Annotated in this window: 50 protein-coding genes (1 of these 50 running past the window's edge); 20 read left to right on the top strand and 30 right to left on the bottom strand. The window is 58.7% G+C overall.

Going from position 1 to position 57671, the window contains the following annotated elements; genetic code table 11:
- The 9 genes from K3G63_RS00250 to trpS form a co-directional block, all read left to right on the top strand.
- On the top strand, nucleotides 1-702 hold the 3' portion of the coding sequence (locus tag K3G63_RS00250; protein WP_220612096.1) for a DUF421 domain-containing protein. Its footprint begins 3 nt before the window's first position; the window shows 702 of its 705 coding nt (coding positions 4-705); its start codon lies off the left edge, out of view; the stop codon is at nucleotides 700-702.
- A gap of 332 nt (nucleotides 703-1034) precedes the next feature.
- Nucleotides 1035-2852: an alpha-amylase family glycosyl hydrolase gene (locus K3G63_RS00245; RefSeq protein ID WP_259404220.1), complete on the top strand. Its 1818-nt coding sequence runs from the start codon at nucleotides 1035-1037 to the stop codon at nucleotides 2850-2852.
- A gap of 168 nt (nucleotides 2853-3020) precedes the next feature.
- On the top strand, nucleotides 3021-4859 hold the full coding sequence (locus tag K3G63_RS00240; RefSeq protein WP_220612095.1) for a glycosyltransferase: 1839 nt from the start codon (nucleotides 3021-3023) through the stop codon (nucleotides 4857-4859).
- A 40-nt stretch (nucleotides 4860-4899) separates the two neighbouring features.
- A complete protein-coding gene (locus K3G63_RS00235; protein ID WP_220612094.1) occupies nucleotides 4900-5745 on the top strand; it encodes a DUF4198 domain-containing protein in 846 nt (281 codons plus the stop codon).
- A 101-nt stretch (nucleotides 5746-5846) separates the two neighbouring features.
- On the top strand, nucleotides 5847-6221 hold the full coding sequence (locus tag K3G63_RS00230; protein WP_220612093.1) for an STAS domain-containing protein: 375 nt from the start codon (nucleotides 5847-5849) through the stop codon (nucleotides 6219-6221).
- Between the two features lie 169 nt (nucleotides 6222-6390).
- Nucleotides 6391-7308, top strand: coding sequence for a ribonuclease Z (locus K3G63_RS00225; protein WP_220612092.1), 918 nt, complete (start codon nucleotides 6391-6393; stop codon nucleotides 7306-7308).
- A gap of 72 nt (nucleotides 7309-7380) precedes the next feature.
- Entirely contained in the window at nucleotides 7381-8130 is a 750-nt protein-coding gene (locus K3G63_RS00220; RefSeq protein ID WP_220612091.1) for a queuosine precursor transporter, read from the top strand.
- A gap of 9 nt (nucleotides 8131-8139) precedes the next feature.
- Nucleotides 8140-8760 carry a hypothetical protein gene (locus K3G63_RS00215; RefSeq protein ID WP_220612090.1) on the top strand — a complete coding sequence of 207 codons (621 nt, stop codon included), beginning with the start codon at nucleotides 8140-8142 and terminating at the stop codon, nucleotides 8758-8760.
- 7 nt (nucleotides 8761-8767) lie between these two features.
- On the top strand, nucleotides 8768-9745 hold the full coding sequence (gene trpS / locus K3G63_RS00210; protein WP_220612089.1) for a tryptophan--tRNA ligase: 978 nt from the start codon (nucleotides 8768-8770) through the stop codon (nucleotides 9743-9745).
- A 179-nt stretch (nucleotides 9746-9924) separates the two neighbouring features.
- Here the strand turns inward: trpS and K3G63_RS00205 are convergent, their stop codons facing one another.
- From K3G63_RS00205 to K3G63_RS00185, 5 genes are all read right to left on the bottom strand, one after another.
- Nucleotides 9925-10773: a hypothetical protein gene (locus K3G63_RS00205; RefSeq protein WP_259404219.1), complete on the bottom strand. Its 849-nt coding sequence runs from the start codon at nucleotides 10771-10773 to the stop codon at nucleotides 9925-9927.
- Nucleotides 10774-11009: 236 nt separating this feature from the next.
- Nucleotides 11010-12149 carry a CaiB/BaiF CoA-transferase family protein gene (locus K3G63_RS00200; RefSeq protein ID WP_259404218.1) on the bottom strand — a complete coding sequence of 380 codons (1140 nt, stop codon included), beginning with the start codon at nucleotides 12147-12149 and terminating at the stop codon, nucleotides 11010-11012.
- Between the two features lie 11 nt (nucleotides 12150-12160).
- On the bottom strand, nucleotides 12161-12841 hold the full coding sequence (locus K3G63_RS00195) for an ATP-binding cassette domain-containing protein (protein ID WP_220612088.1): 681 nt from the start codon (nucleotides 12839-12841) through the stop codon (nucleotides 12161-12163).
- Nucleotides 12841-13152 carry a hypothetical protein gene (locus K3G63_RS00190; RefSeq protein ID WP_220612087.1) on the bottom strand — a complete coding sequence of 104 codons (312 nt, stop codon included), beginning with the start codon at nucleotides 13150-13152 and terminating at the stop codon, nucleotides 12841-12843. Before K3G63_RS00190 ends, K3G63_RS00195 begins: the two co-directional genes overlap by 1 nt.
- Before the next feature lie 48 nt (nucleotides 13153-13200).
- On the bottom strand, nucleotides 13201-13941 hold the full coding sequence (locus tag K3G63_RS00185) for a class I SAM-dependent methyltransferase (protein WP_220612086.1): 741 nt from the start codon (nucleotides 13939-13941) through the stop codon (nucleotides 13201-13203).
- Between the two features lie 104 nt (nucleotides 13942-14045).
- Between K3G63_RS00185 and K3G63_RS00180 the strand changes: the two genes are divergently transcribed.
- The gene (locus K3G63_RS00180) at nucleotides 14046-15056 is read left to right on the top strand and encodes a Gfo/Idh/MocA family oxidoreductase (RefSeq protein ID WP_220612085.1); all 1011 of its coding nucleotides are present in this window, start codon (nucleotides 14046-14048) and stop codon (nucleotides 15054-15056) included.
- Nucleotides 15057-15137: 81 nt separating this feature from the next.
- On the opposite strand, the gene K3G63_RS00175 is transcribed toward K3G63_RS00180, so the two are convergent.
- From K3G63_RS00175 to K3G63_RS00130, 10 genes are all read right to left on the bottom strand, one after another.
- On the bottom strand, nucleotides 15138-16928 hold the full coding sequence (locus K3G63_RS00175; protein ID WP_220612084.1) for an ATP-binding protein: 1791 nt from the start codon (nucleotides 16926-16928) through the stop codon (nucleotides 15138-15140).
- Between the two features lie 42 nt (nucleotides 16929-16970).
- The gene (locus K3G63_RS00170) at nucleotides 16971-18137 is read right to left on the bottom strand and encodes a sensor protein KdpD (protein WP_220612083.1); all 1167 of its coding nucleotides are present in this window, start codon (nucleotides 18135-18137) and stop codon (nucleotides 16971-16973) included.
- Between the two features lie 305 nt (nucleotides 18138-18442).
- Nucleotides 18443-19573, bottom strand: a complete 1131-nt coding sequence (locus K3G63_RS00165; protein ID WP_220612082.1) for a porin — start codon at nucleotides 19571-19573, stop codon at nucleotides 18443-18445.
- Nucleotides 19574-19691: 118 nt separating this feature from the next.
- On the bottom strand, nucleotides 19692-20252 hold the full coding sequence (gene kdpC / locus K3G63_RS00160) for a potassium-transporting ATPase subunit KdpC (RefSeq protein WP_220612081.1): 561 nt from the start codon (nucleotides 20250-20252) through the stop codon (nucleotides 19692-19694).
- A 215-nt stretch (nucleotides 20253-20467) separates the two neighbouring features.
- A complete protein-coding gene (kdpB, locus tag K3G63_RS00155) occupies nucleotides 20468-22513 on the bottom strand; it encodes a potassium-transporting ATPase subunit KdpB (RefSeq protein WP_220612080.1) in 2046 nt (681 codons plus the stop codon).
- A gap of 96 nt (nucleotides 22514-22609) precedes the next feature.
- Entirely contained in the window at nucleotides 22610-24310 is a 1701-nt protein-coding gene (gene kdpA / locus K3G63_RS00150) for a potassium-transporting ATPase subunit KdpA (protein ID WP_220612079.1), read from the bottom strand.
- A gap of 82 nt (nucleotides 24311-24392) precedes the next feature.
- The gene (kdpF, locus tag K3G63_RS23130; RefSeq protein ID WP_110978249.1) at nucleotides 24393-24470 is read right to left on the bottom strand and encodes a K(+)-transporting ATPase subunit F; all 78 of its coding nucleotides are present in this window, start codon (nucleotides 24468-24470) and stop codon (nucleotides 24393-24395) included.
- Nucleotides 24471-24603: 133 nt separating this feature from the next.
- A complete protein-coding gene (locus tag K3G63_RS00140; RefSeq protein WP_110977817.1) occupies nucleotides 24604-24957 on the bottom strand; it encodes a hypothetical protein in 354 nt (117 codons plus the stop codon).
- 346 nt (nucleotides 24958-25303) lie between these two features.
- Nucleotides 25304-26434: a TlpA disulfide reductase family protein gene (locus K3G63_RS00135; protein ID WP_220612078.1), complete on the bottom strand. Its 1131-nt coding sequence runs from the start codon at nucleotides 26432-26434 to the stop codon at nucleotides 25304-25306.
- A 144-nt stretch (nucleotides 26435-26578) separates the two neighbouring features.
- On the bottom strand, nucleotides 26579-27931 hold the full coding sequence (locus tag K3G63_RS00130; protein WP_220612077.1) for a sigma-54 dependent transcriptional regulator: 1353 nt from the start codon (nucleotides 27929-27931) through the stop codon (nucleotides 26579-26581).
- A gap of 191 nt (nucleotides 27932-28122) precedes the next feature.
- Here K3G63_RS00130 and K3G63_RS00125 point away from each other — a divergent pair, with 191 nt between their 5' ends.
- On the top strand, nucleotides 28123-29805 hold the full coding sequence (locus tag K3G63_RS00125) for a DEAD/DEAH box helicase (protein WP_259404217.1): 1683 nt from the start codon (nucleotides 28123-28125) through the stop codon (nucleotides 29803-29805).
- A gap of 363 nt (nucleotides 29806-30168) precedes the next feature.
- On the opposite strand, the gene K3G63_RS00120 is transcribed toward K3G63_RS00125, so the two are convergent.
- The 5 genes from K3G63_RS00120 to K3G63_RS00100 all read right to left on the bottom strand — a co-directional run bounded on the left by K3G63_RS00120 (nucleotide 30169) and on the right by K3G63_RS00100 (nucleotide 33690).
- Nucleotides 30169-30726 (bottom strand): RNA 2'-phosphotransferase, encoded by a 558-nt coding sequence (locus K3G63_RS00120; protein ID WP_259404216.1) that lies wholly within the window; start codon nucleotides 30724-30726, stop codon nucleotides 30169-30171.
- Between the two features lie 70 nt (nucleotides 30727-30796).
- Nucleotides 30797-31231, bottom strand: coding sequence for a DUF1493 family protein (locus K3G63_RS00115; protein ID WP_220612076.1), 435 nt, complete (start codon nucleotides 31229-31231; stop codon nucleotides 30797-30799).
- A gap of 45 nt (nucleotides 31232-31276) precedes the next feature.
- Nucleotides 31277-32239, bottom strand: coding sequence for a 1,4-dihydroxy-2-naphthoate polyprenyltransferase (locus K3G63_RS00110; RefSeq protein WP_220612075.1), 963 nt, complete (start codon nucleotides 32237-32239; stop codon nucleotides 31277-31279).
- Nucleotides 32240-32306: 67 nt separating this feature from the next.
- Entirely contained in the window at nucleotides 32307-32963 is a 657-nt protein-coding gene (locus K3G63_RS00105; protein ID WP_220612074.1) for an HAD family phosphatase, read from the bottom strand.
- A gap of 145 nt (nucleotides 32964-33108) precedes the next feature.
- Nucleotides 33109-33690, bottom strand: coding sequence for a glutathione peroxidase (locus K3G63_RS00100; RefSeq protein ID WP_220612073.1), 582 nt, complete (start codon nucleotides 33688-33690; stop codon nucleotides 33109-33111).
- 179 nt (nucleotides 33691-33869) lie between these two features.
- On the opposite strand from K3G63_RS00100, the gene K3G63_RS00095 reads away from it, so the two are divergent.
- Nucleotides 33870-34955 carry a 3-oxoacyl-ACP synthase III family protein gene (locus K3G63_RS00095; RefSeq protein ID WP_220612072.1) on the top strand — a complete coding sequence of 362 codons (1086 nt, stop codon included), beginning with the start codon at nucleotides 33870-33872 and terminating at the stop codon, nucleotides 34953-34955.
- A gap of 111 nt (nucleotides 34956-35066) precedes the next feature.
- Here the strand turns inward: K3G63_RS00095 and K3G63_RS00090 are convergent, their stop codons facing one another.
- Entirely contained in the window at nucleotides 35067-35648 is a 582-nt protein-coding gene (locus K3G63_RS00090; protein ID WP_220612071.1) for a TIGR00730 family Rossman fold protein, read from the bottom strand.
- Nucleotides 35649-35827: 179 nt separating this feature from the next.
- Nucleotides 35828-37621, bottom strand: coding sequence for an arginine--tRNA ligase (gene argS, locus K3G63_RS00085; protein ID WP_220612070.1), 1794 nt, complete (start codon nucleotides 37619-37621; stop codon nucleotides 35828-35830).
- A gap of 414 nt (nucleotides 37622-38035) precedes the next feature.
- Between argS and K3G63_RS00080 the strand changes: the two genes are divergently transcribed.
- Entirely contained in the window at nucleotides 38036-38800 is a 765-nt protein-coding gene (locus tag K3G63_RS00080; protein WP_220612069.1) for a TerC family protein, read from the top strand.
- Nucleotides 38801-38881: 81 nt separating this feature from the next.
- Here K3G63_RS00080 and K3G63_RS00075 read toward each other — a convergent pair whose 3' ends face one another.
- The gene (locus K3G63_RS00075) at nucleotides 38882-39856 is read right to left on the bottom strand and encodes an arginase (protein WP_220612068.1); all 975 of its coding nucleotides are present in this window, start codon (nucleotides 39854-39856) and stop codon (nucleotides 38882-38884) included.
- A 347-nt stretch (nucleotides 39857-40203) separates the two neighbouring features.
- On the opposite strand from K3G63_RS00075, the gene K3G63_RS00070 reads away from it, so the two are divergent.
- On the top strand, nucleotides 40204-41607 hold the full coding sequence (locus K3G63_RS00070) for an arginine decarboxylase (protein WP_220612067.1): 1404 nt from the start codon (nucleotides 40204-40206) through the stop codon (nucleotides 41605-41607).
- A 520-nt stretch (nucleotides 41608-42127) separates the two neighbouring features.
- Complete coding sequence (locus K3G63_RS00065) at nucleotides 42128-42277, top strand: hypothetical protein (protein WP_220612066.1); 150 nt, start codon at nucleotides 42128-42130, stop codon at nucleotides 42275-42277.
- Between the two features lie 77 nt (nucleotides 42278-42354).
- Here the strand turns inward: K3G63_RS00065 and K3G63_RS00060 are convergent, their stop codons facing one another.
- Complete coding sequence (locus tag K3G63_RS00060) at nucleotides 42355-42882, bottom strand: HAD-IIIA family hydrolase (RefSeq protein WP_220612065.1); 528 nt, start codon at nucleotides 42880-42882, stop codon at nucleotides 42355-42357.
- Nucleotides 42883-43037: 155 nt separating this feature from the next.
- Between K3G63_RS00060 and hemG the strand changes: the two genes are divergently transcribed.
- The 3 genes from hemG (at nucleotide 43038) to K3G63_RS00045 (ending at nucleotide 46392) form a co-directional block, all read left to right on the top strand.
- A complete protein-coding gene (gene hemG / locus K3G63_RS00055; RefSeq protein ID WP_220612064.1) occupies nucleotides 43038-44372 on the top strand; it encodes a protoporphyrinogen oxidase in 1335 nt (444 codons plus the stop codon).
- A 203-nt stretch (nucleotides 44373-44575) separates the two neighbouring features.
- Nucleotides 44576-45382, top strand: a complete 807-nt coding sequence (locus K3G63_RS00050; protein WP_220612063.1) for a polyprenol monophosphomannose synthase — start codon at nucleotides 44576-44578, stop codon at nucleotides 45380-45382.
- 68 nt (nucleotides 45383-45450) lie between these two features.
- A complete protein-coding gene (locus tag K3G63_RS00045) occupies nucleotides 45451-46392 on the top strand; it encodes a TerC family protein (protein ID WP_220612062.1) in 942 nt (313 codons plus the stop codon).
- Nucleotides 46393-46496: 104 nt separating this feature from the next.
- On the opposite strand, the gene K3G63_RS22995 is transcribed toward K3G63_RS00045, so the two are convergent.
- A complete protein-coding gene (locus K3G63_RS22995; RefSeq protein ID WP_220612061.1) occupies nucleotides 46497-48656 on the bottom strand; it encodes a biosynthetic peptidoglycan transglycosylase in 2160 nt (719 codons plus the stop codon).
- Between the two features lie 166 nt (nucleotides 48657-48822).
- Between K3G63_RS22995 and purB the strand changes: the two genes are divergently transcribed.
- Nucleotides 48823-50187: an adenylosuccinate lyase gene (gene purB, locus K3G63_RS00035; RefSeq protein WP_220612060.1), complete on the top strand. Its 1365-nt coding sequence runs from the start codon at nucleotides 48823-48825 to the stop codon at nucleotides 50185-50187.
- A 328-nt stretch (nucleotides 50188-50515) separates the two neighbouring features.
- On the top strand, nucleotides 50516-51619 hold the full coding sequence (locus tag K3G63_RS00030) for a glycosyltransferase family 9 protein (protein ID WP_220612059.1): 1104 nt from the start codon (nucleotides 50516-50518) through the stop codon (nucleotides 51617-51619).
- Nucleotides 51620-51989: 370 nt separating this feature from the next.
- Here K3G63_RS00030 and K3G63_RS00025 read toward each other — a convergent pair whose 3' ends face one another.
- Genes K3G63_RS00025 through K3G63_RS00005 form a run of 5 tightly spaced genes read right to left on the bottom strand, consistent with a single transcriptional unit; the run spans nucleotide 51990 to nucleotide 57358 of the window.
- Nucleotides 51990-53114: a glycosyltransferase gene (locus tag K3G63_RS00025; RefSeq protein WP_220612058.1), complete on the bottom strand. Its 1125-nt coding sequence runs from the start codon at nucleotides 53112-53114 to the stop codon at nucleotides 51990-51992.
- A 60-nt stretch (nucleotides 53115-53174) separates the two neighbouring features.
- The gene (locus K3G63_RS00020; RefSeq protein WP_259404214.1) at nucleotides 53175-54125 is read right to left on the bottom strand and encodes a glycosyltransferase family 2 protein; all 951 of its coding nucleotides are present in this window, start codon (nucleotides 54123-54125) and stop codon (nucleotides 53175-53177) included.
- A gap of 28 nt (nucleotides 54126-54153) precedes the next feature.
- Complete coding sequence (locus K3G63_RS00015; RefSeq protein WP_220612056.1) at nucleotides 54154-54687, bottom strand: DUF4199 domain-containing protein; 534 nt, start codon at nucleotides 54685-54687, stop codon at nucleotides 54154-54156.
- Between the two features lie 38 nt (nucleotides 54688-54725).
- Entirely contained in the window at nucleotides 54726-55247 is a 522-nt protein-coding gene (locus tag K3G63_RS00010; protein ID WP_220612055.1) for a DUF4199 domain-containing protein, read from the bottom strand.
- Between the two features lie 56 nt (nucleotides 55248-55303).
- A complete protein-coding gene (locus tag K3G63_RS00005; protein ID WP_259404212.1) occupies nucleotides 55304-57358 on the bottom strand; it encodes a BatA domain-containing protein in 2055 nt (684 codons plus the stop codon).
- Nucleotides 57359-57671 lie beyond the last annotated feature (313 nt).

Genomic DNA, 57671 nt, shown 5'->3' with positions numbered 1-57671 from the left:
AAGCCTGAAGAATTTCACTTGTTTGAGCCCCTGCGGATGCTGCTAGGCGAGGTACCCTGGAGCTTTCTGCTGGAAACGCTGCTGCGAGGCGTTGTTCTCTACGCCGTGCTGCTGCTCGCCATGCGCCTGATGGGCAAGCGCATGGGCGCCCAGCTCAGTCGCAACGAAATGGCCGCGCTGGTGTCGCTGGCCGCGGCCATCGGCGTATCCATTCAGGCGCCCGATCGGGGCCTGGCTCCCCCCGTGTGCGTGGCTATCCTTATTGTGCTGGGCCAGCGGCTGATTGCCCGCCAAGCGTTTCGCAGCAAGAAGTTTGAGCAGGCTTCCCAGGATGACCTGGGCATTATAGTGGAAGACGGCTGTCTGAACCTCGATAAAATGGAGGAGGTAGTACTGCCCCAGGAGCGGATTTTTGCGCAGCTACGGTCGGAAGGCATCGACCAGCTAGGCCAGGTAAAACGGCTGTACATGGAAGCCAACGGCGACTTCACGCTTCTACCCCAGGACCCGCCCCAGCCCGGCATCACCCTCATTCCAGACTGGGATGAGGAGTACATTGCTCAGCAGCCGAAAGCCCCGGGCACCTTTGCCTGCCTGCGCTGCGGTAACCTAGCCCGGAATACCCCTGTCAAGCCCACTCAACCCTGCTCCCGCTGCCAGCAAAACCGCTGGACCCAGGCCGTCACCTCGGCTCCGGCTTAAGCGCCTATACCGCGCCGGGCGGTGCTTCCGCCGCACCAGGCAGTCTTTCTTGCGGAGCCCTGCGGCCTGGCCGCGGCTGGGAAGCAGCCGGCTGCTCCGGTACGTTGGCTGACTACGGTCAGTGCTTGGCAGCTAGAGTTAGCGTTGGGCCGGCGCATACTCTGAGCGGCCGAGTCCAGGCTGCTCTAGCCGAAGCGGCTGCCGCTTCTTTACTGGCAACCCCTAATGAACTTCTTCACCTTCAGGCCATTACTCTTCTGCTTATAACCTAACGGTAGCGCAGGCAGTATGAGCGGTTGTTGAGCTTCCCGGCTCATTCTTTTCGACAACCTATGCCTGAAACTGATTCTCTCTCCGCCCCCGTGCTGCAAGCCGGCATGGGCGCCCTGCCGCACGAGCAAGGCACCACTTTTCGCGTCTGGGCTCCTGCGGCCACGGCCGTAGCCCTGGTAGGCCCCTTCAACGAATGGGACGCTACTACCCACCCGCTCACCCACGAAGCCGATGGCTACTGGGTCGCCGATTTCGCTGACCTGACGCCCGGCACTGAGTACAAATTTCACCTGACTACCCCCAGCGGCACGCTGCAGCGCAACGACCCCTACGCCCGCGAAGTCACCCACTCGGCCGGGAACTCCGTGGTGCCAGACCCCACCTTCGACTGGGAAGACGATGCGTTTCAGATGCCCGCCTGGAACGAGCTGGTGATTTATGAGCTGCACGTGGGTACTTTTCATGCCCCCGACCCTACCCGACCTGGCACCTTTTATGATGCCATCGAAAAGCTGGATTACTTAATGGACTTGGGCATCAACGCCGTGGAGATTATGCCGGCCACGGAGTTTCCCGGCAGCCTCTCCTGGGGCTACAACCCGGCCCACCCCTTCGCCATTGAAACCGATTACGGCGGAGCTGTGGCCTTCAAGGAATTCATCAAGGCAGCCCACTGCCGCGGCATTGCCGTAATTCTGGACGTAGTCTACAACCACTTTGGCCCCGGCGACCTGGACCTGTGGCAGTTTGACGGCTGGAGTGAAAACGACGGGGGCGGCATCTACTTCTACAACGACTGGCGCGCCGAAACCCCCTGGGGCCACAACCGCCCCGACTACGGCCGCGACGCCGTGCGCCGCTACATCCGCGACAATGCCTTGATGTGGCTGGAAGAATACCGCGTGGATGGCCTGCGCTGCGACGCCATTGCCCACATCCGCAACGTGGATGGCACCACCGACGCCTCCCGCGACCTGCCCGAGGGCTGGAGCCTGATGCGCTGGATTAACGAGGAAATCCGCTCAACCATGCCCTGGAAAATCACTATTGCCGAAGACCTGCTGGGCAATGAGTACATCACCCGGGCCCCGGAGGAAGACGGACAGGGCTTCTCGGCTCAGTGGGATGCCGGCTTTGTATACCCCGTACGCGACGCCCTGACTACCCCCGAGGATGCCGACCGGAACATGGAAGCCGTGGCCGAGGCCGTGCGGAAGGTCTACAACGGCGACGCTTTCCAGCGGGTTATTTACACTGAGTCGCATGATGAGGTAGCCAACGGCAAAGCCCGCGTGACCGAGGAAATCATGCCCGGCAACGCCGCCTCCTGGTACCCGAAAAAACGCTCAACCCTGGGTGCGGCACTGGTGTTCACGGCCCCCGGCATCCCCATGATTTTCCAGGGCCAGACCATGCTGGCCGACGGCTCCTTCTCCGACGATCAGCCCTTGGACTGGAGCCGCGCCGACACCCACGCCGGCCTGGTGCATCTCTACCGCGACCTGATCCGGCTGCGGCGCAACCGCAGCGGCTATACCCGGGGCCTGCTGGGTCAGAGCGTGGAGGTGTTTCACATCAACAACGAAGACAAAATCCTGGCCTACCTCCGCCGCGACCAGGGCGGCCCCGGCGACACTACCCTCGTGCTCTGCAACTTCGCCGACCGTAGCCACCCGGCCTACACCATTGGGCTGCCCCGCGCCGGGGCGTGGCGCGTGCGCTTCAACTCCGATTGGGAGGGCTACGACCAAGAGTTCGGCAACTTTGAAAGCGTGGATACCGAGGCCGAGGAGGGCGTTTATGACGACCAACCCTTCCACGGTTCCTTTGGGCTGGCTCCGTACTCCGTGCTAATTATTTCGCAGGAGCCCGACTAGCGGCCCGGGTCTGTGGCCAAATAGCTGCCGTGGGGTTTCGCCACCTGATGTGCCCGCCGGGGCATATTGCGGGGCGAAACCCCACATTTTTTTTCCTCCCCCGTAGGAATACACTAGCCAAACACGGCCAGAAACCTATCTTGCCCTCTCTCGCCCAATTCCCACTCTATGCAAGCCCCACTTCCTACTCCTGAACCTATTGCCCCGGACGCCCTGCTGGTGGAAGTCGCCTGGGAAGTCTGCAATCAGGTTGGTGGCATTTACACCGTTATCCGCAGCAAAGTGCCCGCCACCGTGCAAGGCTGGGACGACCGATACTGCCTGCTGGGGCCGTATTTCGCTCAGCAAGCCCAGGGGGAGTTCGAGCCCTACGACGACCAGCAGCTGGCCGCCCTTACGGACCCGTTTGCCGGTGCCGTACGCCAGATGCGCCAGCAGGGCTACGACGTGTGCATGGGCATCTGGCTCGTGACGGGCCGGCCCCGCGTGGTGTTGATTAACCCTTACCAAGCCTATCCGCGGTTGGGACAGATCAAATCTGACCTCTGGCACCACCACCACATTCCTACCCCCGATAACGACGACCTACTGCATCAGGTAGTGGCTTTCGGCGACCTGGCCAAAACATTTCTGGAGATTCTGGCTGCCGAGGTAGTGCCGCCCAAACGCCTGGTAGCCCACTTCCACGAGTGGATGACGGGGGTAGCTATTCCGGCCCTGCGCCGCGACCAGGTACCCCTGCACCTGGTGTTTACCACCCATGCCACCCTGCTGGGCCGCTACCTGGCCATGAACGACCCCAACTTCTACGACCACCTCATGCAGGTGGAGTGGCAGGCGGAGGCGCGCCACTTCAACATTGAGCCGGCCGTGACCATGGAACGCGCTGCCGCCCACGGTGCCCACGTGTTCACGACGGTTAGTGAGCTGACAGTCCGGGAGTGCATTTACCTGCTGGACCGGATTCCGGACGCGGTGCTGCCCAACGGCCTCAACATCGAGCGGTTTGTGGCCCTGCACGAGTTCCAGAACCTGCACCAGCAGTACAAGACCAAGATTCACGAGTTCGTGATGGCGCACTTTTTCCAGAGCTATTCTTTTGATCTGGATAACACGCTGTACCTGTTCACGAGCGGCCGCTACGAGTACCACAATAAGGGCTTCGACCTGACTTTGGAAGCCCTGGCCCGCCTGAACTACCGCCTGCAGCAGAGCGGCCTGGAGGGCACCGTGGTGATGTTCTTTATCACCAAGCGGCCCTTCACCAGCATCAACCCCCAGATTCTGCAGAGTCGTGCTATTCTGGATGAGGTGCAGGCTACCTGCGAGGCCATTGAGCGCCAGGTAGGCGAACGGCTGTTCTACGCCGCCTCCGCCAGCACCGACCACCGCCTGCCCGACCTGGATGCCTTGGTGGACGATTACTGGAAGCTGCGCTACCGCCGCACCCTGCAAAGCTGGAAAACCACGGCCCTACCTTCCGTCATCACCCACAACCTGGTGGATGACCAGAACGACGACATCCTGAACTTCGTGCGCCGGGCCAACTTGGTTAATAACCGCCACGACCGGGTGAAAATCGTGTACCACCCGGATTTTGTGTCGCCGACCTCGCCCCTGTTCGGCATGGAGTACGGGCAGTTCGTGCGGGGCTGCCACCTGGGTATTTTCCCGAGCTACTACGAGCCCTGGGGCTATACCCCGCTGGAATGTGTGGCCCGGGGCGTGCCGGCCATTACCTCTGACCTCTCCGGCTTCGGCGACTACGTAATGCAAACCGTACCTCAGCACGAGGACAAAGGCATTTTTGTGGTACAGCGCCAGGAAAAAAGCTTCGACGAAGCCGCCGAGGAGCTAACCAACATGCTCTGGCAGTTCGTACAGCTCAACCGCCGCGAGCGAATCATGCAGCGTAACAACGTGGAAAGCTCCGCTGAGCTGTTCGACTGGAAAAACCTGCGCGTGCACTATGACCGGGCCTACCAACTGGCCCTGGAACGGCAGTAGTGTCCAGGCGTATTACTGCCGTAAGCTAGTGCGGGCCGGCATGAAAAGGTGGGCGGCCCTGTTAGGCCTGCTGCTAGCCGGCGCGGGCGCAGCCTGGGCCCAGGAATTCTGGCTGGAGCCGGCCCGATTTTTTGTCGGGCCCGGGGCGGCCGTGTACCTGCGCCGCCTGACGGGGCCAGAGTTTCGGGGGCAGCGGTGGTTGGGCAAGAGTAGCCGGGTAGCGGGGCTGGTGCACTATGCTCCGGGCGCGCCGCCCGCCAACTTGCTTCCCCAGGCTACCGCCGCCGATACCCTAGCCACTACCCTTACGCTTCGGCAGCCGGGTACCCACCTGGTGGCTCTGGCTACTACCAACGCCTTTGTAACCCTGCCGGCCCCGGAATTTACTGCTTACCTGCGGGCGGCAGGCCTGGAGTACGCCCTGGCCCAGCGTCAGCAGCACGGCGAAACAGAAAAACCAGGTCGCGAGGCCTACCGCCGGTGCGCCAAAACCCTCCTGCACGTGGGCCCGCTGCTGGGCCCGGATACGGCCCGGGCCTGGGCCCGCGTAGTGGGCCACCCCTTGGAGCTGGTGCCGGAGCAGAATCCGGTTCGGCTGCCAGCGGGCAGCAGCCTGACGGTGCGCGTGCTGGCAGAGGGCCGGCCGGTAGCCGGGCAGTTGGTGCGCGTATGGCGGCGCGGTACTACCGCGCCAGCCCTGCTGGGCACATTTCGCAGTAACCAAAACGGCCGGGTGCTGTTTCGTATATCGGGGTCGGGTGAGTACCTTGTCGGCTCAGTGCGGATGGTAGCCGCGCCGGCTGGCCAGGAGGTACCTCAACCCCTTGACTGGCAAAGCACTTGGGCTACCCTGACGTTCGGGGTGAGTGCGCAAAAACAGCCTTAGTGCAGCTCAACCGCAGTTTTCAAGTCCTTTATCATCGGTTCACGCCCCAATAGTTTTTTTGTTACCTTCGCAACTCCCATAACCACCGAACGACCTGCGGTATGAAGTACTCAATAGATAAAAAAGAGACCTACACGATTATCACGATTGACGAGAAAAAGCTCGACACGACCGTCGCGCCGGATCTGAAATCGGAGTTCGTGAAGCTGAATGCCGAGGGCATTAACAACCTGATTCTGGACCTGAATAACGTGAAGTACACTGACTCGTCCGGGCTCAGCTCTATTCTGATTGCCAACCGCTTGTGCAATTCTACCGGGGGGTTGTTGGTACTGACAGGCCTGCAGGACCACGTCATGAAACTTATCACTATTTCCAAGCTGGAGTCGGTGCTGCACATTCTGCCTACCGTGGAAGAAGGCATCGACCGGATATTTCTACACGCCATTGAGCGGGACCTGACCAGCAAAGAATAGATTTTTTGTAGCTATTGGCTGTTGGCTGTTAGCTGTTAGTTTTCGGGCTAACGGCTACTAGCCAGCAGCTTTTCATTTACGGCAGCCGGTAGCTCGTCTGGGCTACCTCCCGCTGTTATTCTTTCATTAACCCGGCTGATAGCCAGCAGCTGATAGCCAATAGCTGATTTTGGAGTTCGAGCTGAAAATACTGGGAAGCGCCTCGGCCACGCCGTTTCTGGACCGTCACCACACGGCGCAGGTCCTGACCGTGGGTAACACGCAATATCTCATTGATTGTGGCGAAGGCACCCAGCACCGCCTGATGGAGTACAAAATCAGGCACCAGCGCATCCATACTATCTTTATCAGCCACTTGCACGGCGACCATTTTTTCGGGCTTTTCGGCCTGCTGGGCACCATGCATCTTAACGGCCGCACCGAGCCGCTCCGCCTCTTCGGCCCACCCGGCCTCGATGAAGTGCTGACCATGCAGTTTCGGCACTCCTTCACGCACCTAAGCTTCGAGCTGGAGTTCACCCCCGTGGATACTACCCAGCACCAGCTGGTGTTTGAGGATAAAAACGTGACGGTGCATACGCTGCCCATGCGCCACCGCATTCCGTGCTGCGGTTATTTGTTCCGGGAGAAGCCTAAGCGCCGGCGGCTCCTGCCAGAGCTCTTGCCCACAGGCCTTACCCCGCATCAGCTTCACGCTCTTACCTTGGGCGAGGACGTAGTAGACGCCCACGGCGAGCTGCTGGTGCGCAACCCCGACGTTACCACAGAGCCCCGGCATGCGCGCAGCTACGCCTTTTGCTCCGACACGCTTTACACCGAAAGCCTGGCAGACCTGATTCGGGGCGTCGATTTGCTTTATCACGAAGCTACATTTCTGGATGAGCTACGCGACCGGGCCCTGGTAACCCACCACTCCACGGCCCGCCAGGCGGGACTACTTGCCCGTCGGGCTCAGGTGCATCGCCTGCTCATCGGCCACTTCTCCAGCCGCTACCGTGACTTAGCGCCGCTACTAGCCGAAGCCAAAACCATGTTCGAGTGGACTGAACTGGCCGTAGAGGGTCTTTCGGCGAGCATTGCGGAGTAGTCTAGGTCCGGGCCCTCACTATTGTATTTGTTGCCGGCAGCCTCACTGGTTGCGGCGCCCTTTCTGGCTTGTATGGCGCAGTCGTTTACGCACAAAAAACAGCAGCTTTACCTTGTGCTCAGCGGTATTTTTATCGTGAATGCGCTGCTGGCCGAAATTATTGGCGTCAAGATTTTTTCAGTTGATGCCCTGCTGGGGTTGCCGGGTAACCTGACGGCGGGCGTCATCATCTGGCCCGTGGTGTTCATCACTACCGATATCATCAACGAGTACTTTGGCCGGGCGGGCGTACTGCGCATAAGCTTCCTGACGGTAGGGCTGATTTTATATGCGTTTCTCGTGATTCTGGCCACTACCAAGCTGCCCCCGGCTCAGTTCTGGCTTGATGTCAACAGCAAAGACGCAGCCGGCCGGCCGTTCAACATTGAGTTTGCCTACCAAAGCATTTTCCGCCAAGGACTCGGCATTATTATCGGCTCGATTACGGCCTTTATCATCGGGCAGCTACTGGATGCCTCGGTGTTTCAGTGGCTGCGGCGGGTAGCGGGCGGGCGCTACGTGTGGCTGCGCGCCACCGGCTCCACGCTCATTTCCCAGCTCGTCGATTCCTTTGTGGTCTTGTTCGTGGCCTTCTACGTGTTCGGCAACTGGACCTTTGACCAAGTGCTGAGCGTAGCAAACACCAACTACTGGTATAAATTCGCGGCGGCCATTCTGCTCACGCCCCTGCTCTATCTGGCCCACTACCTCATTGATCGGTATTTGGGTAAGGATGAAACCGTGGAGCTGCAGCAGGAAGCCGCGGCTGATGTTAGCGTATAGATTAAATTCATGAAAGAGGCATTTTGTATTCTTCTGCTTAGCGTAGGATTATTTGTCAAAGCACATGCTCAACGCTTCCAGCCCGGCACCTTTACCCTCACCGACGGCACCACCGGTAAAGGAATGCTTTCCTATAAAGAAGCTGGGGCGTGGGGACCGGCCAAATTGATTGTTAAAAGCGAAAGTGGCTCGATAAAATATGAGCCGGACCGCGTTCAGGAATTTCAACTGGCCGGACATGCGTACGTCCGGGAAGATAACTTCCCCTTTAAGGCGGTTTTTGACCGTCGGCGCCCCGATCCTGTCTTTTTGGAAGTAGTCGAGAAGGGGCCTGTTGAGCTTTACGCCTACCATTATACTTTTCAGGCCGGTAATTACGTCAGCTATGTTGTGCTGCCGGTTCTGCGTCGGCAAGGCACCTCCGCGTATGTGGTGCTGAATGTAGAGAAGGCGCCCTCGTTGCCTAAAGAAACCCGCGACCCGGAGTCGGTGGCTGCTTTGTTTGAGCAGGACCCTGAGCTGCAATACCGTTGCCGAAGTGGCAACGTCACTCCCGAAAATATTGTCAACTACGTGCATTCTTACAACGCGGGCCTGAAGCTCCCGGGTGGTATGAAAGCAACTCAATAACCCGCACATGTCCCGCATTCTCACCGGCATTCAGAGCACGGGCCGCCCCCACCTGGGCAACCTGCTCGGCGCCATTCTCCCGGCCATTGCGCTTTCGCAGCAAAGCGCCAACGAGTCGTTGCTGTTTATTGCCGATTTGCACTCGCTCACGACCGTGCGCGACGCCGAAACGTTGCGCCAGAATACCTACGCGGTAGCGGCAGCCTGGCTGGCCTGCGGCTTCGATACCGAGAAAAACCTGTTCTACCGCCAGTCGGATGTGCCGCAGGTGACGGAGCTGACGTGGTATTTGTCGTGCTTCACGCCCTACCCCATGCTGGCGAATGCCCACTCGTTCAAGGATAAGAGCAACCGTCTCGCCGACGTGAATGCGGGCCTGTTTACCTACCCCGTGCTCATGGCTGCCGATATTCTGCTCTATGATGCGGAGTTCGTACCCGTGGGCAAAGACCAGATCCAGCACCTGGAAATTACGCGCGACATTGCCTCGGCCTTCAACAACCGCTACGGCGAAACCTTTGTGCTACCCCAGGCCCGCGTGGATGAGCAGCTAATGACCATTCCGGGCCTCGATGGGCAGAAGATGAGCAAGAGCTACGGCAACATCATCGACATCTTCGTGGATGACAAAGCCCTACTCAAAACCATCCGCAGCATTGTGTCGGACAGCACTCCGCTGGAAGAGCCCAAAAATCCCGAAACGGATACCACCTTCAAGCTATACTCGTTGCTGGCTTCACCGGCCGAGGTAGAGGAAATGCGTCAGAACTACTTGCGCGGGGGCTACGGCTACGGCCACGCCAAGCAGGCACTGTTTGAGGTTATCCGCACCCGGTTTGCACAGGAACGGGAACAGTTCAACTTCTACATGAACAACCTGCCCGAAATTGACCGGAAGCTGGCCGAAGGCGCCCGCAAGGCCCAGGCGTACGGCTCGCAAGTACTCAACAAGGTGCGCGAGAAGGTTGGGTATCAGGTAAAGTAGCCCGGTCGCAAATTTCCTGCTGACGCGCTTCGACTGCGCTTTACAGAGCTACCTCTCTTATAGCAGCAAAGCCTCTACTTCCGCAATGAAAGTAGAGGCTTTGCTGCTATAAGAGAGGTAGCACATTGCCAGCTTTCTTCTCACCTGGTTAGCTTACCAGGTGAGAAAAAAGCTGCTGCTCAGTACGCCAGCCCCTCGATAGTCATGGCCTTCTGCTCGTTAGAGAAGCTGAAGCCCACTTTGCTACCCCGGCTTACCTGCTGATTTTCCAGCTTCTGCTTCACGCTGATTTTCTGAATATCATCCAGCGGGGGGGCAATTAGGTCGTTGTTGACGGCGGCAATCATGGCGCTTTCCACGAAAAGCTTCAGGGCATCTTCCGTTACCGCATTGTCAGACATGTCGTTGTCGGGGAGTTCCAGCTGCTGCACGCCTTCCAGGAAATAGTGCTGATCAATGTTGATGAGCAGACGGCCCACGAGGTAGCCGGGGTCGTTCATGCGCTGGTATTTGATGCTGTCGGCCATGAAGTTGTAGGCCATGATATGCCCGAAAAAGCGGCGGCGGAAATCGTCCTGCACATACTGGGTGGGCATGGGGCCGTAGTCATCGGGGAAGGTGACGATGTTGGAGTGCAGCACAAACACCAGTAGGTCGCCGGAGAAGCGAATGTGAAACTCCATATCGTTTACCGGCCGGTATTCAATAATCACCGTGGAATCAACGGGCGTGATTTTACGGCTGAGCTCTACTACCAGCTCCTGCGACACCTTGCGCAGCAAATCGAAGGTAGCCAGCGTGTTGCGGTAGATGGCCTGCTTAGCCGACGACTTCTGCTTGAGTCCTTCAAAGATCTGGTCGAGACGGTCGGCGGGCGAAGGGGCGGGCTCGCCGGGTGCGTTGGGTGCGTTGCCATCGGTATTGGGCGCACCGCTGGGAGAAACGACCGGGGCGCCGGGCGTACCGTCGTCGGTTTGGGGCGGGGTGGTGAGTGCGGGCGTGGTATGGGGCGTTTCTTCCATGAACATGCTAAAATCAGAGACGAGGACACTAGACGGCACGAAAGTGGGCGAAGGGCTACTCCGCAGACAAGCCGAAAAAGCCCTGTCTACGTAAGTGCCGCCCGAGCTGGTGCACGGAGCCTAAACTCTACCCCGGACCGTAGGCTTCTCCGGCAGGAAGGGGTAGCAACTGCTGCAAACTGTACGCGCAAACGTAAGCTCATGGTTTCGACCCGACTGTTCCTGGGGTCTGACAAGCAGTGCTAGCCAGGGGCAGTATGGTGCGCAGGAGGAGGCAGCACGCTTCCGGCCACCGGCCAGGCACTGCTGCGGAATGCCACGGTGCGCAAGCCCGGGTGCGGAAACGGCGGAGCCGCCGGCAGCAGCATTGGCTGGGCAGCTTCCTGCCGAAGCGCCTCCCCCACCGTCCGAACGGCCCCGGCCGGCACCAGCCGGCGCTCCAGCTCCGCCAGCAGCTCTGCCCCCGATATCTGCGCAATGCGCTGACGCACTAGATTTTCCAGCTCCGTGCGGTGGGCCATCCGGGCAGTATTCGTGCAAAACCGTTCGTCAGTAGCCCATTCTGGTCGTTCCAGCACAACACAGAGCTGCTGAAACTGTCGGTCGGCGCCCACGGCCAGCAACAGGCGCACCCCATCCTGGGCTTGGTACACGGTGCCGTAGGGCACAATGCTCGGGTGGCCGGAGCCCAGGGGCTGGGGGTCGTGGCCGGTTACGAGGTAGGTAGCCGCCTGATTTGCCAGGGAAGCCAAGGCACTGTCCCAGAGCGATACTTCCACTAAGGCGCCGCGGCCGGTTTTTTCGCGCTGGTAGAGGGCCGTGAGCAAGCCGGCCCGCAGCTGGTGGGCCGTCAGCAGATCAATAAGCGCCACCGGCATTTTCTGGGGCTCCTGGCCAGGGCCAGCTGCATTGAGGTGCATGAAACCAGCTTCGGCCTGCAATACGGCATCGTAGCCGGCGCGGTTAGCGTCGGGGCCGTACCCGGTAATGTGGCCGTAAATCAGGCGTGAGTTCAGGGCTGATAGGGTGGCGTAATCTACCCGGAGCTTCTCGGCGTCGCCGGGTTTGTAGCTGGCCAGCACAATATCAGTAGAAGCCGCGAGGCGGTGCACTTCGGCCCGGCCGGTGGGGGTAGTCAGGTCCAGCACCTGGCTGGTTTTGCCCCAGTTGGCGCAACTGAAATAGGCCGAAACAGGGGTATCGGGCGCTTCGGCGGGGGTGCGCCAGGTGCGGGTTACGTCGCCGGTTGGAGCTTCAACTTTCAGCACCTCAGCGCCTAGCTCGGCCAGAAACTGTCCTACCTGCGGGCCGGCCAGCACCGAGGCCAGCTCCAGCACTCGCAGGCCGGTGAGGGGTAGGGATTGGGAAACAGCAGGGGACATAGGGCGCGAAATCACTCCGCAAGATAACCCCGGTCGCGCAGGGCGGGTACGGGGTTCGGCGGGAGCTGCTCCAGCCGGCCGCCGTGCAGCAGGTATACCACGTCGCAGAGGGGTAGCACTTCGGCGTAGCGGTGGTCGGTGAGCAGGATGCCCTTGCGCGCTTTCGTCTGCCGGATAAGGTCGGCCAGCTGTTCAATATGGACGGGCATCACCCCGGTAAACGGCTCATCAAACAAGGAAAAGCAGGTGTGGGCGTGCAGCAGCAACAGGACCTGCACCAGCCGCGCCGTGCCGCCCGACAGTTCGCCCACCGGCCGTGCTAGTTGGGTGAGCAGCTCCGGAAAAGCTGCCAGTGCCTGCCGGGCATCAACCCGAAGCAGGCGCGCTGCCTCGGCGACAGTCAGGCGAGGGGGCAGCAGGGGCACCTGGGGCAAATAGTTCAGCAAGCCCGGCTCCCGGTAGGCCGGCACCACGCGCCGCCGGTTCACCCGCACCGAGGCATCGGCTACGTGGCGCCCCCCGAAAATGGTTTGCAGCAAGGTTGATTTGCCGCAGCCGTTGCGGCCCAGCAGCCCTACCACTTGCCCCGTTTGCACCCGCAGATAGATATCGGAGAGAATGCGCCGCTCCCCGAACTGCACCTGAATTCCGTCGGCCTCCAGCACCCACGATTCTGTTTCCAGCTTAGGCATCACGAAAGAAAGCGGGCGACCAGCAGCACCAGCAACAGCAGGAGCGTATCGGCGGCTATTACGCCACCCCACAGCTGCCGGGGCGAGAGGTGCAGGTTGCGGTAAAACCAGTATTGATGAGGCCGAAACTGCGCCTGCAGATAAATAACGGCCGGAAAGGTGAGCAGCTTCTGGAACAGTAAAGGAGCTACCGGGGGTGGCCAGGTACCGCCGTAGAACCGGGCAGCTACCAGCAGGAGCCCGGAAAGTAGCAGCGTAAAAGGCAGCACAGAGCGGTAGAACAATGCCAGAGCCTTCAGATATAAAACCATCGATAGCGCGAGAAAGGAATACCCGAGCGTAACGCAGCCCTCGGCAGATTATTCTTTCCGCCCCAGTCGCGCAAACACCGGAAACGCTACCGCCCGCTCGCCGGGGCCCCACAGTCGGGTCAGTTCCTCGGCAATGAGCGAAACCGGGTCGTGGCCGTGTTGCTGCTGGTAGTTCACCACGCTCGACCAAGTGCGCAGGTAGTTCAGAAACCACTCTGCCGACCACTGCCGCCGCACCGCGAACCGAGCCTGCTGCACTCCGGCAAACGGGAAGGGTAGGCGGGCGTACTCGTCGTCGATGTGCCAGCGATTTTCATCCCAGTAGGGCCGCATGGTGCCGGCGTAAAACTCCCGGATCAGCGGGTCCAGCTCCGGGCCTACCTGCACCAGCCCGTAGCCCCATTCGGCCACTACCCCACCGGGCCGCAGCAATCGACTTACCTCCTGGTTAAACGCCGCCATATCAAACCAGTGCAGGGCTTGGGCCACGGTTATCAGGTCGAAATAGCTCTCCGGAAAAGGCGTGTGCTCGGCGGCCGACGGTTGGTAGCTGATGTTGGGCCGGGCCGGGGCCTGCGCTAGCTGCGAGGCGCTGAGGTCGGTGGCTTCTACCTGCTGAAAATGCTCGGCCAGCACCAGCGCCACTTGGCCGTTGCCGGTAGCGCAGTCCCAGGCCCGCCCGCGCTGGGGCACTTGCGGCAGCAGCCATTGGTACAGCTCCGCGGGGTAGTCGATGCGGTAGCGGGCGTAGAGCTCAGCTTGGGACGAGAAACGGTCGAGGGTGGGCATCGGGGTCTGGAAGTTTGTGCGTTTGTTTGTGGCCGCCAGCGGCCGGTACTGCTTACGGCTTTTCGGCCGGCACTGCCGTATTGCTACTTCCTACCCTCCTTCCTATGAATAACCCTATCCAAACTGGCCTGCTGGCCTTCGGCATGTCGGGCCGCATTTTTCACGCGCCTTTTATTGCTACCCACCCGGGCTTTCAGCTGCGAGCCGTGGTAGAGCGCAGCCGTAAGCAAGTGGCCGAGTTCTACCCTGGCGTTATCAGCTACGACAGCGTGGCCGAGCTGCTGGCCGACGCGGCCCTGGAGCTGGTCATCATCAACACGCCCAACAACACCCATTTTGAGTTGGCGCGGGAAGCACTGCGCGCCGGCAAGCACGTCCTCATCGAAAAGCCCGTCGCTACCACGGTGGCCGAGCTGGACGAGTTGGTGCAACTGGCTCAGGAGCGCAACCTGCACGTGCTAGCCTACCAGAACCGCCGCTGGGACAGTGACTTTCAGCTAGTACGGCAGGTAGTGGAGAGCCGGCAGCTGGGCCGGATTACCGAAGTGCATTTCCGCTTTGATCGGTACAAGGCTGCCCTCAATACCAAGGTGTTCAAGGAAGACCCCACTACCCCCGGCAGCGGCCTCAGCTACGACCTGGGCCCCCACGTGCTGGACCAGACCCTGAGCTTGTTTGGGCGGCCCGAGCGCGTACACAAAACCCTGAGCTGCCACCGGCCCAAGTCCAGGGTAAACGACTATTTTCACTTCCACCTCGCCTACCCCGGTGGCCTGAACGTGTTCGTGACAGGTAGCTTGCTGACGGCCGCCCCGGTGCCCGCCTACGTGCTGCACGGCACCCAAGGCTCCTTCCAGAAGCAGCGCACCGATGTGCAGGAAACCCAGCTCGACCAAGGCCTGCTGCCAACCGATACCGCCTACGGCCTGGACAGCAGCGAAGGTGAGCTGACCGTAGTAGCCGAAACCGGCGAGAAAACCGTGACCACTCTTGCCGCTCTACGCGGTAACTACCCTGGTTTGTTTGAGGCGGTGTACCAAACGCTGATTAACGGGGCCCCCTACCCCATCCGGATTGAGGAACTGCGCTGGCAATTGGAAATTCTGGCAGGGTAGTGTGAGTTAGTTCATCAGCCAGAATAACTGTCATTCCTCGACCAGCTCGGAATGACAGTCGTGAAAGAAGTTCATAGCAACTCAACCTGCCACTGGCAGAGTGAAGCTGAAGGTGCTGCCGCTGCCTAGCTCGCTTTCCACCCACAGCTGCCCGCCTTGGCTGCCAATAAACTCGCGGGCGATGCTCAGGCCCAGGCCCGAGCCGCCTTTGTAGCCGTTTTTGTCGGGAATCTGCACAAAGCGCTGGAAGATTTTTTCCTGATACTGCGGGGCAATGCCGGGGCCGTTGTCCTGCACGCTGATGCGGACCTGGGGCTGAGCCTCGGTGGTAAGAGCCGCGCGGATGTGAATCTGGCCCTGCTCCGGGGAGTAACGGATGGCGTTGGCCAGCAGGTTAAGCAGCACCCAGGTCGTTTTCTCGATGTCGGCGCGCACGGGGGGTAGGGTGTCGGCAATCTGGATGTCGAGGGTGAGTTGCTTGGGCTGGAGCTGCAGCTGAATAGTATCGGCGGCAAACTGCACCACCTCGGTCACGCGGGCCGCCTGGAAGTTGAGCTGGATGTTGCCCGACTCCAGCCTCGACACGTCAATCAGCTCTCCTACCAGCCGCAGCAGGCGCTGATTTTCTTGCTTGATGGTGGCCAGAATATTCTGCTGCTCATCGTTCACGGGGCCTACCTTGCCATTTTGCAGCAGCTTCAAACTGAAGTTGATACTGGACAAAGGCGTTTTCAGCTCGTGCGACACCGTCGCCAGGAAGTTAGACTTAGCCTGGTCTAGCTTCTTGTACTCTGACACGTTGCGCAGCGTCAGGATAGAACCCACGAACTCCATCTTGTCCAGGGCCTCGTTGAAGCTCACCACATCATTCACGCTGACGCGGTAGTAGGCTTCCTCGTCGTGCTGGGCCAGGGTCAGCACGGGAGCGGCTTCGGTGGGCCGCTGGGCCGCCGGCGTATCGAGGTGGCGCAGCAGCTCCCGGAACAGGTCGTTTTGCTGGGCTATTTCTTCGGCGGGGCGGTTCAGGAGTTGCTCGGGGGGTAGGGCCAAGAGTTGTTGGGCCACGGGGTTCGCCAGAATCAGGCGGCGGTTTTCGTCCACCAGCAGCAGACCCTCATCGAGGTTATTGACGAGACTGACCATGCGGTTGCGCTCGGCCAGCAGTTGGGCCAGCGTGGAGGTGCGGTAGTCCTGCAGTTGCACCAGCAGGCGGTTGAAGGCCCGCGCCACGCCCCCAAACTCATCCTGACTTTCCACCGGAATAGAGTTGGAGTAATCCTGATGGGTAGCGTTTTCGATGCTGGCCGAGAGCTTGCGCAACCCACTCACGGCGGCTTCCGGCACGCTCAGCACGAACAGCAGGCAGGTCAGGACCGCAAATGTGAGCAGGGCCAGCACGTAGCCGCTCTGCTCGGTAGCCAAGCGGTTGGCGGCTTCGTTTTTGCGCGTGAGGGCCTGGGTATTTAGATTTACCATGCGGTAGGTGAGCTGCCGCAACTGACCTATATGCGCGTTCCATATCTGCGGCGCCGTAGTATCGGAGGCGAGATACCGCTCTGTGTTAGCCAGCTCACTGAACAAGGAATCAACCACTTGCTGTTCGCCGGGTTCCGTAACGTTGCCAGCCTCGCGGGCCAGCAGTTGCTCAAACCGTTGCTTGGCTTGCGTATCCAGCGGTGCCTCCTGAATCTGCAACTGGTCGAGGGCCCGCAACATTTGCTGTCCTAATTCCACGGAGTACAAATTATCCTGCAACACGTTGCGGGCGCTACGGTCTAGGCGGTTAAGCGAGTACAAGGTAAACGCACTGACGCCCAGCAGCAGGAGCAGCATGGTCAGGAATGCCAGCGTGATTTTGGTTTTGAGGTTCATGAGCGGATGAGGGGTAGTAAACCGGCGGCCACTTGGGCAACACTAGTAGGTGACCAGGAAAAGGTCCAGGTCCGTATCGGTTTGCGCTACGGCCCGAATCAGAGCTGACGTAATGCCCGGGCGGAGCAGACGCGGCCACCAGCCTTTTTCCCGCGTGACGCCGCAAATAAGCAGAGTAGCGCGTTTTTCCTGGGCCACGCGCAGTATTTCCGTCACCACCTCGTCGGATTTTACCCGCAGAATCTGGCCGCCCAACTCGGTAGCCAGTTGCAAATTGCGCAGCAGGTGGCGCTGGGTGGCCAGCCCCACCCGGTCCGCCGATTCGGGGGCCGTTTGCACGTAGAGCACGTACCAGGTGGCTGTGCCCAGACGGTCGGCGAGGCGGGAGGTTTTGCGGATGATTTCGCGCGCGGCTGGGGCATTGGAGTTGATGCAGGCCAGCAGCCGGTCGTGGTTGCGACGCGGGGCCGGCACCGGGGCCGCGCCCGTGTCAATCTGGCGGCTGAGCTGCCCGGCCACTTCCCGCAACGCCAGCTCACGCAGTTGCAGCAAGTTTTCGGGCTGAAAGAAGTTGCGCAACGCCGTGGGCACTTTCTGCGGGTCGTAGATTTTGCCTTCCTCCAGGCGGGCCCGCAATTCGGGCACGGTCAGGTCTACGTTTACTACCTCGTCGGCGAGCTTTAGCAGTTGGTCGGGCACTCGCTCGGCCACGTCCTGGCCCGTAATGCGCAGCACTTGGTCGTGGAGGCTTTCCAGGTGCTGCACATTCACGGCGGTAATCACCGAAATGCCCGCCCGCACCAGTTGCTCCACGTCCTGCCAGCGCTTTTCGTTCTCCGAGCCGGGCACGTTGGTGTGGGCCAGCTCATCGACCACCACCACCGCCGGCCGGCGCTGCAGAATGGCTGCCACGTCCATTTCTTCCAGCATGCGGCCTTTATAGAAAATGTTTTTGCGCTTTACTAAGGGCAGGTTCTGCAGCTGGGCCACGGTGCCGGCCCGTCCGTGGGTTTCCACGTAGCCCAGCACCACATCCACCCCGTGCTGGCGCAGTTCCTGCGCTTCCTGCAGCATGCGGTAGGTTTTCCCTACCCCCGCAGCCAGCCCAATGTACACCTTCAACCGCCCGCGCCGCGGCTCCTGCACCAGCCGCAGAAACCGCTCCGCCGATAGGTCGCGCCGCTGTGAGTCATCGTTCGAAGGCGTCATGGGGGTAGGCGTTGTAGGGTGTTTTGGCGGGAAACCGTCTGTCATGCTTGATCTGGCGTCCGCTTGGCGAAGCATCTCTACCGCTTCGCTGCTAGCCAGGCGATTCACTAGCCCAGGGTTTAAACCCTGGGCTATGGAGCGGTTACCGTGGCGGGGGCCTTCAGGATTAGCCTGAGGGAGAGATGCTTGGGCTGCGCGGAAGCCAGGTTAAGCATGACACGTTCTTTCAACAGCTTCGTTCTTGTAGCATTTTCCTGTGGCGGATTCTTGCAGCTATGATCTTCCCTACCGGAACTACCAACTAACTAAAAGGAAAGGGCAATGCTGCTGGTTAGGTTGCCGTAGGAGTTGGTGGGCTGGCCGTTGCGGTCGGTGAGGAAATCCTGGCCGGAGTGGAACACGCGGCCTTCCACTCGAAACGCCACGTTGCTGGTGGGCAGGTAGTCCAGGTTGAGGGAGGCGGCTTTTACCTTGAAGTCGGCATCCGTAGCGGCTGGAGAAATCGAGGAAATGATGACGCCGTGGTCGGCATTGTAGTACTCGGCGCGGGCCGTGGCCGACCACTTATCGGCCAGCTTGTAGCGCACGAAGGCAGCGCCCGTGTGCCAGGTATCGGCTTTGCTGCCGCGGGCGGCCTGCTCCTGCTTGCCCACGTCGAACACGCCGGCCACGCTCAGGCGCTCGGTAGCGGCGTAGCTCACGTAGAAATCGTGGAAGTAGCGGCGGCGCTTCTGCAGGTCCTGGGGTTGCTCGTTGCCGTAGAAGGTGCTGCTGTTGATGAGCAGCTTGTCGGTAGGCTTCCACTGAATTTGGGTTCCTAAGGCCTTTTTCTGGTTGGTTTCCCGGATGTTCTGCCAGCCGTTGAGCACCAGGGACGTCAGGGTCAGCTTGGGGTCGACTTCGTAGGTAAAGCGGGCTCCGGCCTCGTAGTACGGCGAGTTTTCAGCCATGAGCGAGCGGGTCAGGGTCCAGTTGTCTTTGCTGATGGCCGACTCAAAGCCGATGTGGGAGCCGAAAATACCCACGTCGAGCCAGGCTTTCTGGAACGGCCGGAAACCCGCATAGGCCTCGTAGATATGGCGCAGCACCGGATCCTCAGCGGCGTAGTTGGCCGAAACATAGGTGCCGGCGTGCAGCCCCAGGGCCCCGCGCACCTGCCCATTATCGTAGCGCAGGCCCAGGATGGCGTTGTTCACCGTAAACTCGTTCTGGCGGTCGTGGGAATACAGAAAACCGGGCCGGTCGTTGGTAGCCGCGTGCTTGATGTCGTAGCCATAGTAGCCATCCACAAACCCGTACGGAGTAAGCGGGTTGGCAGGTGGGGTAGCGGGGGCCTCGGCCGGCGTCACCACCGAATCGGCCGCAACGGGGGTGGTTTGAGCGGTAGCAGCTGCGCTGCACAGCAAGCCGAGGGTAAGCAGGGAAATAGATTTCATGGAGAGAAGAGCACTGCCGGTTGGCAGGATGTCGCTCAGGAATGGAGGTAGAGGAATAGGTGCTGCGGGGTAATTTGCTACCCCAAACAACGGAATAAAGCCGGGAGGAACCTGGTGCTTAGCGGCCGCTCAGTTGGTCCAGCGCCACATTCAGGCGCAGCACGTTCACCCGGTCGGGGCCTAGCAGACTGTGTTGGGTATGCTGGGCCACCAGGGCCTGCACTTTGGTAGCATCGAGCTGGCGGGCGCGGGCCACGCGGGCTACCTGCACGGCGGCCCCGGCGGGCGAAAGGTGCGGATCGAGGCCGGAGCCCGAGGCGGTAATCAGTTCGGCGGGTACCTGGGCTTTGGGTACGCCGGGGTTCTGGAGCAGAAACGTATCGAGGCGGGCCTGTACCGTGGCCTGGTAGTCGGGGTTGCTGGGGCCTTTGTTGGAGCCCGCCGAGCCGGCCGAGTTGTAGTCTACTGCTGAGGGGCGCGACCAGAAGTATTCCGGCCGGGTAAATTTCTGGCCCACGTTATCGTAGCCCACCACACGGCCCCGGTGGCTGATGGTTTCGCCCTGGCCGCCATTCGGAGCCAGTTGCGCGCCGGCCCATACCAGCGCCGGGTAAATCAGACAGCAGACAACCAGGAGGACTAGGGTCAGGCGGAAAGCAGGAAGCAGGTGTTGTTTCATTTCTTTAAATCGTAAATCGTTGGTCATGCAGAGGCGTAGCCCAAGCAGCTCGCGTGCTGACGTTGTTGGTTGTAGAGACGCGACACCTCGCGTCTCCCGCGTGCTGAGGTTGTTTAAGCTGCCCAGAACCACCCGTTCTGGCGCCAAGACGCGAACCGAAGGTCGGTGTAGCCAAGTGTTGCGTCTCTACATGACATTCTGTAATGGCCCAGTCCCTACAAAAACAGCCCTACCAGCAGGTCAATGACTTTGATGCCGATGAAGGGGACGATGACGCCGCCCAGGCCATACACCAACAGGTTGCGGCGCAGCAAAGCCGAGGCACCGATGGGCTTGTAGGCTACCCCGCGCAGGGCCAGCGGCACCAGCAGCGGAATGATAATAGCGTTGAAAATCACGGCTGAGAGAATGGCCGACTGCGGCGACTTCAGGCCCATAATATTCAGCGCGCCCAGGCTCGGAATGGCTACCATGAACAGGGCCGGCACAATGGCAAAGTACTTGGCTACGTCGTTGGCGATGCTGAACGTGGTGAGCGTGCCGCGGGTCATGAGCAGTTGCTTCCCGATTTCGACTACCTCAATGAGCTTGGTGGGGTCGTTGTCGAGGTCGACCATGTTGCCGGCTTCTTTGGCGGCCTGGGTGCCCGAGTTCATGGCTACTCCCACGTCGGCCTGGGCCAGGGCGGGCGCGTCGTTGGTACCGTCGCCCATCATGGCTACCAGCTTGCCCTCCTGCTGCTCGCGCCGAATGTAGGTCATTTTATCCTCGGGCTTGGCTTCGGCAATGAAGTCATCAACCCCGGCTTTTTCGGCAATGAAGCGGGCCGTGAGCGGGTTGTCGCCGGTTACCATCACGGTTTTGATGCCCATTTTGCGCAGGCGCTCAAACCGTTCTTGAATGCCGGGCTTGATGATGTCCTGCAGCTCCACTACCCCCAGCACCCGGTCATTTTCACTTACTACCAGGGGCGTGCCGCCGTTGCTGGCAATGGCTTCTACGCGCTGGGTGGTTTCCTGGGGGAAGGGCTGGTTGGCTTTGACGGCGAGTTGGCGGATGGCGTCGGAAGCGCCCTTGCGGATGCGTTGTCCATCGGCCAGCGTCACGCCGGAGCTGCGGGTTTCGGCTGTGAACTTGATTAGCTCGGCACCCTGCAGGCGAGTTTGCAGTTGCTCTGGGCTCACCTGCTTTTCGCGGGCCAGCTCCACAATGCTCTTGCCTTCGGGGGTTTCGTCGGTGAGCGACGATAAGGTTGCCAGCTCAATGAACTGCTGCTCCCCTACCCCCGGCGCGGGCCAGAAGTGGGTGGCTTTGCGGTTGCCGATGGTAATGGTGCCGGTTTTATCCAAGAGCAGCACGTCGATGTCGCCGGCCGTTTCCACGGCTTTGCCGCTTTTGGTGATGACGTTGGCCCGCAGGGCGCGGTCCATGCCCGCAATGCCGATGGCTGAGAGCAGCCCCCCGATGGTGGTCGGAATCAGGCACACGAACAGGGCAATAAAGGAGGCAATGGCAATGGGCGTGTTGGCGTAGGCGGCGAAGGGCTGCAAGGTCACGCACACAATGATGAACACCAGCGTAAAGCCTGCCAGTAGAATAGTCAGGGCAATTTCATTGGGGGTTTTCTGCCGCGACGCGCCTTCTACCAGGGCAATCATCTTATCCAGAAACGACTCGCCGGGCGCCGTCGTCACCACTACCTTGATGCGGTCCGACAACACCTTGGTGCCGCCCGTCACCGACGACTTGTCGCCGCCAGCCTCCCGAATCACCGGGGCCGATTCGCCCGTAATGGCCGACTCATCGATGGTAGCCAAGCCCTCGATAATCTCCCCGTCGGTAGGAATGATTTCGCCGGCCTCCACCAGAAATACCTGGCCTTTCTGGAGCTGCGACGAGCTGATGCTGACGATGGTACCGTGGGGTTCCAGCACGCGGGCCGGGGTTTCTTCCCGGGTTTTGCGCAAACTTTCGGCCTGGGCCTTGCCGCGGGCCTCGGCAATGGCCTCGGCAAAGTTGGCGAACAGCAAGGTCAGAAACAGCACCACAAACACGGTGAAGTTGTAGGCAAAAGAGCCCTGAGCCGCATCGGGTTTCACGAGCAGCCCCAGCGTCACGAGCAGCATTACCACCGTTCCGATTTCCACGGTGAACATCACCGGGTTGCGGAACATCACGCGCGGGTCGAGCTTCACGAAGGCTTGCTTGATAGCCTCCTGCACCAGCGCGGGTTGAAACAAGGATTGAGAGTCTTTAGACATGAGTACTCAGTATTGAGTATTGAGACAAAGGAAAAAGTGGGAGCAGAAGAGGATCAGCCGGGAGCTAACTCACTACTCAATACTCCCTACTCCATACTAATACAGGGAGAAATGCTCGGCAATGGGGCCCAGGGCCAGGGCGGGGAAGAAGGCCAGCGCGGCAATGATGACGATGACGGCCATAACCATCACGCCAAAGGTGGCCGTGTCGGCGGGCAGGGTGCCGGCGCTTTCGGGCACGTACTTTTTGCGGGCCAGCAAGCCGGCAATAGCCACTGGACCGATGATGGGTAGGAAGCGGGACAACAGCAGTACTACCCCCGTGCTGATGTTCCACCAGGGCGTATTGTCGCCGAGGCCTTCGAACCCAGAACCGTTATTGGCCGAGGCGGAGGTGAACTCATACAGCATCTCGGAGAAGCCGTGGTAGCCGGGGTTGGCCAGCCAGCCGGCATATTCCGTGGGGTTGCCGGCGTAGAGGTGAGCCGTGAGGGCAGTACCCGCCAGAATCAGCAGCGGGTGCAGCAGGGTCACGATGATGGCAATTTTCATCTCGCGGGCCTCAATCTTCTTGCCCAGCAGCTCGGGCGTGCGGCCTACCATCAGGCCGGCAATGAACACGGCAATAATCAGGTAGGCAAAGAAGTTGAGCAGCCCTACCCCGCAGCCCCCGTAAAAGGCGTTGGTCATCATGCCCAGCATCTGGGTTAGCCCGGAAAGCGGCATAAACGAATCGTGCATGGAGTTTACCGAGCCGCAGCTGATAACGGTGTTGGTGATGCTCCAGTAGGCAGAAGCTGCCGCCCCAAACCGCATTTCCTTACCTTCCAGCGCGCCCAGCCCCTGGTTTACGCCTAGGTGGCTGATAGCCGGGTTACCCTGCAGCTCATAGTACACCGTGGGGGCCAGCAGCACCACAAAACCTACGGTCATCACCCCAAAAATCATCAGGGCCAGCTTGCGGCGGTTCAGGTAAAAGCCCAGGGCAAACACCATAGCCATGGGGATGATAACCAGCGCTATATTTTCGACGGCGTTGGTGAGGTAGTTGGGGTTTTCGAGGGGGTGAGCTGAGTTGGCCCCGTAGAAACCGCCCCCGTTGGTACCCAGCTCCTTAATAGCCACCATAGCCGCCACCGGCCCGCGCGACACGGCCACGGAATCGCCCTGCAGGGTTACTAGCTCCTGCTTGCCTTGCAAGGTCATGGGGGTGCCGTTGAAGGCCAGCAGTAAGGCCACCACCAAGGAACCCGGCAGCAGCAGGCGCGTGAGGCTCTTGACGAAGTAGTTATAAAAGTTGCCCAGCTTATCGGTGGCGCGGGTTTGCAGAGCGTTGAACACCACCACGGCCGCGGCAATGCCGGTAGCCGCACTCACAAACTGCAGGAAAGTAATTACCACAATCTGCGAGAGGTAGCTTAGTCCCGACTCGCCGCTGTAGTGCTGCAGGTTGCAGTTTACCAGAAAGGAAATGGCCGTGTTAAACGCCAAGTCCGGGGCCATACTGGGGTTCTGGTCGGGGTTGAGGGGTAGGCTGCCTTGGGTAGACAACACCAGCATAGCCAGCAGAAACCACACAAGGTTAATAGTAAGCAAGGCCACCAAGTGCTGCTGCCAGCTCATTTCGCGGCGGGCATCAATGCCAGAGAGGCGGAAGATGCCGTTTTCTACGGGCCGTAGGAAGTCCATCAGGTTCTTCTCGCCCTTAAACACCCGGGCCAGGTAGTGGCCCAGCGGCAGGGCCAGCACCAGCGTCAGGAAGTAAATGGCGCCGATGCCGAGTAGTTCGTTGATCATCTTAGTTGAGTTGCGAGTTGCCGGTTGCGAGTTTCAGTCCGTGCCTTGTCTGGCAACTGGCAACTCGCAACCGGTAACTGAATTAGAATTTCTCTGGGCGCAGCAGCACGTAGCAGAGGTAGCAGAACGTGGCGAGGGAGAGGAAAAAAAGGGCGACCATCATGGCAGGAGGCAGCGTTAGATGTGGTCAAAAAAATCGACCGACTTGTAGAAGAGTCCGAACCCGGCGAGGCCCGCGGCAGTGAGCAGAAAAATCATGGCGAAGGGGATGAGCGTGAAGCCGCCAGCCGCGCTTAGGGCAGCATGTTGGTGTGCGGATACTGGTAGATTTGGTACAGACGGGCGGGCATTAGCTGGCGGGCCAGCTGGTTGCCGTAGGTGCTGCCATCCAGGTGCAGGCAGTACAGGTATACATTCTCGATGGCCCGAACCAGGTAGGCGTCGCCCTGGCGCAGCAGGCGGTCGGCTACTTCAAAGCAGCGCTTAAGCAGGGCCAGATGCCCACCCTCGGCGGCTTCGCGGGTGAAGGTGGCAAAGCAGCTCAGTTGCCGGTAAATACTTTGGCGAGTAGCAGGAACCTGCAGCTCAGCGCCTAACTCCGGGAAGCTTTCCAGCAGCAGCGAGGCGGTTTCAGTGGAAGAAGTCATCTGACGAGATGAAAAGAAGTGGAACTGGTCCGTGAAGGAGCCCGCGGCGCCGGGGTGTGGCCCTGGGCGGGGTGTCAGTCTGCCCAGGGCCGGCCTCGGTTCAGCCCGTTTGCTGAATCGACGAGTGGCTCGGGCAGCTCATTACCAACCCGGGCCCAGTTCTGCTACTCCCCTCCTTTTCATCTTATATCCCCTTGATTATCAGATAAATTATTTTCAACCAACTCAGCCTTGGCGCAAGCACGCACAAAAAAACCGAGTCATTCTGACCCGGTGCGTCGGTCAGAATAACCCGGTTTGTGAGGTTGCTGGTAATTCAGGAATAGTATCCTGCCTCAGCTTCGACTTACTTGATATACTTCGCCAGGGTAGCTTTCAAATCAGCGCCTTTGAGGTTGGCGGCCACAATTTTGCCGGTGGGGTCAATGAGAAAGTTTTGGGGAATGGCATGCACGTAATAACTGAGGGCAGCCGCATTATCCATGCCCTTCAGGTCCGACACTTGCGGCCAGCTCAGCTTGTCGTCCTGAATAGCTTTTACCCATTTGTCGCGCTGCTCTTCGTTATCCAGCGACACGCCCAACACCTCGAAGTTGCGGCCTTTGTATTCGCTGTAGACCTTGGCAACCGTGGGGTTTTCCTCGCGGCAGGGGCCGCACCAGGAAGCCCAAAAATCAACCAGCACGTACTTGCCGCGGTAATCGCGCAACGATATGGTTTTGCCATCGGGCGTTTGCTGGGAGAAATCAGGGGCCTGCGCTCCAATCGCCACAACTTTCAGCCTTTGGACCATCTCACCATACTCCCGGCCCTGGGGGCTGTTCTTGAGGGCCGGGCTAAAGGCATTGTACAGCGGAGCCACCACGTTGTACTGCGGCAGATCTAGCATCTGGAGCCCCATCAGGGCATCTAGGCTCACCCACGAGCTCGGGTTGGCTTTGATAAAATCGTAGATGACAGCCGCAATCTGCTTGTTGAACGCGTCAAACCGGGCCTTGTTCCGCTCGTGGAAAGCTGGGTCCTGCCGCTGCTGTTCCGTAGCTTTTTGCATTTCCGCCCCGAAAGCCTGCACGTTGGCAATAACTGGCTTTATGGCCGCATTCAGCCGTACGTTATCCGTGTTTACAGGGCCGCCCTGAATAGTGGCGTGGGCCAGCGAGTCGGGGCTGGTGATGACTATGGTTCCCGGCTCCAGATAGAGGCGCGTGCGGTCCAGCACCCGCCCAGACAAGCTACCTAGCTGCCCCTTGGTTCGGAATATTAAGTCGGCTGCTACGGGCGCATTGCTGGTCCCTTTTAATTCAAACGCCCCGTTTTTTAACGTCGCTGAATCTGCCACCACGTTACCGCGCATTAGGTACACCTTGGCTGGGGCATTGAGCTTGCCGAGGGTGCCTTTGATGGTGAAGGGAGCGGCTGTTTGCGCATTAGCCAGCCAGGGGGCAACAAGCAATAAACCCAGTAAATGCTTTTTCATAGAGATGAGGAAGTAGATAATACACAGATACTTCCCAGCTTTCTACCCTCAGAAGCCGGCCTTCTCAAGTAACGAAAATTTTAAATGCTATAGTATACACTTCCAACTATATAGTAGCTTATTCGTGACCTCACTCCCTCTCAGTTACAACCCGTACTCCTGAATCTTGCGGTAGAGGGTTTTGGTGCCGATGCCAAGCTGGCGGGCCGCTTCCATTTTGTTGCCGCCGGTTTCCTGCAGCACCTGCCGGATCTGGCGCTTCTCCAGGGTGCGCAGGGTACGGTCGGAGGCTTCGTCGGTAGTGAGGGGGGTAGGCAGGTAGTGAAATTCGGCGGGCAGGTCATCCACGGTGAGCAGGTCGCCATCGGCCAGGATGGCGGCGCGCTCCAGCACGTTTTTCAGCTCCCGCACGTTGCCCCGCCAGTCGTAGCGCTGGAGCTGCTGGAGCACTTCGGGCTCCAGGCCGCGCAGGCGTTTGCGCAGGCGGGCGGCGAAGTACTGCAGGAAGTAGTCGGCTAGCGGGGCAATGTCTTCGCGCCGCTCATTCAGGCCCGGCACCAGCACCGTGAACACCGAAAGGCGGTAGTACAGATCGGGGCGGAAGTGACCTTCAGCGGCTTCCTGTTTGAGGTTGCGGTTGGTGGCGGCCACAATGCGCACGTTCACGCTGGTGGGCTTGGTGTCGCCGAGCTTGGTGAACTGCTGGGTTTCCAGCACCCTAAGGAACTTGGCCTGCACGTTCAGCTCCAGCTCCCCGATTTCATCCAGAAACAGGGTGCCACCGTTGGCTTCTTCCAGCAAGCCTTTCTTATCAGACAGCGCCCCCGTAAACGCGCCTTTCTTGTAGCCAAACAGCTCCGATTCCAGCAAATCTTTCGGGAAAGCCGAGCAGTTCACGGCTACAAACGGCTTGCTCCGCCGCTGACTAGCCTGGTGAATAGCCTGGGCAAACAGCTCCTTGCCCGCACCAGTGGGGCCTTCCAGCAGGGCCGTGCTGTCGGTGGGGGCTACGCGCTGGGCCAGTTTCTTGGCCTGGGTTAAAGCAGCGGAGTGCCCAATCATGCTGTCGAAGCTGTACTGAGCGCCTACCTTCTTCTCCAGATCCGCCACGCGCTGCTGCAGGCGGGCCTTTTCGGCGGCGCGCTCCACTACTACCAGCAGCTGGTCGTCGGAGTCGCCCTTGGTGAGGTAATCGAAGGCGCCTTCTTTCATGGCCCGCACGCCGTCGGGGATGGTGCCGTAGGCGGTCATCAACACCACCTCAGCCAGGGGGGCTACCTGCTTGTAGCGGGGTAGCAAGTCGAGGCCGTAGCCATCGGGCAGCTTCACATCCGACAAAATTACCAGCACTTCCTCGGCGTGGAGGCGCAGCATCTCCAGGCCGCGGCGGGCATCGGGCGCTTGCAGCACGGTATAGCCTTCCAGCTCCAGCACTCGGGCCAGGAGTTGGCGCAGGCTGGTTTCGTCGTCGATGAGCAGTAGGGTTCCGGCGGGCATAGGGGGTAGGAAAGTAGGGCTGATTTTGGGCGCAAGGGTACGCAAAAACGTCGAACTGGGCCTGTACTTTCATAGTAGAGGTTGGGGCGGCGCGGCGCACCTAAATCCCTCTATCTTTGTTCCCATTACAACTAGCGGTTCGCTGACCGGAAAGCAAGGTCAGCCATCAATCATCCTAAACAAGCTGCGCCTTGACGTTTCACGAATTTAACTTGCACGATGACCTCCTGGCGGGCATCGATGCCATGAATTACCAGAATGCCACGCCCATTCAGGAGCAGGCCATTCCAAAAATTATTGAAGGCAAGGACCTGATTGCCTGCGCCCAGACCGGCACCGGCAAAACGGCCGCCTACCTGCTACCCCTCCTCGACAAGATTTCCCACGCCAAGCACGGCAATACCTCCACCCTCATTCTGGTGCCTACCCGCGAGTTGGCCACCCAGATTGATGAGCAAGTAACCGGCTTCGGCTACTTTGTGGAAGCCAGCTCCATTGCTATTTACGGCGGCGGCAAAAGCGAAGGCTGGGAGCAGCAGAAGCGCGCCCTCACCTCCGGCGCCGATATCATCATCGCTACCCCCGGCCGCCTCATTGCCCACATGCAGATGGGCTACGTGAAGTTTGAGCAGCTGAAATATCTGGTGCTGGACGAGGCCGACAAGATGATGGACATGGGCTTTTCCGATGACATCCTCAACATCGTGCGCCAGCTGCCCAAGGAGCGCCAGACGCTGCTGTTCTCGGCCACGATGCCCAACAAAATCCGGGAGTTCTCGCAGCAGATTCTCAATCAGCCCGAGGAAATCCGGCTGGCTGTGTCTAAGCCCGCCGCCGGCATCGACCAGCAGTTCTACATGGCCTTCGACCGCCAGAAGATTTACTTGTTGGAGCACATCATCAAAACTCAGGATGTGCAGAGCATGGTGCTGTTTACCTCGCAGAAAGCGGCCGTGGGCGGCATTGTGCGGGCTATCAACAAGCTCGGCATCGAGGCCCGCGGCATCTCCTCCGACCGCACCCAGGAGGAGCGCGAGGAAATTATGCGCGCCTTCAAAAACAAGCAGTTTCCCATTCTGGTAGCTACCGACGTACTCAGCCGCGGCATCGACATTGACTCCTTGAGCCACGTAGTAAACTACGACATTCCGCGCGCCGCCGAAGATTATGTGCACCGCATTGGCCGCACGGCCCGCGCTGCCACTAAAGGCACGGCCATCACCTTCATTTCGGACCAAGACCAGGACCGCGTAGTGAAGATTGAGAAGCTGATTGAGCGCGAAATCGAGAAGAAGAACATCACCGAGGAGTTGGGCCTGGGCGAAGCGCCCGAGTTTGACCCGAAGCGGTTCAGTGGCCTGCGTGGTAAAATTGGTGGCCGGCCCGAGCGCGGCGGCCGTAGCGGTGGTGGCTCCGGCCGCGACCGTGGCCCCCGCCCCGAAGGCGGCGCCCCGCGCGGCGGTGGAGGCCGCAACGGCTCCCGCCCCAACCGCGGCGACGGTAAGCCTGATGCTGACCAGCAGGCCCGCATTGCCAAAGCCCAAGCTGCCCTAGCCGCCCTGGACGCCGGCCAGGCCCCCGCCCAGCCCTACCAGCGCCCCGCCCGCGAAGACCGGCCCGAAGGCAGCGAAAGCCGTCCGCGCCGGGAGCCTCGCGCACCACGTCCGGAAGGCGAATCTCGTCCGCCCCGCGAGCCCCGCGCCCCGCGCCCGGAAGGAGAGGCAGCAACAACGCAGCCACGCGCCGAAGGTGAGAAGCCTGAACAGCGGCGGCGCAAGCGTGGTGGCCGCAACCGTGGTGGCCGTGGCCCGCGCCCGGAAGGCGGCGCAACCGAGGCTACTACGGCTGCCCCAGTTACGCCTAGCGCCGAGTAATTTCAAGCTTGATGAGAAAAGCCTCCGTTGCAGTTGCAGCGGAGGCTTTTTATTTTCTATTCTTCCAGCTTTAAATAAGCTTCAATTTCTTCATCTGAAACCCTCTAATTCTCTCCTTTATGCTCGTGAATGTAGGCTAAGCCGCAGAGCATGATCGAGTCGTAAGCGCTTAAGTGCACCCCCTCTTTCTCGGCTATCCACAAGTCCATTTTTGCATCATACCGTACCTGATAGCCTTGAGCTTGTAACAGGTAGTAGGCAGGTGCTAGCACGTTGGCTGCAGCGGTAAGTGAAAACGAAGTCATAGAGTTCTAGCCCTAACTTGTAGTATACTTCGCGTCCGTGTCATGGTGGCCTAAAACCCTACCCTTCCAGCAACTGCAGATAATGAGCTGGCACCTCGTCCGTCAGCCACACGCCATTGTCAGCTTGGTAAAATGCGTAGCCATCGGCATGCATGCGCGCTGCGGCAACCACCAGCACGACGGGCTTGCCGTGGCGGCCACCTACCTGCTGGGCGGTAGCCACATCGGCGCTCAGGTGCACTTGCTGGCGGCTCATTTTCTGGAGCCCGTTCTGCAGAATGGCAGCCTGGTGCCGGGTGGCGGTGCCGTGGTACAACATTGTGGGCGGCACAACGGGCGCGTAACCCAGCTCCACCTCCACCGAATGCCCCTGACTTGCCCGGATACGCTGCTGGTCTTCACTGAGTCGGAAACGCTGCTTGGCGTTGGTTTCTACGATATACAGCAGGTTCTCGCGGGTAAGCGGTACTTGGTGTGCCTTGGCCTGAGTTAGCAGCGTATCGACCTCCACCCAGCCCTGGGCGTCCAGTGTCAGGCCCAGCCGGGCTGGCTCGTGGCGCAGCACTAGGCTTAGGAGCTTGCTGAGGCGGGTAGTTTCTTTTTCGGAGAGCACCATTTGTTTGGATAGGTATAAAGGCGGCTATCTATACAGGCTGCAGCTTTTCTTTAGTTGTAGCATAGCAATTCTACATCACTAAAAACTTAAACAACAAAGCCAACACTACACCCAAGGCGAGTAGCACGTTGAGCCAGATGTCAAAACGGTGGGCCGGAAGCCGATGGGGTGGATACTCTACAATCCATCGTTGCTTTTCTGCAGCCTCAGCCAGCATTTCCAAGGTTACTGGAATATGCTCGACCCGCTCATTGGGCGGGCGAAAAATTATGCCGCCTGTGTTGAATCCTTCTTCTCCGCTATGGAAATACCAGCGAAAAGAAGTAATGTCTACTTGAAACTTCTGACTGAATTTCTCTATCAGCTCAAAAAAGTCGCCACCCCATACACCTAGATCGTTGACCAAATTCGCACTGCCAGTTATTTCAGCTTCGTTCACCCCAATTTCTTCGCTGAGAAAACAACGCACTGCCACTATAGTACTTGAGTGAGAAGAATTGTTCATTTCTCTTAGGGTTGGGAGGGAATATACCCGGCAAGTGTACCCATCTTACAATATCTGCCCTACCCCGAACAATAGCGTAAATACCAGCGTGGTGAGGGCCATTTGCTTCAGCAGCGGGTCGAGTTGCATACTTTCCTGGCGCTGCCATACCTGGGTAGCGTTGCGAATTAAGAGCGGGGCCGCGAGCAGGAACAGCCACTGCCAAGGCGAGTGGTAGGTCAGGGCCACGTACACCACGGCGCAGCCAAAGCCCAGCACCAGCAGCAGCCAATGGTAGCGGCGGGCGCGCACTGGCCCCAGCCGTACCGGAATCGTGATTTTGCCGGCCAACTCGTCGGAGCGGATGTCGCGGATATTATTTACGTTCAGCACGGCCGTAGCAAAGCAGCCCAGCGCGGCGGCGGGCAGCAGCACCGGCAGCGGCAGGGCCTGGGTCCAGACCTCTACCTGGCTATAGGCCTGCAGGAAGTACGTACCACACACGCCTACCAGCCCGAAGAAGATGAACACCGACAAGTCGCCGAGGCCGGCGTAGCCGTAGGGTTTGGAGCCGGCCGTATAGTTCACGGCGGCCCAGATGGCCGAGAGGCCCAGCACGAAGAAGGCCACGAAAATCCAGGCGCCGGCCGTGCCCAGGGCCACCCACAGCAGCAGCAGGCCGCTCAGCAGGGAAAGCAATCCGAACACCCCCATCCCCTTTTTCATCTGCTGCGGACTGATGGCCCCGCTCTGCACGGCCCGCTGCGGCCCTTCGCGGTGCACACTATCGGCGCCGTTCTGGGAGTCGCCGTAGTCGTTGGCTAGGTTGCTCAGGATCTGGAGCAGAATGGTGGTGAGAGCCGCCAACCCTACCACGCTCCCGCGAAACTGCCCGTGGCTGGCCGCCAGAAACCCACCGGCCATAATGCTGGCCAGGGCCAACGGCAGCGTGCGGGGCCGAAATGCGGAAAGCCAGGCTTTAGCGGGGCTGGTAGGGGTAGCAGGCGCGGCAGAAGAAGAAGGTGCCATGAGGGGTGATGCGAAAATAAGACGCTAGGCGGAGAGCCCGCGCTCTGGATTCAGGTTGGGCGCGTATCTAGTTGATAGCGGCAATTTGCTCGGCGGTTAGCTCCTGGAAGTATCCCACTACCCTATCCGCGTGGTGGAGGTCCTGCATCGGAGAATGCTCGCTGTTGTAGCCGATACAATACAGCCCCGCCGCTTTGGCCGCCGTCACCCCGTTGGCAGAATCTTCAATTACCACGCACTCAGCTTTGGGCGCCCTCGACAGGGAAGCCGCGTATTCGAAAATTGCGGGGTCGGGCTTGGAACGCGGAAAGTCCTCGCCACTGACGAGGTGAGAGAAAAAGGGCCCCAGCGCAAACCGCCGCATTACCCGGTCAATCGTCGATTTGGAAGCCGAGGAAGCCAGAATCAGTTGGAAGCCGTGCTGGTGCAACTCTTCAATAAGGGGGCGCACCCCGTCGAGCAGCTCCAGATCAGGCTTCTCGTCGAAGGCCCGGTTGAAGAATTCCCGCTTCATCATCACCAATTCCTCCACGGGCTGGGCCAGCCCGTGCTTGTCCTTCAGGTATTGGTACACATTTTTGGTCGAGCGGCCAGTAAACGTGGCGTACTCCTCGTCCGTCACCTCAAGGCCCAGCTCCTCGAAATGGCGGTAGTAGGCATAGCGGTGTACAGGCTCGGTATCGACGATAACGCCGTCCATGTCGAAAATAACAGTGCGTACCATGCAGGCAAGGATTGATTACAGGCGCGAAGGTAGGGAAACCACTTCCGCCTCAAAAAGAGCAGCCTGCTCTGCCGTGCTACCCAAAGCACAACAGAGCAGGCCGGACACGCTCATTCCCTATAAGGGGGGTAGCGTAGCAGCTACCTTACTTTAGAATGGCGGCTACTAGCTCGTCGCTCATCGGCTTTACCTTGGAGGGGTAGAACGCCACCACGTGGCCGGTTTCGTCTACCAAGTACTTGCAGAAGTTCCAGGTGGGCGCGTCGCCGATGGCTCCGTTCTTCGATTTATCGGCCAGGAACTTGTAAAGCGGAGCCGTGTCATCTCCCTTCACCGAAATCTTGCTGAACAAGGGGAAGGTTACGCCGTAATTTTTCTCGCAGAAAGTCGCAATCTGGGCTTCAGTACCCGGCTCCTGACCGCCGAAGTTGTTGGCCGGAAAGCCCAGCACCACCACTTTATCGCCGTGCTTCTTGTAGAGTTCCTCCAGTTCCTTGTACTGCGGGGTGTAGCCGCACTCCGAAGCGGTATTGACGATGAGCAGCTTTTTGCCTTTGTACTGGCTAAGCTTCACGTCTTTCCCGTCAATGCTCTTCACGGTGAAGTCGTAGACGGTGCCCGGGGCGGGGGCGGTAGTTTCGGGGGTCATGGCCGCAGGGGTTGAATGGGATGGAAGGGTAGCGAAGCCGGTAGCAGCCAACGCGCCCAGCAAAAGAAAAACTTTCATGGCAGGGGTGGTAAGAAGAAGTCAGAGAAGAACCGACTGATATACGCAATGTTCGGGCCAGCCGGGTTGGCAAGAAAGGTACAGCTACGGCGGAGGTTTGTAGCGCACGAAAATCCAGCAATGCCAAAAATCTGTACATTTGATAACTGACGCGTCTTCATTCCGCGGCTTTCCAGCTTATGCGTAAGACGGGCTATTCGGTTATTACTGGTACCGGCAGCTACTTGCCCTCCCGGGTGGTTAAGAACGAGGAATTCACCACTGCAGCTTTCTACGATGCCACGGGCACTCTGCTTACCAAGCCTGGAGCGGAGATTGTAGAGCGATTTGCCCAGATTACAGACATCCAGGAGCGTCGCTACGTCACCGACGACCAAGTAACCTCGGATATTGCCTACCTGGCCGCGCAGGATGCGCTTACCTCCTGCGGGGCCGACCCGGAGCAGTTGGATTATATTCTGGTAGCGCACAATTTCGGCGATGTAAGTGCGACCAACAAACGCTCAGAATTTGTACCCAGCCTAGCGGCTCGGGTAAAGCATAAGCTGGGCATTGAAAACCCGAATACCATTGCCTACGACCTTCCGTTTGGCTGTCCGGGCTGGTTGCAGGCCCTGATTCAGGCCGACTATTACTTGCGCTCGGGTGATGCGCGCCGCGTGCTGGTGATTGGGGCCGAGGTTCTCTCGCGCGTGTGCGACCCCCATGACCGGGACAGTATGCTCTACGCCGACGGCGCGGGGGCCGTACTCCTGGAAGCCCGCGAGAGCGAGGAACCCATTGGGATTTTGTGCCACAGCACCCGTTCCGATACCGTGCAGGCGGCCCATTTGCTGCGGATGGGCGCTTCTTATAACCCCGCCTATGAGGGCCAGGAGCTATTCCTGAAAATGGAAGGCCGCAAGCTCTACGAGTACGCCCTGAAAACCGTCCCGCAGGCTATTAAGGACTGTCTCGACAAGGCCGGCCTACCCCTGGCCGATATGCATAAGCTGCTGCTGCACCAGGCCAATGGCAAAATGGACGATGCTATTCTGAAGCGCCTTTATAGCCTCTACGGGCAGGCGGAAATTCCGGAGCACGTCATGCCCATGACCATTTCCTGGCTGGGCAACTCCTCGGTGGCTACCCTCCCTACCCTGTTCGACTTGCTGGTAAAGCAAAAGCTGAATGGCAATACAATAGCACCGAACACAACCATCGTTTTTGCCTCCGTTGGAGCCGGCATGAATTGCAATGCCGTAGTGTACCGCATGCCTGAGTAACTCGTCTAGAAACCGCAACGCCCGTTCGACTTCCGAAGTCGAACGGGCGTTGCGGTTTCTAGACGGGTAGCTTTGTAGCTTTTAAGAGTGCTTTGCCTTGGGGCCTGCTTGCTAGGTAGTGCGCGGGGTAAGCCACTTCTCCAGGTTGAGGGGTTGGTAGGCCAGCATTTCGTCGAGGATGGCGTTGGGGTCGGGGTTGCTCAGGAGCTGGTTACGGTTTTCGCGGCGCAGCAGGCCTTCGTCGGCCATGTGGTCGAGGGCGCGAAGCAGGTGGTCGTAGTAGCCGGCCACGTTGAGCACGCCAATGGGCTTACGGTGCAGGCCCAGTTGGCCCCAGGTCAGCACTTCAAACAGCTCTTCCAGCGTGCCGTAGCCGCCGGGCATCGCCACGAAGCCTTCGGCTAGGTCGGCCATCATCAGCTTCCGCTCATGCATGGTTTTGACCACGTGCAGCTCCGTGACGCCTTGATGCTCTACCTCCTTAGCCACCAGAAAATCGGGAATCACCCCAATAACCTTGCCCCCATGCGCCAATGCACTGTCGGCTACGGTGCCCATCAGGCCCACCCGGCCTCCGCCGTACACCAGCGTGATGCCGCGCTCAGCTAAAGCTTTGCCCATGGCCTGCGCTTGTTGGGTAAACAATTGATTGGTGCCGCTGCTGGCACCGCAATACACGGCTACGCTTTTCATAGGCTTTTCACAAGGCAGCCAACGCTCCTTGCCTAGATTGATGACAAAAGAAAAACAGCAGCACCGCCAGCGGTTGGTGGTGCTGCTGTAGCACGAAGCCTCAGCTTCGCGCATCACTGAACGACTCGCAGCCGTGCTGTTAGTTTCACAGCCACGATGCGCGAAGTCGAGGTTGCACGCTACATCCGCTCGGGCACCTGAATGCCGAGTAGGTTCATGCTGGTTTTGATGGCCTGGGCCGTTTGGGCCGACAACGCCACGCGGAAGGCCTTCTTGGCGGCATCGGGCTCAATGAAGATAGGCACTTCGGTGTAGAAGCGGTTGTAGGCTTTAGCAATATCGTAAGCGTACTGCGCCACGACGGCCGGCGACTGAGTACGGGCGGCTTCGGCCACTACGGCGGGGTAGCGGCCTAGCTCCTGAATCATCTCCCGCTCGGTGGCGTGGATTTCCGTGAGGTTGGTTAAGCTGGCATCGGCGGCTACTCCTTGCTCGGCGGCTTTGCGCAGGATGCTGCTGATGCGGGCGTGCGAGTACTGAATGAAGGGGCCGGTGTGACCTTCTAGGCTTACGGATTCTTCGGGGTTGAAAAGCATCCGCTTCTTGGGGTCCACTTTCAGCAGGTAGTACTTGAGGGCGCCCAGGCCCAGCATGTGGTAGAGCTGTTCGGCCTCCTGTTCACCCAAGCCTTCGGTTTTGCCTTTTTCGAGGGTAGCGGCTTTGGCAGCCTCTACCACCTCACGCACCAGCTCGTCGGCGTCCACTACGGTGCCTTCGCGGCTTTTCATTTTGCCGGAGGGTAGGTCTACCATCCCGTAGCTGAGGTGGTAAATGGCCTCGGCATAGGGCTTGCCCAGCTTCTGCAGCACGGCGCGTAGCACCTGCATGTGGTAGTTCTGCTCGTCGGCAATAACATACACCGAGAGGTCGTACTCGAAATCCTGAAACTTCAGCTCGGCCGTGCCCAGGTCCTGGGTAATGTACACGGAGGTACCATCGGAGCGGAGCAGGAGCTTCTCGTCGAGGCCCTCGGCCTGCAGGTCTACCCACACCGAGCCATCATCCTTGCGGAAAAATACCCCTTTCTGCAGGCCTTCCTCTACCCGCTCCTTGCCCAGCAAGTAGGTACCCGACTCGTAATAATACTTGTCGAAATCGACGCCGATGGTCTGGTAGGTTTCGTTGAAGCCCTCGTACACCCAGCCGTTCATCTGCTCCCAGAGGCTGACTACCTCCTCGTCGCCGGCTTCCCAGGCGCGCAACATGTCCTGGGCCTGCAGCATCATGGGCGCCTGGCGTTTGGCAATGTCGGGCAATACGCCTTCGGCCTCCAGCTGCTTTACCTGCTCGCGGTAGTGCTTCTCGAACAGCACGTAGTATTTGCCCGCCAGATGGTCGCCTTTGATGCCGGCGCTCTGCGGGGTTTCGCCGTTGCCGTACTGCTGGTAGGCCAGCATCGACTTACAGATGTGAATGCCCCGGTCGTTGACGAGGTTCACCTTGTTTACCGTGGCGCCGGTAGCTTTCAGAATCTCGGCCACTGAGTAGCCCAGGAAGTTGTTGCGCAGGTGGCCCAGGTGCAGGGGCTTGTTGGTGTTGGGCGAAGAGTACTCGACCACTACGTTCTGGGGGCCGCCGGTTTCCACGGGCGCATCGGCAGGCTGCTGGCGCAGCTGCTCAAATACCTCCAGCCACGCAGTGTCGGCAATTTCCAGGTTCAGAAAGCCTTTTACCACGTTGTAGCCGGTTACCAGAGGCTCGTTGGCTACCAGCCACTCGCCGATGCCCTGCCCGATTTGCTCGGGGCCTTTGCCAAGTTGCTTGGTGAAGGGGAACGTGACAAGGGTAAACGAGCCGGCAAACTCCTTGCGCGTAGGCTGCAACGTGAGTTGGGGCGACGCTACCTCGACGTCGAATACATTTTTGATGGCAGCCCCGAGAGCTGCCTTGAGGGTTTGTTCGAGTAGTAACACAGAAAGCGAAACGCTTTAACAGAAGCCGGGTACCGGGCTTCTGGAAGATGAATAATTGGAGACGAACCACGGATGCAGCGTAAACCACAGACCCAGCCTTGGCGCCTACCCGCCTTTACCCAGCGAATGGCCCCTGACCCAGCCCCGGCTTACGCTAGAGTCGTCGTTGATTTCGTATCCAAAGAATCGGCCTCATAAGAAGTTGACGCGGCCCCGCTCCGGGCTGCCGCTACTGCAAAGGTAGAAAGCCGGGCTGGAAGCCTCCTGAAAAAAAACATAGCTGTCGCGAAGTATACAAGGGGCAAGGCTGGCCTTGGTATTATTGCCCCTAGTCCTACCCCTACTTTGCTGCCCAACCCAACCAAAGCTGCAGGCTGCGGGTATATGCCGCAACCTGTATCTTGCGCCCTACGCATGAACGTTCATCTCCAGCAAATTCTCGACAACCCCCTGGCCGCGCTGGCCATTGTGGGCAACTTGGTCATCATTGAAAGCCTACTTTCCGTGGACAACGCGGCCGTGCTGGCTACCATGGTTTCCGACTTGCCGAAGGAGCAGCGCCACAAGGCCCTGCGCTACGGCATTATCGGGGCCTACGTGTTCCGGGGGCTCTGCCTGCTGTTCGCTTCCTACCTGATTCAGTTCTGGTACCTGAAGCCCCTGGGCGGCCTCTACCTGCTGTATCTGGCGTACAGCCAGTTTGCCAGCAAGAACCGCGCGGAGGAAGAAGATGTGGACAAGGAAAAAAGCTGGTTTTACCGCCACACCCTGGGCCTGATTGGTCCCTTCTGGGCCACCGTGGCCCTGATTGAGCTCATGGACCTGGCGTTTTCCATCGACAACGTGTTTGCCGTGGTGGCCTTTACCGACAACCTCATTCTGATTTGCGGGGGCGTGTTTATTGGCATTCTGGCCATGCGGCTGGTGGCCCAGGCGTTTGTGCTGCTCATGGGCAAGTATCCGTTCCTGGAAACCGCTGCCTTCGTGGTTATCGGCATTCTGGGCCTGAAGCTTTTGCTGTCTTTGTTCGAGCACTACCAGCCCCAGCATCCCTTCAGCCACTTCCTCGCCAGCGAAACCGCCGATGTCGGCCTGACGATTCTCACGGTGGCCGTATTTGCCGTGCCCCTGCTCACCTCCTGGCTGTTTGGGGTGCCTTACCGCCAAGGCAAGAGGTAGCAACTTCATTGCCGTTAAAAACAGAAAGCGCCCCGTTTGCATGGTAGCAAACGGGGCGCTTTCTGTTTTCATTGAAATAAATTATCGGCTTACAACTTCCTCCATCCGCAGGCGGTTCTGGATGGCGTCGGTGGCGGCTTCCAGAATATCGAAAGCGTTGGTGGCCATGGTATTCATGTTGTCGAGCGTGGGGTTGATTTCTACCATCTCGAAGCACACTACCCGCTCATTATCCAGCAAGGCGCGGCACAAGCTGATAGCTTCTTCCACGTTTAGGCCCTCCTCTACGGGCGTGCCGGTGCCCTTGCTGAAGCGCGAGTCCAACGAGTCTACGTCGAAGGAAATGTACACCATGTCGCAGAAGCGCAGCCGCTCGTAAATCTCGCGGGCCACTTGGCGGGTGCCTTTCGCCTTCACCTCATCCAGCTTGTAGTTTTTGATGCCCAGGCGGTCGATGATGGCATCTTCCTCGTGCTCTGTGTCGCGCACCACCACGTACACTAGGTGGTCGCCGGTTACTTTGGGGCCGGGCTCGCCCAGGTTCTTTAGCTTCTGCCAGAAAAACTCGGTTTCGGGCTCTACGTGGTTGCGCTGGCACTCGCGGTTATCATCGCCGAGGCTGATGGCTAGCGGCATGCCGTGCATGTTACCCGAGGGGGTAGTGTAGGGCGAGTGAATATCGGCGTGGGCATCTACCCACACCACGCCCAGGGTTTTGTAGGGGTAGGTGGCCTTAATGCCGGCAATGGTGGCCGAGGCGTTGCTGTGGTCGCCGGCCAGTACCAACGGGAACTCGCCGAAGCGCAGCGTTTGTTCTACGGCGCCGGCAATGCCTTTTTGCACCGTATAAATGGAATCGATGTGCTTGGCCTTCGGAAAATGATTCCGGTCGAAGAGCACTTGGTTCAGGTCAGGCACGCTGACTGAGTTGAACCGGCGGAAGTAGTCGGAGCCTTTGTTGAGGCAGGCTACACGGAGGGCATCCACGCCCAGGCTGGCGCCACGGGTTCCGGCCCCTAATTCGGAGCGGACTTCCAGAAGCTTAATTCGTCGCATATTACATGGGCAGAAAAGAGGTTAGGGTGGTTTTAATGCTTGCCGATTACCAGGGGTGAGACCGGGTTAGGCTTGACGCGCGCGGGCCTTCCGGCGCAACCAACGAACAAAGCACAACCAAAACCCCCGCGAGGGGGTATCTTTGCGGGTCCTAAGTTCGGAAAAGCTTTTGCTAAGAAAAAGAACGGTCGTGCTTCATCTCACGGCTACTTACTGAACCCAATGGCGGCATAGCCATACCGCTGGCTTTGTATCATTGGGTAGTACCCTTGGCGTCAGGGAGAAGCATGCTTCGGCCCGGCGCTTTTTCTTTATCCAACCAGAAAAACAGCCCCCACACTCCTTTAATGGATACCTACCACTCCCTGATTTCGCAGACGTTCGACTTCCCGACCGACGAATTTCACGTCGAAGACAACGAGTTGCGCTTCCATGATATTGATTTGATGGCGTTGGTAGAAAAGCACGGCACGCCGTTGCGTATCGCCTACCTGCCCAAAATTTCCAGCCAGATTCAACGGGCCAAAGAGTGGTTCCGCCTGGGCATCGAGCAAACGGGCTACCAAGGAAAATATTCCTACGCCTACTGCACCAAGGCTTCGCACTTCAGCTTTGTGGTGGAGGAAGCCCTGAAAAACGGGGTGCACATCGAAACCTCCAGCTGGTTCGATACCAATATTATCCGGGCCATGCACGCCAAAGGCAAGGTCAACAAGGACACCTACATCATCTGCAACGGCTTCAAGACGGAGGAATATAAGCGCGAAATCACGCGCCTCATCAACGACGGCTTCGTGAACTGCATGCCCATTCTCGACTCGCCCAACGAGGTAGACTACTACCACGACAACGTGCGCGAGAAGTGCAACGTGGGCATGCGCCTAGCCTCCGACGAGGAGCCCCGCTTCCAGTTCTACACCTCCCGCCTGGGTATCCGCTACGCCGATGCCGTGCCGCTCTATCAGCAGAAGATCAAGGACGATCCGCGCTTTGAGCTGACCATGCTGCACTACTTCATCAACACGGGTATCAAGGACACCTCCTACTACTGGTCGGAGCTGAGCCGCTTCGTGCACAAGTACTGCGAGCTGCGTAAGGTGTGCCCTACCCTCACCACCATTGATATTGGGGGCGGCCTACCCATCCAGACCAGCATTCAGAAGGAGTACGACTACCCCTACATGATTGCCGAAGTGCTGCGTACCATCAAGCGCATCTGCGAAGAGGAGAACGTGCCCGAGCCAGACATCTTCACCGAGTTCGGCATCTTCACGGTGGGCGAGTCGGGCGCTACGATTTACAGCATTCTGGACGAGAAGCTGCAGAACGACAAGGAGCTGTGGTACATGATTGACGGCTCGTTCATTACGAACCTGCCCGATACCTGGGCTCTGAACCAGCGCTTTATCATGCTGGCGCTCAACGGCTGGAACCGCTCGTACAAGAAAATTCAACTGGGCGGCCTCACCTGCGACTCCCAGGACTACTACAACGCCGAGAAGCACATTTACCAGGTGTTCCTGCCGGAGCGCAAGCCCGCTACCGATACGGAGCCGCTGTACGTGGGCTTCTTCCACACCGGCGCCTACCAGGAAAGTCTCTCCGGCTACGGCGGCGTAAAGCACTGCCTGATTCCGGCCCCGAAAATGGTGATTCTGGACCGGGCCGAGGACGGCACCCTTACCGACCGGGTATTTGCCGAGGAGCAAACCGCCGACTCGATGATGCGCATTCTAGGCTATCAGTCGTAACACGAATGGGAGTCTTCCGCCGGGAAGACTCCCATTTTTTACCGGCCCCAACAGGCTACTGGTCGAAGTGAGCATACCTTGAGTTGCAAGCCGTTGCTGGTTCGGTTACCTTTACCACCCGACACGTACATCCGGGCACGCCCTTAGCACATTTCAATTATTCTCATGAAAAAAGTACTACTTTTCGCTTGCGTAGCTGGGCTCGGGCTGAGCTCCTGCAACAAAAAATCCCAGTGCCCGGCGTATAGCAGCACGAAAGACGCCTCCCGTATTTCTTCTACTATCACGGCTCAGCACAGCACTTCTACTGAGCGTCAGTAAGCTTTCGGCTATCGAAGTTTCTTACTTACCCCACAAAAGCTCCTTTCCAGTACGGAAAGGAGCTTTTTGCATTAATTCCCTAATTTATTATTTAGAACGAACCGGACAATTTCGGCGTTACCTTATCGTTACCACACAGAAAGCACTGCGGTTGAACTAGTTGATGGGGCTTTCGACACCATTTAAATTGAATTTTACCATGAAGAAACTACTGCTGTTAAGCATTGTAGCGTTGGTAGGTACTACTTCTTGTCGCACGCAGTGTCCGGCGTACTCGGCCGCTAAACCCGCCACGCAGGTAGCCACTCCGGCTATGGCTAGCACGGCTACCCCCACTGAGCGACAGTAACCCACCCAGGCTATTTTCGGTCCGAAGCAGCCGGGGCCGCTTTCTACCTATGAAAGCGGCCCCGGCTGCTTCGCGCGTTAAACGAAATGCCTTTCAGGAGTTACTGCCAGAATAATATCGGTGGCCGCGCGCAGGTTAGCTACGCGGGGCTGGTACTCGGCGGGTTCCGCAGTACCCACCAGAATACCCCGCACGCCGGCTTTCTGGCCGGCGTGCATATCGCGCAGCCGGTCGCCCACCATCCAGCACTGGGCCGGGTCGAGGTGAAAGCGGGCTATGGCCTTTTCCAGCATCAGCGAATCGGGCTTCCGCAGCAACGACTCCGACACGCTGGGGTGAGCCGGAGCGAAGTACAGGGCATCCAGCAGATTGCCCGTGGCCTGCTGCAGCTTCTGGTGGCAGGCCTGCACCTCTGCTTCCGAATACAATCCTTTGGCAATACCGGCCTGGTTGGTTACCACGATGAGGTGGTACCCTGCCTGCTTTAGCCGGGCCAAGCTTTCGGGCACATCCTCCAACACCACAAATTTTTCCAGCTCCCACACGTAGTGCCCAATTTCTTCATTTAACACCCCGTCGCGGTCCAGAAATACAGCTTTGTTCATGTGTGTGGTGATGGGGTAACGAGCAGATGAGGCTATGAGGTTTTTGGTCACACGGGAGAGGTAAAATGAGTTGCCTGAAATAACCTCAGCCCGGCAAAGGTAAGGCCCTACCCCTACTTAGTATCTTTACCTCCCCATCACCTCATTCCCTTCTCATGCCCATTGCAATTCTGGGCGGCGGCATATCGGGCCTTACGCTGGCCTGGTACCTGCAGCGCGCCGGCCTCGACTACGATTTGTTTGACGCCGCACCGCACCCCGGTGGTACCATCCGCTCAGAGCAACACGGCCCCTACCTGATTGAAACCGGCCCCAACTCCCTGCAGCTTTCGGATGAGCTGCGCGACCTGCTTGAGGGCCTCGGCCTGACGTCTCAGATTCAGGACGCAGCCGCCGTGAGCCAAAACCGCTATGTACTGCGCCAGGGCCGCTACCAGAAGCTGCCGGCCTCGCCCCCGAGCTTACTCACCAGCTCGTTTTTCAGCCTGAAGGCGCGTTTCAGTTTTTTGCGCGAGCTTACCCGCCCCGCCCTACCACCCGATCCGCAAGAAACCCTGGCTCATTTCTTCCGGCGTCGTTTTGGCGCTGAGGTGGTAGAGTATGCTCTGAACCCGTTTATTTCCGGCATTTACGCCGGCGACCCTGAACAGCTGCTGCTGCACAAAACCTTTCCGCAACTGGCGGCCCTGGAGCAGCAGCACGGCTCCGTAGTGCGCGGGCTGATGAAGAGCAAGAGTGCAGCGGGAGGGCGCCGGCGCATCTTTACGCTGCGCGAGGGCCTGCAGACCCTAACGGATACCCTGGCCCGGAAGCTTCGCCGCGCTCATTTTGGTCAGGCCGCTACCATCCTGCGCCGTCGTCCGGATGATGGGCTCTGGGAGTTGGAAACTACTGCCGGTCCTGCCCCGCGCCTGTACCACCAGGTAGTCCTGACTCTGCCAACGTACGCGGCCGCCCCACTGCTGCAAGACCAGTTTCCGGCGGAAGCGGCGGCTCTGGCGCAGGTGTATTACCCCCCTATGGCCGCCGTATACACTGCCTATCAGCGGGCCGACGTGCAGCATCCGCTGGATGGGTTTGGGGCCCTGCACCCGAAAGCGGAGCAGCCCTACGCGGCCGGCAGCATCTGGACCAGCTCTATTTTTCCGAACCGTGTGCCTAGCGGGCAGGTACTGTTTACCACCTTTGTGGGGGGTAGTCAGTACGAAGCTCAGGCCCGCCAACCGGAAGCCGAGCAAAAAGCGGCCGTTCATCACGAGTTAAGCCGCTTGTACGGGGTAGCAGCCGGCGCGGAGCCCGTGTGGCAGTACCGCTACTACTGGGAACGGGCCATTCCGCAGTTCGATGCCCGCATTGTACCGGCCCATGCTGCCGCCGATGCCCTGGCCCAGCAAGGCCTGCACGTGACGGCCAACTGGCGGGCCGGGGTGGGCGTCCCTGACTGCGTCCGCCATGCCCGCAACCTGGCCACTACGCTGGCGGCGGGTTAGGCTTCAGGCTCAGTTGGCTTCTGCCTGCCACCAAGCCTAAGCAGAACTTATGCCTAGGCTTGGTATGTTAGCTAGAGGGCACAATCTGGCGTGCAGGCAACCTGAGGCTATGGTTTTGCATCTGTAGCTACCACCCGAAGTTTGCATCCGGCTGCCGTGTTTCCCTGCAGCGGCACACCAAACAAACTTCTACCTTTACGGCAATGAATGACGGGCTTGTCCTGATACCGACCTACAATGAGCGTGAAAATGCGGAGTTAATCATCCGCAAGGTCTTTTCATTGCCTCAACCCTTCGATGTGCTTGTCATCGACGACGGCTCGCCGGACGGTACGGCCGAGATTGTGCGCAGCCTCCTGCCCGAGTTCGAAGGACGCCTGTTTTTGGAGGAGCGCAAGGGCAAGCTGGGCCTCGGCACGGCGTACATTCACGGCTTCCGCTGGGCTTTGTCCCACGGCTACCAGTACGTGTTTGAGATGGATGCCGACTTCTCCCACAACCCCGACGACCTCATTCGCCTGTACGATGCCTGCGCCCACCAAGGCTACGATCTGGCCATCGGCTCGCGCTACATCCAGGGCGTAAACGTAGTGAACTGGCCCATGGACCGGGTGCTGATGTCGTATTTTGCCTCGGCTTACGTGCGCCTGATTACCCGCATGCCTATCATGGATGCTACGGCGGGCTTTAAGTGCTACACGGCCCGGGTGCTGCGGACCATTCCGCTGGAGCAAATCAAGTTTGTGGGGTATGCCTTCCAGATTGAAATGAAGTGGCTGGCGTATAAGTATGGCTTCCGCATCAAGGAAGTTCCCATCATCTTCACCGACCGAACCCGCGGGGCCTCCAAAATGAGCAAGGGCATCTTCAAGGAGGCTCTCTTTGGGGTAGTACAAATGAAGCTAAGCAGCTGGTTTCGGCGTTTCGAGCGGGTAGCGCCCGGGGCTCCTGTTTCCGATGACAGTACCCTGGCGGTAGTACCCGCAACCTCGGCCTCGGAAACCCGGTAAGCAACTCGGGCACGGTTCGGGTGCCTGGTGGCGGCATATAACGCGCTGCCCCTGTATCTTACTGCCCGATGGAAAACACTCCGCTCTTCTGGGTTGGCTTCAATGCCTTTGTGCTGGTTCTGCTGCTGCTGGACCTGCTCGTGTTCAACCGCAAAGCCCACGTAGTGCGCATGCGGGAGGCGCTGGGCTGGAGTGCCTTCTGGATTCTGCTTTCCCTCAGCTTTAACTACCTAGTGTATCGCTCATTGGGTAGGCAGGCCGCCCTCGAATTCCTGACTGGCTACCTCATCGAGAAGTCCCTGAGCGTCGACAACTTGTTTGTCTTCCTGCTCATTTTCAGCTATTTCAAGGTCCCGCAGCAATACCAGCACAAAATTCTGTTTTGGGGCATCATTGGGGCGCTCCTGCTGCGGGCGGCATTTATTCTGGCGGGCGCGGCCCTGCTGGCTAAGTTTCACTTCCTGCTCTATGTGCTGGGCGCTTTCTTGGTGTATACTGGCGTGAAGATGGCCACCAGCGGTGGAGAGCCTGAAATTGACCCCGACAACAACCCGGTGGTGAAGTTCCTGAGCCGCCACTTGCCCATCACCAACCGCTTGCACGAAGGAAAATTCTTTGTGCGGCAGAACGGGACGCTCTTTGCTACCCCTCTCCTGGTGGTGCTCGTCATGGTAGAAACTACTGACGTGGTTTTCGCCGCCGACTCTATTCCCGCTATTCTGGCCATTTCGCGCGACACGTTTATTGTGTATACCAGCAACGTGTTTGCTTTGCTAGGGCTGCGCGCCTTGTATTTCGCCCTCGAGGGCCTCATGCGCCTGTTTCATTACCTGCACTACGGCCTTTCGCTTATCCTGATCTTTATCGGGGCGAAGCTCTTGGTGGCAGATATACTGCACATCCCGATGGGTATTTCCTTGGGAGTGGTAGGCCTCATTCTGGCCGGCTCCATAGGGTTGTCGCTCTTGTTTCCTAAGAAAGACTCCGTTGCTACGGAGGAGCCCCGCTAGATTTTTGCAGAATAGCTTAGCGGCTTCCTACCTCCCTTTTCATACCAAAGCCCCGGAGCTGCGTGCAGCTCCGGGGCTTTGGTATGCTTGCTCACCTCCCTGGCTTAGGGCTTGTTGGGGGGGGTAGCCGGCTGGCCTTCAGGGGGCGTGCCCTGGCCCGTGTTGGCACCGGCATCGGGGGCCGTATTACCGCCGAGCAGGTCAATCAGGTTGAGCGGCTCATACTGCGAGGAGTCGGCGGCTACTACGGTGCGCACGGTGTCGCGGGTAGCACGCACGATGTACTGCCGGGCCGGACCCTGAAAATTCACCGAGCTGCCCAGGCTTTCGTACTCGCTCTGCGAGATATAGCCTTTACGGGCCATGAGCTGTGCAATCAGCCGGTGGAAATAGCGTGCAGCCCCGCGCATCTCCCCATACTGGTTGAAGCCCGCCCGGTACGACTTCGGGCGCGGAATGATACTGGCCAGAAACAGGCTTTCCGAGAGGTTAAGATTGGATGGCTGCTTATCGAAGTAGAACTGCGCTGCCTCGTGCACGCCATAGATTTTTGGTCCCCACTCAATGATGTTCAGATACACCTCAAACATGCGTTCCTTGGAAGCCAGGCGGGTGTTCTCTATAATCCAGACAATCAAAGCCTCTTCGGCTTTGCGCACCAGGGTTTTCTTCCGCGTCAGAAACACGTTTTTCACCAGCTGCATGGAAATAGTACTGCCGCCCCGGGCGAAGCGCTGCTCCTTGATGTCGTGGATGGCCGATTTTACCAAGGCCTTTTCCATAAAGCCCCGGTGCGTCATAAAGCGCGGGTCTTCGGCCGTCATGATGGCATACTTTAGGTAGTCGGGCACCTCGTTGTAGGGAGTGAACTCCGGGTTTGAGGAGCCGACCATAAACGTTTTCACCGAGTCGCCTTTATCGTTATAAGCGGTGTAGGGAAACTCCTGGTTGAGCTTGTCGAGGTTTTCGCGGCCAAAGCGGGTAATGCGGAACTGGGTAGCTTGCAAGCCCGAATCAAACTTTAGGCTGTCTAGCTTATTCATGTCCAGGTCGGCCATGAGATGGTACTTGAGCGTGCCTTCGGCCTGGGTGCCCTCCAAGGTTTCGAACATGCCTTCGGGTAGGGAAGCAAAGAAGTCGTTGGCCTTGGTTTCCGCCGATTCCACATTCAGCTTCACCTGAACGCCGGCCAACAACTGATTACGGCTGGTCAGACCATTGATTTCCTTACCAATCACGCGCTGGGGCACCGGTAGGCGCCGCATGCTCAGCTCCGGAAACAGCTCCATTTTATTGAGCAGCACCCGCGTACCCTTTTCCAGGGCAAACGAAGCCTGCCCCAAGCGCATCACGAAATCGATGCCCCCGCGCGGAAAGCGCACGTCGCTGTCGGAAAGCTTCGGGTGATTGACGATAAAATTAGCGGCAGACGCGGTGCCTTTCACCGTCAGCTCATCGTCGCCGCTCAGGTCTTTCTCGCTCAGACTAACCCGAATGGTATCGAACTGCACCCGGGCGCCGTAGCGACGCTGCACATAGGGCAGCACCACGGGGCGGCGGTCCAGGCCAAACACCTGGGCATCCACTTCGTAGTCGCCGGCATCGATGCGGCCCTGCACACCCATCCGATTTTCTACGGAGTCGATAACCGCCGTCAGCTGGCCCGTAATGTCGCCGTCCTCAATGGCTAAGCGCGGCATATTAAGTGTGGCTTCGTGGCGCGGGCTGCGGTAGGTTACCAGGAAGTTCTGAAAATCGGCTTCCTCCGGAATGTTATCGAAGGTGGCTTCCAGCAGCTGGTTGGCCAGGAGGCCGTAGTTGGTGCCGTTGGTGGTATCACGGGGCACCACGGGCTGGTTTTTCTTCTTTTTATAGAGGAAAGAGTAATTATCCTGGCCGTTGCGCGCTTTGCGGGCCGTGAGGCGGGCATTATTGATTTCGAGGTTGCTGAACACCGGGCGGCCGGCAAACAAGCTGCGTACACTTAGCGAGGCCCGCACTACCTGGGCCTTCAGAAGCGTGTCGGGGGTAGCGGTGGGCACCATGCTAACGCCCTCGAGCTGCACCGTGTTCAGGTCGGTGAAGCGGGCCGGGCCCAACGTTAGTACCACCGGGTACTTGCGCTCTACTTTGGCTTTTACTTGCTGCAGAGCATACTCCAGAAGCTGCTGGCGCTTAAACAGGAAGATGCCGAGGCCCAGAAGCAGAAGTGCCGCCAGGATGCCCAGGCCGATGCCGATTTTTTTCTTGGTTGCTGGAGTCACGCGAACAATTCGGGAGAAAGGAACTCGCGGCCGGGCTCTGCTAGATTCGTGCCGAACCCGCCGCCGCTCGGACAACAAAGGTAGCGAAAAAGGCCCGCGCCCCGATTGGCATGCGCCTCGGCTTCCGCTACCTTTGGCGCGTTCTGGCCATTTTTTCCTTCTACGCATGTCCGCTACTGTCGACTACGCCTCGCTTACGCCGCTTACCGCCGTTTCGCCTCTCGATGGGCGCTACCGCCGTCAGGTGGCCCCGCTTTCCCCGTATTTCTCGGAGCTGGCGCTTATTCGCTACCGCGTGCTGGTAGAAGTAGAATATTTTATTGCCCTCTGCGAACTACCTCTGCCCCAGCTCCAAGGCATTGAACCCAGCACCCTCGAAGGCTTACGCAGCATCTATACCGGCTTTTCAGATCAGGATGCGGAAGCCGTTAAAGCCCACGAGAAAGTAACCAACCACGATGTAAAAGCCGTGGAATATTTCCTGCGCGACGAGTTCACGGCCCGCGGCCTGGGCCAGTACCTGGAGTTTATTCACTTCGGCCTCACTTCGCAGGATATCAACAACACGGCCATTCCGCTCAGCCTCCAGCACGCTCTTATTCATACCCTGCTGCCGGCTTACGCCAAAGTGCGCAACAAGCTGGCCTCCCGCGCCTCGGAGTGGGCTACCGTGCCCATGCTGGCCCGCACCCACGGCCAGCCGGCCTCCCCTACCCGTCTGGGCAAAGAAATACAGGTCTTCGTGGCCCGCCTGGATGCCCAGGTAGAGCTGTTGGGGCAGGTGCCGTTCGGAGCAAAATTCGGTGGGGCTACCGGCAATTTCAACGCTCACCACGTTGCCTACCCCGAAACCAACTGGCACAGCTTCGCGAAGCAGTTTGTGGAAGGCCGCCTGGGGCTGAAACGCAGCTACCCTACTACCCAAATTGAGCACTACGACCACCTGGCAGCTCTCTGCGACGCGTTTAAACGCCTCAACAACATCCTCGTTGATCTGTCGCGCGACGTGTGGCAGTACATTTCGCTGGGCTATTTCCGCCAAACCATCAAGGAAGGCGAGGTCGGCTCTTCGGCCATGCCCCACAAGGTAAATCCCATCGACTTTGAGAATGCCGAAGGTAACCTGGGCCTTGCCAACGCTGTGCTGGAACACCTGGCCGCCAAGCTCCCCATTTCCCGCCTCCAGCGCGACCTAACCGACTCGACCGTGCTGCGCAACCTGGGCGTACCGCTGGGCCACACGCTCATTGCCCTCACGTCGCTGCAGCGCGGGCTCGATAAGCTGGCCCTTGACGAAGCCTCCCTCCGCCGCGACCTGGACGACAACTGGCCCGTAGTAGCCGAGGCTCTGCAAACCATTCTGCGCCGCGAAAACTACCCCGACCCCTACAATGCCCTCAAAGCCCTGACCCGCACGCACGGCCCCATCACGGCGCAAACCATCAGCGAGTTTATCGACACCCTTGAGGTGAATGACCAGGTAAAAGGCGAGCTGCGGGCCATTTCCCCGTCGAACTATACGGGCATATAGCAAGCTGTTCTGACTCCCCTATGGCCAGTTTGTTCGATTTGTAACACTATTAGTAGATTGGCATTTGGTGTTACTATAGACTAAGTAACACCAAATGCCAATCTACTAATAGTGTTACACATGCTATGTAACATTCTATACTATTCTAATTTATCTGCTACGTACTATCAGGGTCAGCCTGCATTGCCGTGAACTGGGTTCCCTGCTCTAGTTGCTAACGCCCAACCGGCCCAAACATACCCGTTCTGCGGTGATAGGCAAGGGCTGGCAGCCACGTAATTGCGGTAGCTCTGCTATTTTTACCGGCTCATACTCCCGCTTCGTACCCGTGCCCCAGCTTCTCAACGGCATTACCGTTCACCCCGACTGCCGCCATTTCCGCGGAGATATTCCCTGCCGCCCAAATAAAGAGCACGGCTACCAGTGTGCTGGCTGCCCAGTGTACGCGCCCGTGCAGCAGCGCATCCTCATCATCAAGCTCGGGGCCATCGGCGACGTTATTCGTACTACCCCGTTGTTGCGGCGGCTGCGGCAAGAATATCCGGGTAGCAAAATCACGTGGCTGACGCTTACGCCGGCTATTTTACCCCAGGGAGAAATTGATGAGGTGTTGAAGCTGGAGCTGCCCGCCGTACTGCACCTGCAGCAGCGGGAGTTCGATATTCTCTTTAACCTCGACAAGGATAAAGAAGCCTGTGCCCTTCACGATTCCATCCGGGCTGGGCAGAAATTCGGCTACACGCTGCACCCGCAGTATGGGGTAGCCTGGCCCGGCAATGCACTGGCCGATCATAAATACCTCACGGGGGTATTTGATGAGCTGAGCCTGCAGAATCAGAAGCCCTATGTTCAGGAAATCTTTGAGCTGAGCGGTTTCGACTTTCGGGGCGAGGAGTACGTTTTCGATACCCACGAAGACAAAGGCTACAGCTGGGCTGCCCTGCCTACCGGCCGCCCGCGCATTGGCCTGAACACGGGCTGCGGCGACCGGTGGACCACGCGCCTGTGGTCAGACGAGCACTGGACGTCCCTTATTACCCAACTGCAGGCAGCTGGCTACGCCCCGGTGCTGCTGGGCGGAGAAGCCGAGGACGACCGGAACCGCCGCCTGCAGGCTGTTACGGGCGCTACCTACCTGGGCACTTTTCCCCTACCCCAGTTCATTAACCTGATGTACCAGATGGACGGCATTGTGACACAGGTAACCATGGCCATGCACATCAGCATTGCCCTGCGCAAGCCTACCATCCTAATGAACAACATTTTCAACCCGTACGAATTCGACCTCTACGGCCGCGGCCAGCTCGTGCAGCCCAACCGACCCTGCGTGTGCTTCTACCGTGGCTCCTGTAAGCTTGGCACCAGCTGTATGGAGGAGCTGCCGGCCGCGAAGGTGTTCGAGGCTGTACGGGACTGCGTGCCGGCGCAGTGAGCCTTTGCTGATGAAACCACCTAGTCGGCCGCTTGCCCTAATCGGATGCAGCATACTACTGCTGGTTGCTGCGCTACCTGTGGTTCTACTTTCCGGGAAGCATCATCCCGGGCCCTGCCTCTCCACCGGAGATTATCCTTGCTATCCGCCCGAACCCGCTCGTTGCTGAGAGAAAAAAATATTCTTTCTTCTGCGTTAATTATGGTTTCGCCGGCTCTTTTCTTCGTGCTACCTCCTCAGACGGGCAGCGCGGATGGGGCTTCCGTAGCGTTTGTACGCTATGGCTGTGTTAGTTGCTAGCCCTACTACTCAGGCTATTTATTGGGGACTACTAGCCGAGCAGCGACCAGGGTGTTGCACCGCAAGTCAGCTACCCCACAACCTCTTTCAGGGCCTTCACCATCTCACTCCACGAAAAGTCTTTCTTGCGGGCCCACACACCGGCCGTAAACTCCTGCTCCCGGCCCTGCTGGTAGAAGTCCACCAGAGCATCGGCAATGGCATTGGGGGTAGGCGGCACCACGTATCCTACTTCCCCATTGGGAATCAACTCGGCTAGGCCGCCAACATCGGTGACCAGCATAGGACGGCTGAAGTGGTAGGCAATCTGCGAGACGCCGCTTTGGGTAGCGTTTTTGTAGGGCTGCACTACCATATCGGCGGCGCAGAAGTAATCTACTACGCGCTCATTCGGGATGAAATCAGTAGCGCGCACAAGGCGGCTTTCCAGGTGGTACTCCTGAATCAGCGCTTCATAAGGCGCGGCATCCTCGTAGAACTCACCGGCAATAATAAGCTTCACGGGCAGCTTGGCCAGGCGCTCATCGGCAAAGGCCTGCAACAGAATATCCAGCCCCTTGTACGCCCGAATGAAGCCAAAGAACAGCAAATATCCCACCTGCGGATCGAGTCCCAGCGCCTGTAAGGCTGCTGCCTTGGGCTTGATCGGGCCGAAATTATCGTAGAGCGGGTGCGGCTTGTACACGGCGGGCTGCTTGAAGTGTAGCCGCCGCAGATCGGCCAGCACGGCGCGGCTCATAGTCACGAAGCCGTGGCAGGCAGCCAGGAAATAGCGTGTCAACGGCCGGTCGCCGGGCCGCTTTTCGTGGGGGATGACGTTGTCGGTAATGGCCACCACGCGGGTGTGGCGGTTGCGGCGTACAAGGCGGGCAACGGTGCCCAGCGCCGGCCCCATAAACGGCAGCCAGAACCGAAAAATCACCAGGTCGGGACGCTCCCGCCGCAGCCGGTCGCCCACGCGGTACCAACTCAGAGGGTTTACGGAGTTCAGGCTTACTTCAATGTCAAGGTCCGTTGGGCCGGCCTCGGTGCTGAACTGCGTCTGCCCAGGGAAGAGAAAATCGGGGTACTGCAGCGAGAACGTAACCAGACGCACCTCGTCGCCGGCCTCACGGAATGCGCGCGCCAGTCGCTCGTTGTAGGAGGCTAGCCCACCCCGCAGCGGATAGGCCGGACCAATAATGACGACTTTCATCTCTCTGGAAAAGTAAAACCGCCGGCCACTTATAGTAGCGCGGCGGTTGTTAAGCACTGCTTACTTCAGGTTCAGCTTTTCCCGCACCAGGTAGTCGTTGCGGTGCGCTCCGTTGAGCTGCACCATTTCGGCCAGGAACCCGGCCAGAAACAGCTGCACGCCCACTACTACCGCGACCAGGGCGAGGAAGAACAGAGGCTGCGCCGTTACGTCGCGGGCGTGCAGGTTGTGGCTGGCCAGCCAGACCTTCTCGCCTACCAGCCACAGTGTAATCAGCATTCCTACCAGAAACGACAAGGAGCCCAGGGTACCAAAAAAGTGCATGGGCCGGCGCCGGAAGCGGCTAACGAACGTGATGCTCATCAGGTCCAGGAACCCGTATACAAACCGCTCCAGCCCAAACTTGGTGACGCCATATTTGCGCTCCTGGTGCTGTACTACCTTCTCGCCAATTTTGCGAAAGCCTGCCCACTTGGCAATTACTGGAATGTAGCGGTGCATTTCGCCGTAGACTTCCACGCTTTTTACCACCCGGCTGTCGTAGGCTTTCAGACCGCAGTTAAAGTCGTGGAGCTGAATCCCGGAAATCCAGCGCGTTACGCCGTTGAACAGCTTGGTCGGGATGGTTTTGCTCAGTGGGTCGAAGCGCTTTTTCTTCCAGCCGCTCACCAAATCGAACCCTTCCTGGGTAATCATCTGATACAAGCCCGGCAGCTCCTCGGGGGAGTCCTGCAAATCGGCGTCCATTGTGCATACTACCCGGCCCGAGGTTTCGCGAAAGCCCACATTCAGGGCGGCCGACTTACCATAGTTGCGGTTGAAGCGAATGCCACGCAAGTGCACATCTTCAGCGGCCAGCTCTTCAATCACGGCCCAGGAATCATCGGTCGAGCCATCGTCAATGAGAATGACTTCGTAGGTGAGCCCGTGCTGGGTAAGCACGCGGTGAATCCAGCGCGTAAGCTCCGGCAACGATTCGGCTTCGTTGAGCAGAGGAATAACAATGGACAACTCAACGGGAAAATGCGGCGAAAAACGCTTACTCAAACTCAGGACGGGTGTTTTTAGTGATGGCAGAGATAATTAGAGCCAGCAGAAACCCGAAAAAGGCCGTAGCAATAACTCCCCAAATAATGCTAATCGGGCCGGTGGGCATCATCTTAGCTGTCCACTGAATGGTTTGGTCAATCTGTTCGTCGCTTAGCTTCCCCTCATTCTCTAACTTGGCTCGCGCCGCATCTAGCGTACGCTGGGTATACTCGCTATCAATAAAGTTAACGTAGATATAGCGAAAAACTCCACTGAGTGCGCCAATTATGGCCCCCTCAACCGTTGCAATACCCAGGCCTTGCCCGTAGCTCATAAAGCCGCCGTTGCTCTGTTTATAAGCCTTGTGAGCCAGCACAATGCCCGCAATCAGAATGGCAAATGTGAGGATACCCAGCCACGGGTTCTGGTCTAGCCCGGTTGCCATTAGGGCCAGCGAGTAGATTACGGTTACAATGCCAATTATTAGTCCGTAGCGTATGCCAATGGCAGCAGGAGTAGCGGCGGGGGTAGACGTGTTTTCCATAAGGCAGCAGGGTAGATAGGTTGAAGCCGGAAGGTACTTTATTTCCGCAAAAACACGCCCCCAGGAATACTAAGTAACAGACCGAAGATGATTTTCTTGGCAAACTCATCCTGGGCAAAGGCGGCGGGGGTAGTGGCCAGCCCGCGCAAGGTAGCTTCGTACTGCTGCTGCCCATTAGGCTGCTTCAAATAAAGAGCCTTGGCACTTGCTAGCAGTTGCCGCGCTTCTACCAAGTGTTGCTCAATCAGCCCACTGCCTGTTAGGTGCGCAAATGTATAGAGCCCTGTAGCCGCTACTGCCGCTCCTATTAGTGTCGTGAAAATTCCTACCCCAATGGCCTTCCATAAGCCCGGCCCCGCGGGATAATACCGCCGCAGTAGCACCTGGCTTACTACCGCGGCTATGGGTGGAAAAAAATCGGATAAGGTCCGTTTAGGACCATAGGGGTTATTGTCTGTCAGGTACAGAAAGAGCACCCAGGCAATGCAAAGCGCGCCGGTTATGAGGCCATGCACCGCAGCAGTGCGCAGGACCGGATGAGCAGGAGAAGTGGATTCCACAGCCAAAAGCTAATAAAGGCCGCAAGATACACGCTGGGCCTGCAATCTAATCTAATCTAAGCAGCCACCGCTTCGGGCACTGATGCGCCCCGGCGGTTCCACCGTAGCAGCAGGCCCTCCAGGAGCAGGCAGGCCAACGCGGCCCAAAGGCAGTAGCGCCATAAAGGCACGCCTACCCTCGTGGCTTTGTAGTGAGCTGCTACTGTTTGCCCCTGGCTGGTTTCGTAAACGTGTACGGTGGGCCGGTTAGGGCCAATCAGTTCGCGAAGCTCCGCGGCGGAGTAGCTACGTAAATCTGACTCGCGCTTATCAAAGTTGAATGCCAGAGTTGCTACCGGCTTGTTGTTGCGCTGCAAGGTATAAAACCCTGATTGTTGCATACCGGGCGGCACTTCCAAGAACAGCGTGCCACCCTGCCGTCGCTGAGCCGGGATATAGGTGAGACTGTCTCCCGCCAGACGATAGACTGGCTCACTACCCTTGTCGTTGGCACTCTCTGGTAGGCGCAGCGTAAGTGTTTGCTGAGTAAGCCTATATGCTGGCTGTTGTTCCTGCTGGTAGCTTTGCATAGCCAGACGGTACATAACCGGCACAAACAGCGGATGCTGCATGAAGTCGGAATACGGGTCACTCAAGGGTGCTGCAAACACGTACACCATCCCTTTTCCGCTTCGGAAACCAGCCAGAAACGGTTCCCCATCACGCATCCGCAACACTTCGCTTTCTGAGCGTGACCATCGCAGAATAGGTGCCGCTTTAGGCATTCCAGCCCGCTGACTGGATGTAGCAAAAACATCCCGGAAAAACGGGTTCTGTGCGCCTGGCGTAGCCACTTCTTGTAAGACGAGCTTAGTCCCCTGAGGCTGCCACTGCACAGGCCCCACTCCTAGGTCCTGAAACAAACGATTGTAAGAATCACGGCCCGCCGCCCCGGCTGCTGGAACTACTACCAGCGTTGCTCCTTGGTTTACTGCTCGCCGCAAATTCTCGCGTACCCCACCCGAGATACTGGCAGCTTCGCGCAACACCAACAAGTTAGCAGCAGCTAACGTGGGGTAGTCTGGAGCTTCAACTGCAGCCTGTTGATAGGAAAACAGAGGTTCATTCGTGTACAGCTGTCGTAGCCGAGGCTCGGCCGCCAGTTCAACTACTGCAATCCGGGCCGCAGGCTGCAGGGTGAAATAATACGTGTTATCAAAATCGACTGGATACTCTTCGAGTTGCACCGAGCACTGTTGCACCTCACCTGATGCCAGTCGTATGCGCACTTGTGTTGTTACAGATTGCTGCGCTGGAACAGTAGCCGTAAATGTTGCGGCTTGCTGACGCCCCACAAAAAGCTTGGCTTGGCAGTTACTAGCGGGTTGCACACCACCATTACGCAGCCGAATGTGCACTTGCAGATCTACCCCCTGGCGGACAAATGCATCGTCAAGCCATACACTGTCTACAAATACATTCGCACCGCTCGGCTTGGCTAAAGGCACGAGAAATACTTGGCGGGTTGTATCTATTTCACGGAGTGCTTGTGCAGAAAAAGTACTCTTCTGAAAATCAGAAAACAAGAATAATGGCCCGTTAGCTAGATGACCGCCTGACGTGTACCGTTGAAGCTGATTTCGCCCTCCCCCTACTTGCCCCGATACTTGAAGCCGTTCAACTGCTGCACGATACTGGTCCGCCCCTAACGAGGCGGGCTTCCCAGGAAATAGAGTATAGCGGGCTGTTGCTGGAAACGCCAAGGGTAGTTCTGCTGCTTCACGAATACCGTTTTCTAGCAGCGTCTGATCATCTCCACCTAGCTGACGCATACTAGGCGAAGTATCTACCATAACGTTGACGACTGCTGCCTGAACCGCTCCAGCTTCCGGAGCCGGTAAAATAGGCTGCGCGAAGAGCAACACCAGAAAGCTAATCACCCCTATCCGAGCAGCCAGGATCAACAAGTGTTTGATTCTGCGCTGACTAGCAGTGACAATCTTTACCTCCCGTACAAACGACACATTCGAAAACAGTAGCCTTTGAGGCCGCCGCAGTTCGAAGAAATGAATTGCTATGGGGAGTGCTATAGCTAGTAAACCAGCTAAAAACCAAGGATGTATAAATGCCATGAGAGATAAGTAGTTTGTGAAAGTAAAACTTTAGCTCTCATCGTTAACATAGTGCGCAACTCAAATGTGCTTCTTTCACTTAGGCTATGCGGGCATTTCTGTTTATTCTCAGGCTTCTCCCTAGGCCGGAGGCTGCGGCCGGGCCAGGAGGGGCCCTTAGAGCCTGAGCGCTGCCACGCTGCCGGGGGGGGGGGAACGCAACACGGCCCCCCGCAGCACGAAGTCGCGGGGGGCCGTGGAAGGCATAGGGTTGGCGGCGACCGACTCTCCCACCGATGAAGGCAGTACCATAGGCGCACCGGGGCTTAACGAC

Origin of the sequence: Hymenobacter sp. HSC-4F20 (genome assembly GCF_019599275.1) — a bacterium.
In the GTDB taxonomy this organism is placed as follows: Bacteria; Bacteroidota; Bacteroidia; order Cytophagales; family Hymenobacteraceae; genus Hymenobacter.
Note: the sequence above shows the minus strand (reverse complement) of the source record. Positions and strands in the feature narration are given on the sequence as shown.

What these genes read in the sequence shown, in the direction of transcription:
- K3G63_RS00245 (WP_259404220.1), top strand. Translation starts at nt 1,035, where the DNA reads ATGCCTGAAACTGATTCTCTCTCCGCCCCCGTGCTGCAAGCCGGCATG.
- K3G63_RS00240 (WP_220612095.1), top strand. Translation starts at nt 3,021, where the DNA reads ATGCAAGCCCCACTTCCTACTCCTGAACCTATTGCCCCGGACGCCCTG.
- K3G63_RS00235 (WP_220612094.1), top strand. Translation starts at nt 4,900, where the DNA reads ATGAAAAGGTGGGCGGCCCTGTTAGGCCTGCTGCTAGCCGGCGCGGGC.
- K3G63_RS00230 (WP_220612093.1), top strand. Translation starts at nt 5,847, where the DNA reads ATGAAGTACTCAATAGATAAAAAAGAGACCTACACGATTATCACGATT.
- K3G63_RS00220 (WP_220612091.1), top strand. Translation starts at nt 7,381, where the DNA reads ATGGCGCAGTCGTTTACGCACAAAAAACAGCAGCTTTACCTTGTGCTC.
- K3G63_RS00215 (WP_220612090.1), top strand. Translation starts at nt 8,140, where the DNA reads ATGAAAGAGGCATTTTGTATTCTTCTGCTTAGCGTAGGATTATTTGTC.
- trpS (WP_220612089.1), top strand. Translation starts at nt 8,768, where the DNA reads ATGTCCCGCATTCTCACCGGCATTCAGAGCACGGGCCGCCCCCACCTG.
- K3G63_RS00205 (WP_259404219.1), bottom strand. Translation starts at nt 10,773, where the DNA reads ATGTTCATGGAAGAAACGCCCCATACCACGCCCGCACTCACCACCCCG.
- K3G63_RS00200 (WP_259404218.1), bottom strand. Translation starts at nt 12,149, where the DNA reads ATGTCCCCTGCTGTTTCCCAATCCCTACCCCTCACCGGCCTGCGAGTG.
- K3G63_RS00195 (WP_220612088.1), bottom strand. Translation starts at nt 12,841, where the DNA reads ATGCCTAAGCTGGAAACAGAATCGTGGGTGCTGGAGGCCGACGGAATT.
- K3G63_RS00190 (WP_220612087.1), bottom strand. Translation starts at nt 13,152, where the DNA reads ATGGTTTTATATCTGAAGGCTCTGGCATTGTTCTACCGCTCTGTGCTG.
- K3G63_RS00185 (WP_220612086.1), bottom strand. Translation starts at nt 13,941, where the DNA reads ATGCCCACCCTCGACCGTTTCTCGTCCCAAGCTGAGCTCTACGCCCGC.
- K3G63_RS00180 (WP_220612085.1), top strand. Translation starts at nt 14,046, where the DNA reads ATGAATAACCCTATCCAAACTGGCCTGCTGGCCTTCGGCATGTCGGGC.
- K3G63_RS00175 (WP_220612084.1), bottom strand. Translation starts at nt 16,928, where the DNA reads ATGAACCTCAAAACCAAAATCACGCTGGCATTCCTGACCATGCTGCTC.
- K3G63_RS00170 (WP_220612083.1), bottom strand. Translation starts at nt 18,137, where the DNA reads ATGACGCCTTCGAACGATGACTCACAGCGGCGCGACCTATCGGCGGAG.
- K3G63_RS00165 (WP_220612082.1), bottom strand. Translation starts at nt 19,573, where the DNA reads ATGAAATCTATTTCCCTGCTTACCCTCGGCTTGCTGTGCAGCGCAGCT.
- kdpC (WP_220612081.1), bottom strand. Translation starts at nt 20,252, where the DNA reads ATGAAACAACACCTGCTTCCTGCTTTCCGCCTGACCCTAGTCCTCCTG.
- kdpB (WP_220612080.1), bottom strand. Translation starts at nt 22,513, where the DNA reads ATGTCTAAAGACTCTCAATCCTTGTTTCAACCCGCGCTGGTGCAGGAG.
- kdpA (WP_220612079.1), bottom strand. Translation starts at nt 24,310, where the DNA reads ATGATCAACGAACTACTCGGCATCGGCGCCATTTACTTCCTGACGCTG.
- kdpF (WP_110978249.1), bottom strand. Translation starts at nt 24,470, where the DNA reads ATGGTCGCCCTTTTTTTCCTCTCCCTCGCCACGTTCTGCTACCTCTGC.
- K3G63_RS00140 (WP_110977817.1), bottom strand. Translation starts at nt 24,957, where the DNA reads ATGACTTCTTCCACTGAAACCGCCTCGCTGCTGCTGGAAAGCTTCCCG.
- K3G63_RS00135 (WP_220612078.1), bottom strand. Translation starts at nt 26,434, where the DNA reads ATGAAAAAGCATTTACTGGGTTTATTGCTTGTTGCCCCCTGGCTGGCT.
- K3G63_RS00130 (WP_220612077.1), bottom strand. Translation starts at nt 27,931, where the DNA reads ATGCCCGCCGGAACCCTACTGCTCATCGACGACGAAACCAGCCTGCGC.
- K3G63_RS00120 (WP_259404216.1), bottom strand. Translation starts at nt 30,726, where the DNA reads ATGGTGCTCTCCGAAAAAGAAACTACCCGCCTCAGCAAGCTCCTAAGC.
- K3G63_RS00115 (WP_220612076.1), bottom strand. Translation starts at nt 31,231, where the DNA reads ATGAACAATTCTTCTCACTCAAGTACTATAGTGGCAGTGCGTTGTTTT.
- K3G63_RS00110 (WP_220612075.1), bottom strand. Translation starts at nt 32,239, where the DNA reads ATGGCACCTTCTTCTTCTGCCGCGCCTGCTACCCCTACCAGCCCCGCT.
- K3G63_RS00105 (WP_220612074.1), bottom strand. Translation starts at nt 32,963, where the DNA reads ATGGTACGCACTGTTATTTTCGACATGGACGGCGTTATCGTCGATACC.
- K3G63_RS00100 (WP_220612073.1), bottom strand. Translation starts at nt 33,690, where the DNA reads ATGAAAGTTTTTCTTTTGCTGGGCGCGTTGGCTGCTACCGGCTTCGCT.
- K3G63_RS00095 (WP_220612072.1), top strand. Translation starts at nt 33,870, where the DNA reads ATGCGTAAGACGGGCTATTCGGTTATTACTGGTACCGGCAGCTACTTG.
- K3G63_RS00090 (WP_220612071.1), bottom strand. Translation starts at nt 35,648, where the DNA reads ATGAAAAGCGTAGCCGTGTATTGCGGTGCCAGCAGCGGCACCAATCAA.
- K3G63_RS00080 (WP_220612069.1), top strand. Translation starts at nt 38,036, where the DNA reads ATGAACGTTCATCTCCAGCAAATTCTCGACAACCCCCTGGCCGCGCTG.
- K3G63_RS00075 (WP_220612068.1), bottom strand. Translation starts at nt 39,856, where the DNA reads ATGCGACGAATTAAGCTTCTGGAAGTCCGCTCCGAATTAGGGGCCGGA.
- K3G63_RS00070 (WP_220612067.1), top strand. Translation starts at nt 40,204, where the DNA reads ATGGATACCTACCACTCCCTGATTTCGCAGACGTTCGACTTCCCGACC.
- K3G63_RS00065 (WP_220612066.1), top strand. Translation starts at nt 42,128, where the DNA reads ATGAAGAAACTACTGCTGTTAAGCATTGTAGCGTTGGTAGGTACTACT.
- K3G63_RS00060 (WP_220612065.1), bottom strand. Translation starts at nt 42,882, where the DNA reads ATGAACAAAGCTGTATTTCTGGACCGCGACGGGGTGTTAAATGAAGAA.
- hemG (WP_220612064.1), top strand. Translation starts at nt 43,038, where the DNA reads ATGCCCATTGCAATTCTGGGCGGCGGCATATCGGGCCTTACGCTGGCC.
- K3G63_RS00050 (WP_220612063.1), top strand. Translation starts at nt 44,576, where the DNA reads ATGAATGACGGGCTTGTCCTGATACCGACCTACAATGAGCGTGAAAAT.
- K3G63_RS00045 (WP_220612062.1), top strand. Translation starts at nt 45,451, where the DNA reads ATGGAAAACACTCCGCTCTTCTGGGTTGGCTTCAATGCCTTTGTGCTG.
- purB (WP_220612060.1), top strand. Translation starts at nt 48,823, where the DNA reads ATGTCCGCTACTGTCGACTACGCCTCGCTTACGCCGCTTACCGCCGTT.
- K3G63_RS00025 (WP_220612058.1), bottom strand. Translation starts at nt 53,114, where the DNA reads ATGAAAGTCGTCATTATTGGTCCGGCCTATCCGCTGCGGGGTGGGCTA.
- K3G63_RS00015 (WP_220612056.1), bottom strand. Translation starts at nt 54,687, where the DNA reads ATGGAAAACACGTCTACCCCCGCCGCTACTCCTGCTGCCATTGGCATA.
- K3G63_RS00005 (WP_259404212.1), bottom strand. Translation starts at nt 57,358, where the DNA reads ATGGCATTTATACATCCTTGGTTTTTAGCTGGTTTACTAGCTATAGCA.